This is a genomic window from Shewanella sp. KT0246 (assembly GCF_019654955.1).
Lineage (GTDB): Bacteria > Pseudomonadota > Gammaproteobacteria > Enterobacterales > Shewanellaceae > Shewanella > Shewanella goraebulensis.
Window position 1 is genome coordinate 1 of record NZ_BPEV01000031.1, and the last position, 56,814, is coordinate 56,814.

Here is a 56,814-nt window from a genome sequence, read left to right on the forward strand (position 1 = left end):
CTGGTAGTACAAATGCTGCACTGATTGATTTTTTATTATTTAATGTATCTGAAAGCATTGATGGTGGGATTCTTACACAGCCAATAAATAAACAAAAAAATATTACTTTAAAGTATTCCGATTACCCATTCACATTCACTTTTGTAACTCCAGGCCAGCCGCTAGAAGAGTTTGAGTTTTATTACCAAATGGAAGGTCTAAATGATAATTGGCTTCCTTCACAGAACATTAACTCAGCAACATACACAAACCTTTCTTCAGGAGTATACCATTTCCATGTTTACGCAATTAATAAATTATCAGGAAAACAAGGTGAAACAAAAACCATTCAAATAACTGTCACTCCACCTTGGTACTACTCTTTCGAAGCTAAACTTTCATATACTTTACTTGGCTTTATATTGTTCTTTATCATAACTAAAATAGTTTTACGACGACGTGAAATACAAAAACAGATTGCATTAAGTGAAGAAAGATTAAAGTTATCGCTCTGGGGAAGTGGCGATGAAATGTGGGATTGGGATATAGAGACTGGCGAGATTTACCGCTCTAATATTTGGGGAACACTAGAATTTCCTCAAGATGGACAACGTTCAGGTAAACCAGGTGAAGAAAGTAATATCCATCCTTTAGACCAAAATCGCGTTAAAACTGCGTTAAACGACCATTTTAAAGGTCTAACAGACCATTTTGAAGTGGCTTATCGTGTAAAAAGTCGCGAAAATCTGTGGATGTGGATTTTAGATAGAGCAAAAATTGTAGAAAGAGATCACAAAGAAAATCCTGTTCGAATGACGGGTACCATTAAAAACATCAATAACCTTAAACAAACAGAAGAACAGTTACGATTATTCGAACGTGCAATTGAAAATATTTCCGAAGGGATGTTTATCTTAGATGAAAAATATTGTTTTGTTGAAGTCAATGACGCTTGTTGTGAGTTAACAAACCAATCTCGAGAAGAGTTTATTGGCGGTTTATTTACTTTTGGACGTTACCCTGAGTCTTACACAAACCAAATACATGCCTCCCTTTCTCAGCAAGGTCGCTGGAGTAATGAATTAGAAGCAAATAAAGGCGATGGTAGCCACTTCTTAATGGAGTTAACAGTAGATGCCATCTATAACCAACAAGGCGAAACAACTCACTACGTTGGTGTTTTCTCAGATATTACCCGACGAAAACAGCAAGAAGAAGAACTTAGAAAATTAACCAACAGTGATATTTTAACCGGTCTACCAAACCGTTCTAGTTTACAAGTCACGCTAAACAATTTAGTCAAAAAAGACATTCACCATACTTTAATGGTTTTAGATTTAGATAACTTTAAACGCATTAATGATTCTTTAGGTCATCAAATAGGCGATGAGCTATTAGTGGATGTGGCGAAGCGCATTCAAAATAATGTGCCAAAACACGTAAGCTTATATCGTTTAGGCGGTGATGAGTTTGCAATATTAATCGACCATAACCCTGACATTGGTTCTTGTGCCGCGATTGCATCTCGAATTATAGATGCCTTAAAAGAAGAATTTAAAATAGACAATGAATCACTAGTAGTCGGTTTAAGTATTGGTATTGTGCTTTACCCTGAAGATGAACAAAATGAATTAGCTCTACTGCGTAAAGCAGACATCGCTATGTATCACGCAAAATCTGGTGGCGGTAACCGTTATCAATTCTATTCGGAATCTTTGAACCAAAATGCTTTACGTCAGCTTGAAATTGAAAATTTAATTCGAGAAGGTTTAAAGGAAGATTTATTTGAAGTCTACTATCAGCCAAAAGTTGACCTAAAAGAAGATAACCTTGTCGGTATGGAAGCATTAGTAAGACTAGTCCACCCTGAACACGGCATTATTTCTCCCAATGAGTTTATTCCTCTTGCGGAAGAAAATGGCCTGATTGTTGAAATCGGTGATTTAGTTTTAAGAAAAGCATGCTTTGCGGCGCAGAAATGGCGTGAACAAGGTATCTTTAACGGCCGTGTTGCGATTAACTTGTCTTCCAGACAGTTTGCCCTCCCTGATCTTCAACAACGTATTTCAAGCGTATTACAGTTAACCAAACTACCTGCTTGTCATTTGGAACTTGAGATTACTGAAAGCACGATTATTAAAAACCCTGAAAACGCGATTAAGGTCATGAACCAACTTGCCAAAATGGGAGTCACATTAGCGCTGGATGATTTTGGTACTGGTTATTCATCATTATCCTATTTGAAACGTTTCCCTATTCACTGTCTAAAAATTGATAAATCTTTTGTGGATGACATCAGTAAATCTGATCGTGATTTAAAAATGGTAGATAGTATCATTACTATTGCGCATAACATGGGGTTATCTGTGGTTGGTGAAGGCGTAGAGGATGACGCACAACTTAACATTTTAAAAGCGCTTAAATGTGAGGAGATCCAAGGTTACATTTTCAGTAAACCCGTACCCGAGAAAGATTTCACTGCGCTACTAAATGTAAATTTCAACAGACAAGAGAAAAAACGTATCAATAGTTAACATTGGCACAACAAGTGCAACTAGCAGTTCAGACGTCAAATAAAAAACTTTTTATTAACCCTGAATTGAGAGATAAAAAAAATGATTAACGGAATTATCATAGCTGCACTTTTAACTTCTACTTCTGCTGCTAACAATACAATGGAAGTTCTTCCTTCAGTACATCCTGAAATGGTAAAAACGGTTGGTCTGCCAAACATCAAGTTTGTTGACACTCAAGTAGCAGGCCTACCAAACATCAAGTTTGCTGACACACAAGTCGCTGGTCTTCCAAACATTAAGTTTGTTGATACCCAAGTCGCTGGTCTTCCAAACATTAAGTTTGTTGATACACAAGTAGCAGGCCTACCCAACATCAAGTTTGTTGACACTCAAGTAGCAGGCCTACCCAACATCAAGTTTGTTGACACTCAAGTAGCAGGCCTACCCAACATCAAGTTTGCTGACACTCAAGTAGCTGGTCTTCCAAACATTAAGTTTGTTGATACCCAAGTCGCTGGTCTTCCAAACATTAAGTTTGTTGATACCCAAGTCGCTGGTCTTCCAAACATTAAGTTTGTTAATACACAAGTAGCAGGCCTACCCAACATCAAGTTTGTTGACACTCAAGTAGCAGGCCTACCCAACATCAAGTTTGTTGACACTCAAGTAGCTGGTCTTCCAAACATTAAGTTTGTTGATACCCAAGTCGCTGGCCTACCCAACATCAAGTTTGTTGATACCCAAGTCGCTGGTCTTCCAAACATTAAGTTTGTTGATACCCAAGTCGCTGGTCTTCCAAACATTAAGTTTGTTGATACACAAGTAGCAGGCCTACCCAACATCAAGTTTGTTGACACACAAGTCGCTGGCCTACCCAACATCAAGTTTGTTGACACTCAAGTAGCAGGCCTACCCAACATCAAGTTTGTTGACACACAAGTAGCAGGCCTACCCAACATCAAGTTTGTTGACACACAAGTAGCAGGCCTACCCAACATCAAGTTTGTTGACACACAAGTCGCTGGCCTACCAAACATCAAGTTTGTTGACACACAAGTAGCAGGCCTACCCAACATCAAGTTTGTTGACACTCAAGTAGCTGGCCTTCCCAACATTAAATTCAGCAACTCAAGCATCGCTTAAGGAAGTCATTATGTTTAATTCTTTAAAGAAAGCTCTTGGTATTGCACAACCACAGCGTAAAAAAGTTAAATTACCAGAAGGTTTAGAACACTTAGAAGTAATTAAAGCAAAAGCTTGGTGGAGTTAAGCTTGAACACTAAAAAGATCAATCTACTAGGCGAGCGATTAATTAGCTTTAGCCAATAAAAAAGGGAGCAAATGCTCCCTTTTTTATTGGTATTTATTGGCTCAAAAATGATTAGTCTGCTCATTTTCTACAGATAGCTTTCTTATCAATAAATATTTATGACTGTTGAATAACGGGTACGCTAATGGCCCCATTAAAAAGCCTGCTAGTGACCATCTTTTGACAGCCATACCATTATAAAAAGCCTGATTACCTAGATAAAATCCAGAAATACACGACACAAAGATAATAAGAAATATCACTGAAACCTCTATAATTCATTCAGTTAACGTCATTCCATAATCATTGAACACCACAGCTAACCCAGCCGAGTGTAAAGATGGCGAGATTATAACCAATATCACAACCTATTACTAATAGCAGCAATAGGTAGTAAAGCATAACAATAGACAAGCTGACTACATTCTAGGCAATAACGTGCCACTTTTGTATGAAAAGGCGGCAACGTGTTGCCGCTTTGTTATTTTGTCAATACTTAGAAGTATGAAATATGACTAATAAAACTTAGTACCACTTTCTGCCATTTGAACTAATTTGTCGCATGGCTCAAAACGATCACCGTGCTGCTGTTGATATTGACGTAATTTTGACACTAAAGTCGCAATCCCCATTGAATCCATATAACGGAATGGGCCACCTAAAAATGGTGGGAAACCAATACCGAATATTGCGCCAATGTCACCATCTCGAGGATTAGCGATAATCCCTTCATCGAGACAACGCACAGCTTCATTTAGCATCAACACAACACAGCGCATAGCGATATCACTGGCAGAACCTGTCGTTTGATTACTGACGCCTAGTACTTGATATACTGACTCATCAACGAGTTTAGCTTTCGATTTCTTATTGCCATATTGATAGAAACCTTTGCCATTTTTACGTCCCTTTCGGTCGTCGGCAAGTAACTTATCAAATGCATCTGGCGCTCTAAAACGTTCACCTAACTCTTGAGTTAAAATTGGCGCAATCTTAGCACCGACATCAATACCGACTTCGTCAAGTAATGTAATTGGGCCGACTGGGAAGCCAAACTTAACCAATGCTTTATCTAAGCTTTCAACCTTTTCACCAGACAATAAAACTTGAGCAGCTTCATTCATATATGGCGCAAGAATTCGGTTGACGTAAAAACCAGCACCGTCTTGAACAACAATCGGTGTTTTACCTTGTTTACGAGCAAAGGCTACTGTAGTTGCGATGGTTTCAGGCGATGTTGTTTTATGGGCAATAACTTCCACTAACGGCATTTTTTCGACAGGCGAAAAGTAATGTAAACCAATGACATTTTCAGGGCGCGATGCAGCCTCTGCTATTTGGCCAATAGGTAAAGATGAAGTATTAGAGGCAAAAATCGTATTTTCATGACACTCACGTTCAACATCTTTTACCATCTGATGCTTCAACGCTAAGTCTTCAAATACCGCTTCAACAACGATATCGGCATCTTTTACGCCTTTGTACTCAGTGGTGGTTGTCATTAGCGCCATCAAGTTATCTCTAACTGCTGGAGTCATGTGACGACGCTTAACTCCTTTAGCGAGTAATTTATATGCATAAGCTAACGCATTGCTTAAGCCTTTATCGTTAATATCTTTAACACGAGCTGGGATCTTAGCTTTAGTGGTTGTAACAGAAGCGATACCACCGCCCATTAACCCGCCACCAATAACAAGCGCTTTATTCACTTTACGAGGTTCTGCGCCTTCTGCACCCGTTTCTTTCTTCATCTCTGTGGTAGCAAAGAAAATACTACGAAGTGACTCAGATTCTGGTGACATCACTAATTCAGCAAAATGACTAGCTTCTACCTCTAAGCCTTTAATCATGCCTTTGTTCATGCCTTGCTTAACACAGTCAATGATTTTAGCTGGCGCTGGGTAATTACCTTGTGTTTTCTTCATGACCTGCTTCGCAGCCTGATCAAAGATAATATCCCGTGTGGTACTGGTTGACTCAAGCACTTTATTTAGCGCGCTCTTTTTAACGACTTTAGCGGCTGACTTACCTTTTTTAGCTAACGTAATAGCGGTATCTAACAAAATTGACTCAGGAACTACATCGTCAACTAAGGCCATTTTCAGCGCCTGTTTCGGACGAATTTGTTTTCCTGTCAGCATCATATCTAGTGCTGTAGTAATACCTACTTTTCTTGGTAAACGCTGCGTTCCACCCCCGCCAGGAAGTAATCCAAGTTGAACCTCAGGTACTCCCATAATGGTTTTCTTATCGTCAGTACATACTCGTAAATGACACGCTAATGCCAATTCCAAACCACCGCCTAAACAAGCACCGTTAATAGCAGCAACAACAGGAATAGATAAGTTTTCAAGTTCGTTGAATACGATATGACCTTGCTGAGACAACTCTTTTGCAGCAGAAACACTAGTGCATGCGTCAAGCATACTAATGTCAGCCCCTGCAACAAACGAGTCAGGCTTCCCAGAAATAACCACTAAACCTTTCACGCTAGCATCATGTTTAATTTCGGCTAAAATTTCACTGATTTCAGGGCCAAACTCTGCTTTTAACGTGTTCATGGTTTCGCCAGGAACATCCATTGTTAAAACAGCAATACCGTCTTCACGGCGAGATAAATTAAATGTCTTTTCCATTAGAATTACTCCACTTCCACAATCATTGCTGCGCCAAGACCACCTGCAGCACAGGCTGTTGCTAGACCAGTACCACCACCACGTCGTTTTAATTCACGACACACTTGAGTGATTAAACGAGTACCTGTAGCCGCAAACGGATGACCATAAGCAAGTGAGCCACCTAATACGTTAAATTTACTCATATCGATTTCACCAATTGCTCGGTTTCTACCTAATTTTTCTTCAGCAAACTTTTTCGAACCAAACATCTGCATGTTTGCCAGTGTTTGAGCAGCGAAAGCTTCATGCATTTCAATCAGAGTTAAATCTTCTAATTCCATACCTGCACGCTTTAATGCAAGTGGCGTAGCATAAGAAGGTCCCATTAACATGTCCTGCCATACATCAATCGCGGTAAACGCATAACTCTTAATGTAACCAATAGGTTCATAACCTAAAGCTTTAGCTCTGCCCTCACTCATTAAAATAATGGCAGAAGCGCCATCAGTTAATGGAGTGCTGTTAGCAGCGGTAACAGAGCCATGTTTACGGTCGAAAGCAGGACGTAGTTTTGCGTAAGACTCAAGCACTGAGTTTTCACGAATATTATTATCGCGGTCAATAAACTGCTTGTAAGGTGGTACATGAGCAGTCATCACTTCATCACGTAAGTTGCCGGTATTCCATGTTTCAGTAGCAAGAGTATGAGAGCGATGCGCCAGTGCATCTTGATCAGCACGACTAATAGAATACGTTTTAGCCATTTGCTCAGCAGTTTGTCCCATAGACAAACCAGTTGAGTATTCTGCTACCGCTGGCGGTACAGGCATTAAATCTTTAAGGCCAAGGCGTCGAGCGATAGCAAACTTTTGTTTAAATGTGCGGGCTTTATTTAAATCAACGAGTGCGTGGGCTAGCTTTTTTGAAACGCCAATCGGTAATACCGAAGAAGAATCTGCACCGCCCGCAATACCAATTTCGACATTGCCAGTCATAATAGATTCAGCCACATTCACTGCAGACTGGAAACTCGTAGCACATGCCCGTGTTACGCTGTATGCATCAGTCGACACATCCATGCCAGTCCCTAGCACAATTTCACGAGCGATATTTGGCGCTGCTGGCATTTGTACGACTTGGCCGTAAACTAATTGTTCGATAGTTTTAGGATCTAGTTCTGAGCGTGATAGCAATTCATTAACCACCATTTTGCCCATATCTAATGCTGATACGCCGTGAAACGCAGTGGCTTGTTTTGCAAATGGGGTACGTAAACCCGCAACGATTGCAATGCGCTCCCCGCGGGCGTTGGTTACTTGTTGTCTATCACTCATTGTTCACCCTCTTGTAATTGTTTAGCCTTCAAATGGCTTGTCAGTGAATATCCATTTTTGTCAGACAGGTCTGGTCTGACCATAAAGTGTGATCTGATTCTAACTTTTAATTACCAAGTTTTAAACATCCGTATGAAAATAAGCTCAAAATAAACTCAAAAACACCAACCAACATACATTTATCTTGCATGAAATCAAAAGGTTAAAATTTAGAGCTTTAACTTTAAAATGTCATATTTCTTATTTATTCTGACATTAGATGCCAACTTAACGACTATCTCGTTTGCGAACTAACAAATAAAAATGAAAATCTGTTAATCATACTAGCCAAAGGCTAATGAAATTCATTAACATGGGATTAATTAGAACAAATTTCAGCAAATAATTGAGTATCATCATGCCTTTGAGTCGATTTCATTCCTTACGCGCTTATTTAAATAATGTCATTTTGGGACAACCTGTATTAACAGAGAACTTGCTCATCGCACTCATTGCTGATGGCCATTTATTAGTTGAGGGCCCTCCTGGTCTTGCAAAAACACGTGCTGTTAAAGCGCTTTGCGATGGTGTTGAAGGCGATTTTCATCGAATTCAATTTACCCCAGATTTATTACCAGCCGATTTAACCGGTACTGACATTTATCGTGCTCAAACTGCCACATTTGAATTTGAAGCAGGACCAATCTTTCATAATCTGATTTTGGCTGATGAAATTAACCGTGCACCAGCTAAAGTCCAATCAGCACTGCTAGAAGCAATGGCTGAAGGCCAAGTTACGGTCGGTAAGAATAGTTATCCTCTTCCTGATTTATTTTTAGTGATGGCAACACAAAACCCACTAGAAAATGAAGGAACGTACCCATTACCTGAAGCTCAATTAGACCGTTTTTTAATGCATTTAAATCTTGATTACCCAAGTGCTGAAACTGAACGTGAAATTTTGCGTCAATCACGCAATGAAGCCGTCACTAAACAACTGCCTACCATTGAGCCTGTGGCGCAATCAGATGTATTTGCTGCCCGCGAACAAGCGATGGAGCTTTATTTAGCTGAACCTCTAGAAAGCTATATTGTCGAAATTATCATGGCAACTCGACAACCTGAACGTTACAGCCCTGAACTTGCAAAGTGGCTTGAATATGGCGTGAGCCCGCGTGCTTCTATTTCCCTCGAGCGATGTGCCCGAGCAAGAGCCTGGCTTCAAGAACGTGACTTTGTTTCACCTGAAGATATTCAAGCGGTTGCGCCAAATGTACTCAGACACCGTTTATTGCTGAGTTACCAAGCCCAAGCAGAAGGCATAAATGCTGATCATGTTATTAACCACATTTTAAGCCAAGTTGCGGTCCCTTAAGTTTGACTCAGTCACTAAAAAAACTAAGTAACTCAAAATTTAGTCACCCTAAATTAAGTCACACTTGAACACTGTAAAGGCTAACACCTTTAAGTAAGCGCCTTAAAATTGGAACCATTGCACTATGCCCGTTGAACAAACGCTTGAGGGTTCATTGCCATTATTTAGTAATGGCGTGAATCTAAATGAGCAAGAACTCATTAGCTGCCAAAGCACCGCTCGCGCGATGCCAGATAAACGCAGCCGAGCAAAAGCAAGCCAAGCTGGCCATCGAAGTAGCCTGATTAAAGGCCGCGGGATGGAGTTTGCTGAGGTGCGTCATTATCAAAATGGCGACGATGTCAGAACCATAGATTGGCGCGTCACCGCTCGAACAGGTAAAGCTCATACAAAGTTATTTGTTGAAGAACGGGAACGACCCATTATTGTGTTCGTCGATTTCAGCCACAGTTTATTTTTTGGTTCGCGCTTATTGCTTCAATCGGTTCAAGCGGCTCATGTTGCCGCAACACTTGGCTGGAATGCGATTAATCATGGCGATCGCCTCGGGGCGTTTATTGCCAGTGAAACTGAGCACCTTGAACTAAAACCACGCAGCCGTCGCCAAGGTATATTGCAGTTAACATCTGCACTTATCAAAATGCATGAGAATCAGCTAAATCACTTTGATGAGCTACCACAAGATCCACAACACATATTACGAGCATGTCAGCGCTTGCAACGAATTGCTAAGCCTGGATCTTTGGTGTGGATTATTACCGACGGACAGTACTTTACCCAAGAATGCTTAGCCGCATTAACCGAGCTTAAACGTCATTGCGACGTGGGTGCTTTTGTCATTAGCGATCCACTAAGGCAAGGTACACTTTCATTACCTAAACGTTTTGCATTACCCGTAAGAGATGGAAAGCAGCAACTGACATTAACTCGAAACAGTTACGATGCTTGGCTAAGTGGTCAACTTGCAAGTCAGCAGCAATTTATCGAACTGATGAACATGATAAAAGTCCCAACTCGTTTTATTGATGCAGGCAAAAGCCTCAGCCAACAATTGGAAGTATTACGCTAAATGAATACTGCGCAAGCTAACCCAGCATTATCACAACTGGAAGATATTATGCTTCCAGAGCAAATAAGCCAGTTACCCATCGCGCCTGGGTTTTGGATACTCGCCATAGTTTTTGTTGCTATCATTATTTTTGCCGTCACAAAACTTCAGCAGAACCGCCGCTATATTGCACCTAAAAAAGCAGCATTATCTGAACTTGAAATACTTGATGTATCAACACCTCAGTATGCAACTGACATTAATACTTTATTAAAAAGAACCGCCATGAGCTATTTTCCCCGTGAAGATTTTGCCAAATTAGATGGTGATATTTGGTATGCATGGTTAGCCTTAAGATTATCAGCGCAAGATGCGAATCAAATGAGCGAGCTACTGAAAAAGCGTTACCAAAAAGATGGCTTAGCACAAAAAGATTGTATGCAACTCAGAACCTTAACTGAAAAATGGCTCAACAAATCAGGTCATTTCATTGCGCTTAATAAAGTTCCAGTACAAGCCCAAAGCACTCCGAAGAATCAACAATCGGAGGCAACATGTTCTCAATAACTTGGCCATGGTTACTCTTGTTATTGCCGCTACCCTTTTTACTCAAACAAAAACAGGTAGCAAAGAACACAGGTGGTCATCTGCAATTACCTGGAATTGGCGAAACGGAGCAACAAGTTACTATCAGCCAACACAAACCAAGCCGAAAAGCTTATTGGTTGATGTGGTTATGCCTTTTGTGCGCCTTAATTCGTCCCCAATGGTTAGGTGAGCCAATAGAGCTACCTTCTGAAGGACGAGATGTTATGTTAGCCGTGGATTTATCAGGCAGCATGCAAATAGAAGACATGATTGTTGAAGGTAAGACCGTCGATAGGCTCACTCTTATAAAGCACGTGATCGGTGATTTCATTGAAAGACGAAACGGCGACAGACTCGGGTTGATTTTATTTGCCGATCACGCCTATCTTCAAGCACCGTTGACCCAAGATAGACGCTCTGTGGCTAAGTTTCTTGCCGACAGTGAAATCGGCCTTGTGGGTAAACAAACTGCCATTGGTGAGTCCATCGCCTTAGCAGTGCGACGTTTTGACATGGTTAATGACAGTAACCGTGTATTAATATTACTCACCGATGGCTCAAATAACGCCGGTAACATTGAGCCTGAAGTGGCTGCGAGAATTGCTGCTAAACGTAATGTCACGATTTATACCGTCGGCGTAGGTGCTGAAGTCATGGAGCGTCGCAGTATATTTGGCACTGAACGCGTGAACCCTTCGTTAGATTTAGATGAAGATCAATTGCAAAATCTTGCCGACATGACTAAAGGTCATTACTTTAGAGCTCGAAACAGTGAAGAGTTAGCCCAAATTTATCAAAAAATCGACGAACTGGAACCCGTTAGCCGAGATCAGCTGACTTACCGCCCTAAAAGTGAACTATTTTATTGGCCATTATTGTTAGCTCTACTTATGAGCGTATTTATCAGCCTAAGAGGCCAATTCGCGAATAAGCTAAATCTTGCTGCCAGCAATCAAGCAAGTCTTAAGTCGAATATTAGTTCAGACTCAACCAAACCAACTGGGGGACTATAATGAGTTTACACTTTATTCGTCCAGAATGGCTGTTGGCCCTCATCCCATTAATTACCATCGCAATATTCTTATGGCGAAACCAACAAAGTAATTCTGCATGGCAAAGTTATATTGCGCCGCATTTGGCTAACACCTTAATAAGTGAAACCAACCAAGTAAAAAAACAGCCTAAGTGGTTACTTATGTTGTGCTGGGTTATCGCGGTTATTGCGATATCCGGCCCCGCGGTTAATAAGCAAAGCTTACCCGTTTACAGCAGTGAACAAGGTCGTGTGCTGGTAATGGATATGTCCTTATCTATGTATGCTACGGATCAAAAACCTAACCGTTTATCCCAAGCAAAATATAGAGCCACAGACTTTTTAACCAATTTATCAGAAGGTGAAACTGGCTTAATCGCCTTTGCAGGAGATGCTTTTACCATCAGTCCTTTGACTCGCGATAAGTCTACTTTACTTAATTTATTGCCAACACTCACACCAGATATAATGCCTGTTAGGGGCTCAGATTTATCAGCCGCCATCGAACTTGCACAGCAATTACTTACTCAAGGTGGCCACATCACTGGTGATATTATTGTGATGACTGATGGCGTTAACCCACAGCAATACAGTGATGCAACCAAAGTACTTGATGGCAGCCGTTATCGAGTTTCTGTAATGGCATTTGGCACCAGCCAAGGCGCTGCGATTCAATTACCTGATGGGCAACTATTGCGTGATAACCGTGGTGAAATAGTGATTGATAAGACAGATTTTAAGCTACTTGAACAATTAGTCAGTCCAACGGGCGGACTCATGATCCCAGCGACCGCAGATGGTAGCTCGTTAAGTCGACTTGAAAATTGGCTCGCCAATGACGGCGATGCTAAAGCCACTGAACTTGAAGGTGAAAGCTGGCAAGATTTAGGCCCATATATTGCCATGTTGCTCATTATTCCTGTGTTACTCAGCTTTAGGTTTACCTTAGTACCAGTTTTTACCGCCCTTACATTAGGCTTTTTGTTTCAACCAAGTCCTGTTATGGCCAATACTTGGGATGATTTATGGAAAACCCAAGATCAACAAGCTAGCGAAACCTTTGCTCAAGCTCAAACAAGTGAAGAATTCGCCGATGCTGCAGAGCAATTTAACCAACCTCTTTGGCAAGCCAGTGCTCAATATAAAGCAGGCGATTATGAAAATGCACTTGCTGGATTTGAGCAAGATAGCTCCGCTAACGGTTTATATAATCAAGCCAATAGTTTAATGCAATTAAATAAGCTCGATGAAGCAATCAGTCGTTACCAACAAGCATTGAAGCAACAAGCTGAATTCCCCCAAGCTCAAAAAAACCTTGAACTTGCTGAGCAAATGAAACAACAGCAAGAACAACAATCGGGTGAAGGTTCTGATCAAAACCAGTCTGACCAAAATGATTCAAACGAAGGTGAATCAGGACAAAATGAAAAAGGTGATAACCAATCTGGCGACAAGTCACAGGACTCTTCTCAAGAGCAGTCTCAAGAACAGGAACAATCACAACAAAATGCTCAAGACAGTTCTAAACAAGATGAACAGCAGAGCGATTCAAACCCAAATGACTCTGATAGAAGTGAATCAAAAAAGAGTGACGCTAAACAGAATCAGTCAGACCAAGAAAATGAAAATGAGCAAAATCAAGCCCAGTCTGATTCTTCACAAAATGAGTCTGCTCCTTCTCAAAGTGAGGCAGATGAAGATAAGCAATCTGGAAACGAAGCTGAAATGCAAGCTCAAGCTCAACCTGAAAATGAGCCAGAATCAGCATCTAAGCCAGAGCAAGATCAATCTGCAGAACAACAAGCGCAAGCTATGGCTGCAGAAAAAGCACAAATGGAAGAGTCTGATAAGCAGCCAGAATCATCTCAAGCAGTTGCTTCATCACAGCTAGCAGAAGAACCATTACCAGCAGACTTAGAACGTGCTCTTCGCGCCGTAAGCGAAGACCCGCAAGTGTTAATAAGAAATAAAATGCAATTGGAATATCAAAAGCGTCGCCAAAGTGGCCAACTTCCTAAGGACAAACAACAGTGGTAAATAGAATCGTTATCGCCCTTCTTGCAATTCTTTTTACAGGGCAAGCTTTCGCAGTCAGTCAAATCCAAGCGACTGTAGACAGAAATCCTGTGATGCAAGGTGAATACTTTGTATTGAACGTCACTGCCGATGCCGATCTCAATGCAGGGTTATTAGATACCTCCCCATTATTAAAAGATTTTGTTGTGGGTCGCACCAGCGTCGGTAGAAGCACTCAAATAGTTAACTTTGACGCCACCAAAGAAACCCGATGGCAAGTATTACTATCAGCAAAAAACACCGGAACAGTGACGATTCCATCGTTTACTATGGAAGGTGTAAAATCTAATCCTATTAACTTAACCGTTGCAAAAGCGGGCAGTCAGCCTCAGCAAATGCGTAATTTGTTTGTAGAAGGTGAATTGAGCACCAATGAAGCTTATGTTGGCCAGCTTATTACTTATAAAGTGAAGCTGTTTTTAGCTGCAGAGTTGCAACGTGGCGTTATTAGCGCACCTGAAATTGCTGGTACAGAGATAAAGCAAATCGGTGAAGACAAAGATTCTGTTGAAGTCGTCGATGGTCGCCGTTTTAGAGTTATTGAAAGAACCTACTCAATTATTGCTGATACCGCTGGTACTTTAGCAATAAAAGGGGCAGGTTTTTCTGGTGATATTCTTGTTGAAGCACCTAGACGAGGCGGCATGTTTGGTTTTAATGAAAGTAGACCAATGCAAGCAAGAGCAGAAGACACTCAAATGACGATTATGCCGATTCCTGATGTTTACCAAGGTGAATGGCTAGCAAGTGACTTATTAATTGCTAAAGAAGTATGGCCGGAAGATCAAGGCAATGAATTTGAAATAGGCACTCCAATTACTCGCACAATTAATATCGTTGCATCAAATGCTGACAGCAACAGTTTGCCAGACATTAAACTGACCATGCCAGACGGGTTAAAATCTTATCCAGAAAAGCCAATTAGGCAAACAGTGGTCCGTGATAATCAAGTCATTGCTCAATACAGTTTAACCAGCGCAATTGTCCCTACTAAACCGGGGACATTCACTTTACCTGAAATTACTATTCCTTGGTGGAACACCCATTTACGTCAGCAGCAATATGCCACTATTCCAGCAAGAACCGTCACTATTACTGGCACAATTGCAACAACTCCCGAAGTCGCTACTGCGCCAACGCGAGCAAACAATGAACAATCTAGTCTTTGGCCTTGGCTAACCTTATTATTTGCAACGTTATGGCTAATTACGTTGGCATTATGGATTAAGGCTCGAAGTAAAAAGCAAGCTCAAATACCTGTGCTGCCAACTTCAAATACAACAGCGAAATCACCCGCTAATATTGATGAGATAGCTAAAGCCTGTGATAACAATGACGTCACTTTGGTAATTTCTTTACTGCAACAGCTTTACAGTACAAGGCTTGCAAAACCAATGACCTTGTCTGATATCGCATATTTATCCGATGCTTTATCAAAAGCAATTCATCAAGTACAACAAGCAAAATACAGTAAATCATCCTCAATGATTGATAAGAATATGTTGTTAAGTGCAATTGAACAAACGCAAGTAAATCAACAACAAAATACCACTTCACCACTTAGTTCATTGAATCCTTGAGTATAATTATGCTTGCTATTCACAGCTAACCTTTTAAGCTATCGAACATAATATTTAACAATAAGTCATAAAATGTTCGATAGCTTGCGAAATAAAAAGTCCGAACCCACGGTCTTATCTGACATGCTAAATAAACAGCGACGATACGACAGCCTCGTCAGGGCACTTCACACTGATATCTTTCGATATGCCTATTGGTTAATCGGCGATAAACATGTGGCAGAAGACGTCACTCAAGAAACTTTTCTACGCGCTTGGCGCGCTTTAGACTCGTTAAAAGATGATAAAGCTGCCAAAGCTTGGCTAATTACAATTTTACGTCGTGAGAATGCGCGCCGGTTTGAGCGTAAACAGTTTGATTATAGTGATGTAGAGCAAGAATTGCTTGAAGATGAAAAATCATCCACCACTGAAGAACAAACTGAGCAGTACTGGCTACGTAAGCAAATTGGTCAATTAGAAGTTGAATATCGTGAGCCACTATTATTACAACTTATTGGTGGATTTAGTGGTGAAGAGATTGCTGATTTATTAGAGCTAAACAGAAATACCGTCATGACGCGATTATTTCGCGCCCGTAATCAATTAAAAGACGCTTTAGAGTCTCCCGAAGTTAGAGGTCAATCAAATGGATGATCTAAAATTTCGTCGCCATGCATATGGTGACCCAAATAGCCAAGACGAAGATTTCTTGGCACAGATTGCAGCGTCTGAATCTGATGCAAAACTCGTTAACGAGTTAAAAGCACTGGACAGTAAACTCACTAATGCACTAAATATTGATGTGCCTGATGACTTAGCCGATAAGCTTATTCTCAGGCAACAACTTAGCAAACATCAACAACAAAAGAAGCACACTCGTTATTTAATGGCGATGGCGGCATCTGTTGCTTTAGTGATTGGATTAAGTTTCAGCATGCTGCGCTTTACTCCTGTAGATTTAGCTGAACATGCTCTTGCCCATGTTTACCATGAACCAAAAGCGATGAACGTTGATCAAAATGTCGGCTTTGAAGATGTTAACTTTAAGCTCGCTGGTATTGGTGGATTAGAAAATGCCAAATTCATCCAGCAGCCAGGAAAAGTGTTTTACACTTCATACTGTGATTTCCAAGGTGTAAAAAGTTTACACCTCGTCATGGAGGGTGAGCAAGGCAAGGTCACCTTATTTATTATTCCTACAGAAAATAGAATGGTGATTGAAGAATCGTTCGCAGATCAGAACTATCAAGGTTTAGGTTTTCAAACCGCAGACACCTTCATGTTACTGGTAGGTGAACAAGATGCAGACCTTCAGCTTGTAAGAAACGAAATTGAGCAAACTTTTATTTAAATTTCATACATCTAGCACACAAACCAGCTAATGAAATTTCATTGGCTGGTCAATAACTCTTCATACTTCCTTTCAAAATTGTGCACTATGTCAAACATCTGTTAGCATATGCCGCACAATAAAGAGAACAATACGGAAGTAGCATGGCAATTGAAGCTCCAATTCTAATTACATTCATTGGTTATCTCGCCCTAATGATGGGCATAGGCTATTGGGCCTACCGCAAAACAGACACAGTAGATGATTACATTCTAGGCGGCCGAAAAATGGGCCCAGCCGTGACAGCGTTAAGTGTCGGCGCATCAGACATGTCAGGTTGGTTATTACTCGGTTTACCTGGTGCAGTTTATTTAGGTGGTTTAGGCGAAGCATGGATTGGCTTTGGTTTAGTATTCGGCGCATGGCTAAACTGGTTATTTGTTGCAAGACGTTTACGTATATACACCCAAGCGGCAGACAACGCCCTTACCCTTCCCGACTTCTTTGAAAAACGTTTTGAAGACAAGCAAGGTTTTTTAAAACTCGTTTCTGCAATTACTATTTTAGTATTTTTCACCTTCTACACCTCTTCAGGTATGGTTGGCGGCGCAATTCTATTTGAACAAATCTTTGGTTTAGATTACACCGTAGCCCTAATGATAGGCTCAGTCATTATTGTGGCTTACACCTTTGTAGGCGGTTTTTTTGCAGTAAGTTGGACTGACTTTTTCCAAGGTTGCTTAATGTTATTAGCACTATTAATCGTGCCAATCGCAATTTTCAGCAAGCCAGATACGCAAGTTGCACTAGAAACTCTCGATCCTAAAATGCTGTCACTACTGCACAGTAATATGACCACCATTGGCTTGATCTCTTTGCTCGCTTGGGGTTTAGGTTACTTTGGTCAGCCACATATTCTTTCTCGCTTTATGGCCATCGGCAGCCCTGATGATATTCCACTATCTCGTCGAATCGCGATGAGCTGGATGCTAGTTGCATTAATCGGTGCTCTCGCCACAGGTATTGCAGGCACTATCTATTTTGCAGATGCGCCTTTAGCGAACTCTGAGACAGTATTTATACACTTAGCGCAAGTTGCGTTCAATCCTTGGGTTGGCGGTATCTTAATTGCGGCAATTTTATCAGCAATTATGAGCACTATCGATTCTCAACTTCTTGTTTGTTCAAGTGTTATCACAGAAGATTTTTACCGTAAATGGTTACGCCCGCAAGCAAATGACAAAGAATTAATGTTAGTTGGACGCCTTGGAGTTCTTGCTATTGCGATTATCGCGATTGTGATTGCACTTAATCCTGACAGCAAAGTACTCGACTTAGTGAGTTATGCTTGGGCAGGATTTGGCGCAGCATTTGGTCCTGTAGTGCTACTTTCATTATTCTGGCAAGGCTATAGCCGCAATGGTGCTATCGCAACCATTATTGTAGGTGCTGTAACTGTTGTCGTTTGGAAGCAGCTTTCTGGCGGTTTATTCGACTTATATGAAATCTTACCTGGATTCTTATTTGCTACAATAGTCGGTGTAGTTGTTAGTAAATTATCTCCACCAGCTGAGGCAATCAAGACTCAATTCGCAAACTTTAAAGCCTCGCTTTAATTTCTAAACAGTCCGATTACTGACGATTAAGCAGTAATCGGACCTCTCAGCGTACAACTGTACTCTTTTTTACAAAATAATCTTGTTGCCTCCTTGTTACTTAATATTTCGTTATAATATTTCAGCCTTCTTAACAAAATTCTCAACAGCCCTACAGCACAGCGTTTATAGAGTATTTACTCAATTTGACCTAAAAACGTCAAAAGCAGAAATTAACTTAATGCTAACAATGACTAGCAACTGGTCGGAGTTGTAGAGGTAACAACTGTTACCTAATATGCCCGCAATTACTAAGTTGGTGTTAATTGGGGAGCCAGTACTAAGCAAGATCGAGCACTAAGCAAGAATGAGTACTGAGCAAATTAATAAACTGACGTACAACGATGAGATTAAAATGATGACTAAATTCAACAAGACTCTACTAGCTGCAGCGGTAACGCTTGCTAGCACACAATCAATGGCAGCAGGTTTTCAGTTAAATAGCCAATCAGCAACTGGTATTGGCCGTGCAATGGCTGGTGATGCAATCATCGCTGATAACGCGTCAGTTTTAGCACGTAACCCTGCTGCAATGGCATTATTTGATGAAAAGACACTTTCTGTAGGTGCTTCATATGCAGACGTTCAAGTTGAAGTAAGTGATGTCCAGTACGGCGACAACCATATTGGAAGTATGGATAATGCTGCTGAAGCTAAATTCATTCCTAATTTCTACTACATTAGCCCAATCAACGATAAGTGGGCGTACGGTGTTGCAGCCTTCTCAAATTATGGTACAGGTACAGATCTTTCAACACTGAATAATGATCATGACTTCAATACTCCGATTGATTTATTGGGTAATACTGAAGTAACTACGGTTAACTTTAACGCTAGCGTATCATACCGTATTAATGACTCTTTAAGCTTAGGTTTAGGTCTTGATGCTGTTTATGGATCAGGAACATTAACCCGTAACGGCAATATTGATATCGGTCTTGGTGACATGCCGCTAAATCTAGTTGACGTGGAAGCAGACGGCTGGGCTGTTGGTGGTATTGTTGGTTTAGCTTATGAGTTTAACGAAAATAACAGAATTGGTTTGAGTTACCGCTATAGCCCGCAAATGGAAGCTAGTGGCGACATCATGTATAACCCAAATGTTATACTACCTCAAAACTTTGACAGCATTGAAATTCCAATTGCTGATATCGCACAGCTTGCTGGTTTTCATCAGCTAACTGAAAAGTTTGCGATTCACTACACTGCACAGTGGACCCAGTGGAGTTCATTTGACAACATCAGTGTTGTAGATGGCGATCTTGGCACTGCAAGTGATGTTATCAAGCATTATAACTGGAAAGATTCTTGGTTCTTTAGTTTAGGTGGTACGTACGATATCAATGAAACTTGGACTGTTCGTGCTGGTATTGCAAGTGACCAAGGTGTTGTTGGTGAAGTTTCATCTTTATCAATTCCTGACTCAGATCGCATGTGGTATTCAGCAGGTTTCACTTATAACTTGAGCAATAAATCTAGTATTGATTTCGGCTACACTTTAGTTGCTGGTGAAAAGGTCCATGTTTTAGAGGAAAGCGCTCTAGTCGGTCAAGTGAGTGCTTATACTGAATCTGGCGCAAACTACTTCTCACTGCAATACAACCACACTTTCTAAATTATTCTATTTAACCGTTTAATTTATTAGTTCAAAGCCGCCTATGTTATTAGGCGGCTTTTTTGTGTCTGAATTGCCGCTTCAAATATCAAAAATATCACTCCATTAGATTTTTCCCATAAATAGATTGCACTATCCAACCAACTCATTAGGGTTTTCTTATGGAATATTTTTACAGTTGGATAATTTTATATGCTTCACAATTTTTACTTTATGGTGGAAGCTTGGAAAGCACTTTTGTCAGCTTAGCTGATTCGTCGGATTACTTGCTGTTCGTCAAGCTAATCTAATCGGAAGTTGAGTTTACAATGCTGAGGTTTCGTCTTGTTGACGACATTACTTTTCTGTCAACAGCAACAGAAAAGTAAGTAAAAGAATGCCGTTCCGACTCACTTTTTAATCTGCTAGAAATCCTCACTTTTTAACGCACCGCGCCTGAATCTAGGTCCATGTATTTGTAGGCACTAATAAAACCTTTCATGATTTTATTTGCTGAAGTGCGGTTCTTTATCAGAAAATTCGATGGAAGTTTGTAGATACACGAAGAGTTGTTATTAAATGTAGAATTTCAGGTTACGGTAAGACGATAAGAAATTGAAGGTTGCTACTTAGAAAATGTGTTTTAACTATATAGATGTAAAGGAGGAAAAAAGCAAGATCAGACGTTCCCTCACGCCGAAACTGAACAAAGGGCTATAAATCATCACGCGAACAGAATTTCTATTAGTGCTATATATTCCATAATGCATTGACGATATGCCTCTATTTTACTACGTTTATTCAATTCATAATTAATCCATTAATCATTACTTAGCCATCATAGTGGCTAGCACTTAGCTAGGTAATGTTAACTTTATCTATGAATATAATGGAGTAAAAATATGCGTTCTACACTGTTATCAAGCCTAATCGGGGCCTCTCTGTTATTTACACAGCCTGCTCAAGCAGCGTCACTCTCTCAACAATGGACATTATCTGGTTTTTCGCAACCTGAATCTGTTTTTGTTTCTCCTAAGCATGAATGGTTATATGTTTCAAACGTAAATGGTGAAGGAAAAGGTTTTATCAGCAAACTTTCTAAAGATGGACAACTCAAACAAATGAAATGGGTTGATGATCTTGCTGGTCCGACAGGGATGGGCATGTATAACAATCACCTATATGTAGTCGATGGCCTTCAAGTCCATGTTATTGACGTTAAAAAAGGTAGGGTCGTAGATAGTATTCAGGCAAAAGGAGCTGTCATGCTGAATGACCTAAGTATTAGTGCTGAGGGGCAACTGTTTGTCTCTGATATTGCTACCGGTAAAATATATAACCTTGTCAACAATGAGCTGAAGGTTTGGTTTGAAGATAAACGCCTACCACACACCAATGGTTTACTGGTGAAAGGCAATACACTTATCGCTGCAAACATGGCGAGTAAGCTCGCTCAGGAATTTGAATCGGAAGAGTTCGGTTCTCTTTATAAAATTGATATTCCCACTAAATCAGTACAGATGATTAATTCAAGTTATAAACTGGGTGGTCTCGACGGCGTTGCTGCATTGGATGATGCACTGATTGTCAGCCACTTTCCTGCTGGTGAAATCTACAAAATTACCGATAAACAACGTGTTTTGTTAGGAACCGTTGATGCTAGCAGTGCTGATATTAATGTTGATGAGAGTACCCGCACCCTGTTTGTACCTGTTCTTTTCAATGGCACGGTTACTTCATACAAGATCAGCAACGACAAATAATAAGGCGCTGCTGGTATACCCTTGTTTTAGCCTGTTGTTCATTATTAACAGGCTGATAAATCTTACAGACAGGAAAAAAACAATGAAAAATAAAACGATTATGTTTATTGCTTTATTGTCATTTTACAGCCATTTTTCTTTCGCTATTGATACTCTCTCTGTAACAGGTGAGGTAGAAAAAGAGGTGCCATTAAGATCTGAACGCTTTAACAAGGGGATTGAAAATGTTGATAGAATTAATGGTAAGGGGGCTGGACAAGGACTAATCGACGCGTTTAATGGCGTGTCTCCAGAGCTTGCCAATATCCTTGTGGAGTATAGTTTTGGCGAGGTGTACAACCGTGATATCTTGGATTTTAAGAGCAAGCAGATTGTCATTATTGCCAGTTTGATCGCCAGTGGTGCGCAAAATTCACAGCTTAAGACACACCTGAATGCGGGGCTTAATGTTGGCTGCTCTATAACAGAAATTAAGCAACTTATTATACAGATGACTGCTTATACTGGTTTTCCAAAAGCGAATAATGCGATGCTACTGTTAAAGGAACTCTTGGATGAAAGGCGTGTTAAGGGATTCAATGATTTACCCGATGAGGTAGAAAAAAACAGCGCAAAGGACAGTGCTCAGCAAGATAAATCTCGCTATCAACAGGGGGTAGAGCAGTTCAATAAATTTGATAATGGTGCAGCGCAAACACTGGAAGATAATCTTAAAGAAGTTTCCCCCGATTTGGCTAAATATATCATTGAGTACGAATTTGGAGATATCCTCTCAGAACCAGGTTTGAAGCTAAAGCAACGAGAGATCGCCACGATTGCTGCGTTGACAACCCTTGGCACAGCAAACTCACTACTTCGTTTTCACATGCAAGTTGCGATGCAGGCTGGCGTCAGTAAAGAGGAGGTTGCAGAAGTGATGATAATAACCAGTCTCTATGCTGGGTTTCCTGCTGCGTTGAATGCAAGCATGATCCTGAAAGAGCTTACTGTTAGAGAGTAACCAGGAGATCAATGTATGGACATGGCAACGCGTCTGGAACTGTTTATCGATATCGTTCAACACGGCACATTTGCGAAGGTTGCGGATATACACAACCTCGATCGCTCCGTTGTGTCAAAGCAGATAAAGGCACTTGAAACACAGCTGGGTATTAGACTACTCAATCGTTCGACGCGTGCTCTTGCGCTGACCGATGCGGGGGCTGAGGTATTAAAGCAAGCTGAAATTGTACGCAATGCCTTAGTCGATACAGAGAAACTTGCACAATCATTCCACTGTGAGCCTAAGGGATTACTCAGAATCACCAGTAATGTCTCCTTTGGCCATCTCTATCTTCGTCCTGCGATCAATCGATTTATGGCAAAATACCCTGATACCTATATCGATTTGATGCTTGATGATAAGCGTACCGATATTATTGGCGACAAATTCGATATTGCCTTTCGCATTGGCCCGCCTAAAGACTCCAATTTAATCGCCAAAAAGCTAGCTTCTAATAAGTTAGCTATCTTGGCCTCCCACTCCTTTATTCAACAATATGGTAAACCTGCAATGATTGAAGCCTTGATTGCATTACCGGCGGTGATCTATTTCAATGGCGAGTTTCATTTAAACAAAATAGAGATAAGTGAGTCGCCTTCAGCAACCAGCAGCCGAATGGTTAAATATAATCAAAATGGACGCTTTAGAGCGAATGATGTTGGCTCTTTGCTGAGTGCTGTTGAAGCAGGGCTAGGATATTCGGTTATCTCGTTGACGACACTTGAACAGAGCATTGAAAAAAATGGACTTGTGCCGTTGTTAACTGACTATAAATTAGCAAACAATAGTGGTGGAATATATGCGGTCTACCCACATCGAAATCAAACACCATTGGTTAATAAATTTATCGAAATGGTGATAGACGTTATCGGCACGCCACCCATCTGGGAAGGTTATATCAATGACTATGAGTCATTCTATCAATAGTAAACAGGAGTAATAAATGCTCCTGTTTAGAATTACATTAGACCAAGTGGGGAGCCTACTTCAATCCCCTTAACTTAACGTTAATCTTCAAGGCTAAGGCGGTAGATAGCAACAGGATCCGGTTGTGCACCGAAATCAGCCATTATTTGTAACGGGGTTCCGCCTTCATATTTAGTCCCTTTACGTGAGTCAGGACCAAGGTGCGATAGTAGTATTTGTACAGATGCCCAGCGCTCTGTTAGCCAAAATTCATTAGGGTTTTTCCAATCTCGTTGGAAGCCAAAATCAATACATCCCTCTTCTTCAAGTACATATGGCGTATAGTCTTTTAGGAACTCAGCAAACTTTTCTGTATTTTCTGCCGGTACTGGAAATTTTACGGTTAAACCAATTGCGCCAGTGTAATCAGTTGTTTTGAACCATTCTAATGTTTCTTCAAATGTAATATTGCTCATAAAATATCTCGCTTTTTAGTTATTTTTGGGGATTACTGTTTGTCGCTATATCCTGCGTTGTAATGAGTGCTAAACCAGTTGACGTGAGAGATTATGTACCTTGAGGCTAGATAGTTCGATAAGCAGAAAAGCAATGCATTGTTGATGTTTAAGCATCAATGATAACGGATATGCACCATGCTAAGCCTTTGCCGAATCTTCCTAATCATTCAATTAGTAACATTCAACAAGTTTTTTAATGCGAGATCATAATTTTTCACTAATGATTATTGTGATCGCTCTAAGCACATTTGATAAATTAAGGACACTTGATGGGTTACTATCTGATTTAGATGGGACATTAATCAATTCTAGTGACGTTATCGTGCGGGCTTAGGCCACAATTGCACTTGAGCATGAAATGGATATCAATCAAATCCTTCTATACAAGGTGTGCCCTCGTTGGGGGAGATATCATTTTAAGGTCTAACACATCTGACAGTGATATTCTTCAAGCTAGCGAATGGTTGGCAACCATAGAAGCTAGTGATATGCGTGGTGTCGTTGCATTGCCTGGCGCCGTTAAATAGTTTGAATCGAGCATATTCCCTGGGCAATTGTCACCGACGGCACATTATCCTTTGCGCCATCGAGAATTGCAGCAACTTCATTACTAACTCCGGTCGGGGGTCATTCGACCATATCGGTTTAGTTGATAGTGATGCAGGTTCACGTGAAGCGATCTTAAAAGAATATAATTGGAAAGACTCTTGGTTCTTAAGCTTTGGTTCAACTTACGATATCAATGAAAATTGGACAGTAAGAGCAGGTATCGCAAATGACCAAGGTGTTGTGGGCGAAGTTTCATCTTTATCAATTCCTGACTCAGACCGTATCTGGTACTCAGCTGGTTTCACTTACAACATCAACCAAAACTCTAGCCTCGACTTTGGCTACACTTTAGTTGACGGTGAGAAAGTACATGTTCTTGAACAAAGTGCATTAGTTGGTGAAGTTAGTGCATACACTGAGTCAGGCGCTAACTACTTCTCGCTTCAGTACAACTACAACTTCTAAGATAAACTATTTAATAGTTTAAAATATAAGTTAAAAGCCGCCTTAGTTTATTCTGGCGGCTTTTTTGTGGGTGAATGAAAAACGCTTCATTAGATTTTTCTCATAAATAGATTGCACATAACAATAAAGTCCATTAGAATTTTCTTATGGATTATTTTTATTGTTGGATATATTTATGTGGCTAAATCGAGCTTCTCTTTTTACTTTTGCCTCAATTACGCTAATGAGTTGTTACTCGCCTTCGGTTAACGCAGTGGACTCAAACAAAGAAGCTAGTAAAGAGACTAGTAACCTTGCTTCAGCTGACAAACTGTTCACCGTTACTCCTGAAAAACGCATTACTTACCTACAGTTTGATGGTCAAATAGAGGCAACAAAAGCAGCCACAGTATCGGCGCAAACAGCGGGAAGAATTCTAAAGCTTAACTATGACGTAAACGACATTGTGCCAGCAGGCTCGGCTTTGTTGGAAATTACCAGTAAAGAACAAGGTGCAGGTCTAGCTGCTGCGGAGGCTGAATTAGCTCAAGCTCAAGCGAGAAATATTGAATCCCAAGCCCAGTTTAAACGCTATCAAGAATTGTTCCCCAAAGGGGCTATTTCTAAAGGGGCAATGGATGAAGCAACAGCTAACTCAGCCTCAAGCTTACAAGCTGTTACTGCAGCCAATGCCAAACTAGTACAAGCAAGAGAAACATTAAACTACACCACAGTTAGTGCGCCTTTTAGTGGTCGAGTTACTGAGCGCTTTGTTGAACAAGGTGAAACCGTCACTGTTGGTCAAGCCCTCTACGCAGGTTACTCAACCGAAAACATGCGCGCTATATTCCAACTTCCCCAGCGCTATCGTCAGTTAGTTAATGAAAATACCACTATTTCAGTAGAGTTAGCATCAGGATTACGTATAAATTCGAACCAAATTAATCCTTATGTTTTCCTACAAAATGCGAGTCAAAGTTACCAAGTTCGGATTAACTTACCCCAAACAGATCTGGCTGTTTCACCAGGAGAATGGGTCAAGGTGTTCATTGCTGATACAGCCGTTAAGCAAATAGTCATTCACAGCCAAGCTATTTTTCAGCGGGGAGATTACACCGCTGTATTTCGTCAACACAATAACAAACTGGTGCAAACTCAGGTGAGGTTACGCAAAATAGATAATGAGCAATATGTTGTTGAAGCTGGCCTGATGGCAGGCGATAAAATAATCAGCGACGCAGCAAGTCACCTGTTAAACACTGCAAATTCAGGCGAATAACATCATGACTGAACCTACATCTCTTGGTATTTCAGGTAAAATAGCTAACGCCTTTCAATCGAGTGCAATTACCCCATTATTAGCATTACTGGCGTTATTACTGGGCCTTTTTGCCACTGTGATTACACCAAAAGAAGAAGAACCACAAATAGATGTCACCTTTGCTGATGTTTATATTCCTTATGTTGGTGCTTCTCCTGAAGAAGTGTCTAGCCAAGTCACCTTACCCGCCGAAAAAATCATTTCTGAACTTAAAGGAATTGATACTTTATATTCATTTTCGATGAATGACGGCGCATTAATTATCGCAGTATTTGATGTGGGTGTTCCTCGAGATCACGCGATCGTTAATTTGTATAATCAGCTGCAATCTAACCAAGATAAATTTAATAATGCTGCAGGTATTGGCACGCCTTTAATCAAGCCTCGCGGCATTGATGACGTGCCCATTGTAGGTTTAACCTTATGGTCAAAAGATCCTCAGGTGAATGCAGAAGATCTCACCATTGTCGCCACTGAACTCGAAAAGGAGTTTAAGCGCGTTAAAGGTACCCGTGAAATCTACTCAATGGGCAGACAAGAGCTTGCTGTTAACGTCAGACTAGACCCGTTAAAAATGAATCATTATGGGGTAAGCTTTTCAGACTTAAAGCAAGTCCTAACCGATAATAATCAGATATCTATGCCCGGTGATTTGGTGCAACAAAACCAAGTTATCAAAGTTCAAACTGGTCAATTCTTGCAAACCATTGATGATGTGAGTCAGTTGATAATTAAAGTCAGTAACACTGATAAACAGTCTCAAGCTAGCCCGGTGTATTTATCCGATATTGCTCAAATCAGCTTAAAAGCCGATATCGCCACTGACAATGTTTGGCATGTTGACGCAACGGGGACTTATCCAGCTGTTACGCTCGCTATCGGAAAACAAAGTGGCGAAAATGCCGTTGAGATCACCGAACAGATCATGACTCGTTTAGCTAAAGTCGATAACGTGCTGATCCCAGATAATATCGAAGTTACAGTTTCCAGAAACTACGGTGAAACTGCAGGAAATAAAGCCAACACCCTAATATTGAAATTAATGTTTGCCACTATGGCTGTCGTGCTATTGGTATTAATCACCATGGGAAAACGAGAAGCCTTAGTAGTAGGCATAGCCATAATTGTCACACTGGCAATGACTTTATTTGCTTCTTGGGCATGGGGATTCACCCTCAATCGAATCTCGCTATTTGCACTCATATTTTCCATCGGAATATTAGTTGATGATGCCATTGTGGTGGTTGAAAATATTCATCGCCATATGGCTATGGGCAACAAAAACATCAAAGAGCTGATCCCATTAGCAGTTGACGAGGTTGGCGGTCCAACGATTCTAGCCACGTTTACCGTAATTGCAGCTCTTATGCCGATGGCATTCGTTTCTGGCCTTATGGGGCCTTATATGAGCCCTATTCCTATTAATTCTAGTATGGGAATGCTTATTTCTTTGGTTGTGGCATTTGTTGTCACTCCTTGGCTGAGTTTGAAACTGCTTAGACACAGCAATGCAAAGCCCAGCAATGCTCAGCACAGCAACTCTCAACAAATTAGCGCTCAGCAAATTAGCATTGAAGAAACTAAATCAGAAAATAGTGATAGCAAATTACAGCATTTATTCACCCGACTAATGAGCCCTTTTCTTATCGGTGAAAAAGCAGGGTTCGCTCGCTTAGGCTTAGCGGGCGCAATCTTATTATTAATCGCTATGGCAGTTGCCTTGCCTGTTGGACAAGCTGTTATTTTGAAAATGCTGCCATTTGATAATAAATCTGAGTTTCAAGTGTTAGTCGATATGCCTGAAGGTACTCCTGTGGAGCAAACCCAGCGTGCCCTTAAAGACTTGAGTGACTACTTACTTAATGTTGAAGAAGTTGAGCACCTGCAACTTTATGCTGGCACTCATGCCCCAATCAACTTTAATGGCCTAGTAAGGCATTACTTTATGCGACAAAGCCAAGAGTTAGGTGACATACAAGTTAACTTGGTGGATAAGTCTGAGCGAAGTCGTGATAGCCACGAAATCGCCACCTCAGTTCGCGCTAAACTGCACGAAATTGCCAAGCCTTACCAAGCAAATGTCAAAATCGTCGAAGTGCCACCAGGGCCTCCGGTATGGTCTCCGATATTGGCAGAGGTTTATGCTCCAACAACACAACTGCGTGAGCAAACCGCAAATGCGCTAGAGCAGCGGTTTAAACAAACTGAACACGTGGTTGATGTTGATATTTACCTACCGAGTAACGCTGCTCATTGGCGTTTACATATCGATAGAAGTAAAGCTCAGCTATTAGGACTCCATTACTCGGATATAGTCGAGACGATCTCAACTGCAGTAAATGGCCGTGATGTAAGCTATTTACACAATAAAGACTATCAATTACCCGTGCCAATCCGCTTACAAGCGACTGAAGAATCAAAGCTTAACTTACAACAAATACTCGCATTAAGATTAACCAATGCTGCAGGGAGGAGTATTAGTTTAACTGAAGTAGTCACAATAGAGCACGGCAATATCAATACACCGATTATCCATAAGAATATGGTTCCGATGATCATGGTTGTCGCTGATATGGCGGGGCCAACTGACAGCCCACTTTATGGCATGTTCAGCATGTTCTCGGCAATTGAAGATGATAACGACTCTGGCGTTAACCCTCACCCAATTAAACAGCATTTGATTCATCAACCTGACGGTTTAGATGAAGTCGCGATTTTATGGGATGGTGAATGGAAAATTACCTATGAAACCTTTAGAGATATGGGAATTGCCTATGCCATCGGGATGATAGCGATTTACTTATTAGTCGTTGGTCATTTCAAGTCTTACCTAGTGCCTCTAGTGATTATGGCACCTATCCCATTAACCATAATTGGCGTTATGCCTGGACATGCTCTACTGGGAGCTCATTTTACCGCACCTTCAATGATAGGCATGATCGCGTTAGCCGGCATTATTGTTCGTAACTCAATCCTGTTAGTGGACTTTATTAAGCTAGAGACCGCCAAAGGTAAGCCGCTTGAGCAAGCGGTTATTCAATCTGGTGCTGTACGTGCTAAACCCATCATGTTAACGGCATTTGCAGCGATGATTGGTGCGCTATTTATCATTGATGACCCCATTTTTAATGGTTTAGCAATCAGTTTAATCTTCGGTATTTTTATATCGAGCATTCTCACTCTGATTGTGATCCCCATTTTGTATTTTAGTGTTATGAAAAATCGACAATCCACTTAAGGAGAAGAAGTATGTCTTTAGAACGAATCATTATGGCTTTCGCAGGGTTTATGGTGTTACTGTCATTGGCATTAACCATGTTGGTGAACCATAATTTTGTCTGGCTAACTGTTTTTGTTGGCGCTAATCTATTACAAAGTGCTTTTACAGGTTTCTGCCCTGCTGCGATGGTATTTAAAAAGCTAGGAGCAAAACCTGCAGCCGAATTAGCCAATTTACAAAAAGAATGAAGGATTAATTGTGCAACAAGATAATTTACGCTTTTTTCAAAAAGCCTTATTACTGATTTTATGCAGCGTCTCATTGATGCTTGCGGTGGCAGCTAATGCTCAAGAGATGAGTCCAAGTGTTGCATGGGATAAAATTAATGCTGGTGCATTAGTGCTTGATGTCCGCACCGAACAAGAGTTCGCGGCAGGCCATTTGGAAGGAGCTGTCAATATTCCTTTCGAATTGGTGTTAACGCACTTAACTAAGCAAGGATTATCGAAAGACACTGACATCGTACTGTATTGCCGTAGTGGCAGACGCAGTGGCATTGCCAATGCTGACTTAGTTAAAGCTGGCTTTACACAAACCTATAATGGCGGCGGGCTTGAAATGTTACAGGCTCATTTAAAGCAAAGCGCTAACTAACATTTACTATTTGCACTTTTAAATAGCGTCAAAAAAGCCTCACTTGTCTAAAACAAATGAGGCTTTTTTAATACAGAAAATCTATTGAAGGCAATCGATAGTAAGATAACTTACAGCATTTTTACCATTGGGATACAAGCCAATTCAATCCCCCTTGGCGAATGAAAAATAGCTTGTTTGCTGCCTTCAAAGCCACAATTACGATAAAAGTCAGCTGCATTTAACGATGAATCTAACATCAGCTTTTTACAGCTAGCTTGCTTAGCCAACGTTTCTAGATGTTCGAGCATTTTTCTACCTAAACCTTGACCAAAGGACTCAGGACGAACAAACATCGCGTCCACCATTCCAGTGTTAAGATCTATCATGCCAACACCAACAACTTTATTCGCTATTTCAGTCACAAAACCGTGTCTGGCAAAGTCATGAATAAACGTTTCAGGTACATCACCCTCAGTCCATTTAAGCAAGACGTCAGCGCTATAATGCCCTTTACATTGAGATAAAATTGCGAGATTGCGGATCTCAAATGCATCTTTTGCATCAACCATCGTTGCTTTTCTAATTAGCATATTCATTCCGTGTAAAAAGCTTTATTACACACTAATGATTGCTTATATAAAAAACAACACGCTATTGATATCACTTTGGCCTATACAGTGAATGCGTTAGCTGGCAACCTTCACCTTTTCAATACTATCTGCAATCTCCATAAAACTTGGATTTAAGTTCACATCCACAGGTAACTTGAGCTTACGGACAATATCATTAGCAGAAATAAGCCCTCTAATAACACCTAGCTGCTCATCGACAACTAAACAATGTTGATGCTGGGAGTGTTTCAAAGTATCAATCACATCGCTAATACGAGCTTTAGAAAGCTCCTGATAATCAATTGCCTTTAACGCATCTTTTGGCAACATAAAATCAGATAATAATAGCTGTTCTCTTGGAAAGCCTTGTGCAACATGCTTTTGCATTTCTTGGCTATGCAGCATTTGTAAGCTGACCAATCCCATAAAGTGACCTTTTTCATCAATAACAATTTTAAGCCTGACATGGGATTGCTTCATCAAATGTTCAACATCTACAGCTGCAGTGTTTAATTTAATGACTAAAGGTTTGAGGGTTTTAAAATCAGTAAAAACAGCAGAGGCGGCAGAGAATAAATTAATATGCTCGGCCACTTCCGGCCGAGCGAGTAGATCTATTTTTTCAACAGCTCGTAATGATAGCGTCTTCATTGTCACATCCTTCATAGACTGAACTAATACAAAATCCAATTTGTTATCGAGTCTATTGTTAGATGTTTCAATCAGTATCTATAGAAGATAGTCATGGCGGCCAAAATGCATATAATTTTAGTGCATATAATTTTAGTGCATTTAATTTTAGTGCATTTAATTCTAGTGCATATAATTAAAGTCGATATGCTGCTTAAACACTGCCACAAAAGCTGGTGTAAACCCAATTTAGAACCAGTACGCATCGGTTTAACAAAGACAAGTTAACGGTTAAATTATAGTCTACTTTCTCAGCACTGTTACTTTAAACGCTCTGGCTGGATCATTAAGCTATTAGTGTCATCAGACAACCAAATTTCTCCATCGCTGATACTCACTTGAATTTTCATACTGCGAGCGACAAATACTTCCATTGCTTTAACACTGTCTTCATCAATATTGAACACTGATAAGTTTTTGTATCGCTGTAAAGCTTGCTCATTTTGTTGCCACCAAATCGGCACACTGCGACCAGCATAAGTAATTAATTGAACTTGCTTAGAACGCCCACAGGCTTTGCGAAGCCATTTTTCATCGGCTTGACCGAATTCAATCCAAAGATTGATTTCATCAGATAAACTTTTTTCCCACAGCTCAGGTTCGTCATCTACGCAAAGGCCTTTGCTGAATTGCAAAGAGTCTGAAGCATTCATGATAAAAGCAAGAATTCGCACCATCATGCGACTGTCAGTTTCTGAAGGATGCTGAGCAATCGTTAATTGATGATCTGCATAGTAATGTCTATCCATATCAGCAATTTGAAGTGCTGCTTTAAAGACCGTAGCTTTAGGCGCCATGAGGGTTCCATTTCAATAAAAAAACCGAGTTTATACTGTTTGTCGTCAGTATGAAACTCGGTTTAACTGAAGCTAACTATAAACAAGGTTTATTTCTTTAATCAGTTCATTTAAGTTTGCCAAATTAACGCTTTATCAATGTTATAAAGCGCCAGGTTGTAGATGTTTAGCCATAGGGAAATGTGCTTTAAGTTTATTGAGCTTCTCTTGGTTTACCACCAACAACATTCTATCGCCGTGCTGGTATTTAGTTGAAATGGTGCTCAGCGACGGTACAGGCTCACGGCTAGCATCACGCCTAACAAGCTCATTAATATCGGTAACAGATTTATTATCTATTTCCATAAGATGACTTTCTGCATTGTCGGAATAAAAAGTATCAATCTTTTGCAGCAAAGGCATCGCAGCAATCGGCAACATTGCGGCATTATCATTTTCATTGAAGAGTAAAATTTCACCCTCTGTGCCATAACTGCCAAAAGCATCTTGATAATGGGTTTCAGTCACACCATCAAAACGATCACTGTTTAAATTGAAAAAACGTTCCCAGAATAATCGACGTTCTTTACCTGAGATGATTTTTTGTTGCACTTCTATGCGCTTAGAAGCGACGAAATCAAATAAGGGACTTAAGGATTGCGGCAGCAACGTTTCGAGGCGTGAGCGAATCGTACGAGCAAATACAGGTGCTGCGCCTGCTGTGCTTATTGCCACCACTAATCTGCCTCTATCTACAATTGATGGGGTGATGAAGCGGCAAAAGCTTGGGTTATCTACAACGTTAACCCAAATGCCTTTTTGGCTGGCGATGACAGCATAATCCATATTGAGCTGTTCATTAGCTGTGGCCATGTAAATCACATCATAATCAGCAATATCTTCAGACTCTACTTCTCGGCGATATAATTTGATTCGGCCTTTTTTTTCATAAACGCGAATCTCATCTGCGATATCTGGAGCGATAACGTCTATTTCGGCTTCTGTACGAGACAATAAATCTAACTTTCTGGTTGCCACCTCACCCGCACCAACAATTAATACATTTAGATTTTTTGTGTCCACAAACAATGGAAAGTATTGCATTTATTCGTCTCGAAATATCAACATAGGCCGACTATAACCAATTTAACAAAGGGTTGTCCTAGTCAATTTGGCTATCAAAGATAATCAATTATTATGATCCAACTAAATATTAGTGTTAATTGTGTGGGGTGCTTTGAGGGGAGCTACATTGCCAACATAACTCAAAACTGCCGTCGTTCATTTCATGACAATGTAAACATTGCCACTCAGGACGATCCATATCATGGGATTCAAGAATAGTTTGAGCTTTTTCTAATTGATTTTGGTTTACCCATAAGTCAACAGTTTGCATTTCTGCAGGGAGTTCACCCACGCCTCCTACAAGTGCTTCACCTGTGAGTTCGACGGTAATACCATTGGTTTCCAGTAGCCCTTTCCAAGTGTGTGCTTGAAGTAAATTTCCACCGGTTAATAATACTTTTCTATCTTCCATTATTATTCCTACTGCTATTGCTCTGCTGGCAAATTTTTAATTATCCTACTTGCAAATGGTTCTTGCTGTCGAGCATTGATTAAACTTTATACTCAATATATGCTCATGATAGTTCTAAGAGGAGAACAATATGAACCTTCAAATATCAGGCATTTTTCAAATCACCAGCTGGGAAGAAACCACCGATATCCAGCACCCTGATGGCGCGAAACAGACCTCTGCCAGTATTACACAAATGTATTCAGGCGATCTAGAAGGCGTAAGTCAGCCCAAATACATTATGTGTTATACCGCCGACGGAGTTGCGGTATTTTGCGGTTATGAGAACGTAGAAGTCAGTGTAAATGGTAAATCTGGCAGCTTTGTATTACAACATGATGGGAAGTTCGAAAATGGTGTGGCTAGCAGCCGTTTCATGATCGTGCCCAATTCAGGTCAAGGAGAGTTAGTTGATATTCAAGGTCATGGCACATTTACCTCTGGTGAAAAAGGCCAAGCCAAGTACCAATTAGAAATAAACCAATTATGATGCCTTTTGCTATAAGTCGATTACATACTGAGTTTGGCATTATTAAAGCCCAAGGTTCATGGCATTCTCAATTTGTTGCTAATACCCAATTTATCACCTTAGAACAACTTTCAACTGACGGCTGGGTAGAACTCGATGTAGCTCACCCTGCCAATAGCCAGTTTATTGCGGTTATTTCCCCTTTAGTTCATCAGCACTTATTATCTCAACACAACTAAGTATCCAGATATTTTATATTTACCGACACTATAATTTACAGCCTAGCTTATTTACAGATGCTTTAATTTAAAGAAGTTGAGCATATAAAAAAAGCCACTCTATTGAGTGGCTTTTTTGATCGTTAAACTAAGTTATTTAACACATTATTGTATTAAATAAAGCAATAACTAAGGCATAACTGCGTCTTGGTCAGCACCTTCTTTTTCAATCTCAACTGGCATCATATGTTCGCGACAGATACCTAGTTTAACCGCTAGGAAGCTTGCTACGTAAATAGATGAATATGTACCTACAAAGATACCGCAAAGTAATGCTGTTGCGAAACCATGAATCATGGTGCCACCTTTAAGGAACAATGCAATCACTACAACAAGGGTTGTGCCCGTTGTAATAATGGTACGACTCATTGTTTGAGTAATCGACTTATTGACGACTTCAACAGGACCACCTTTACGCATCTTAAGGAAGTTTTCACGAACACGGTCATATACAACAATCGTATCGTTCAATGAATACCCCACAACGGTGAGCAAGCCTGCTAATACCGTCAAATCGAACTCAAGTTGTAAGATTGAGAATACACCTAAAGTCACGATAACGTCATGTGCTAGAGCCGCAACAGAGCCCATTGCAAGGCGCCATTCAAAACGGAATGAAACGTAAATAAGAATACAAATTAACGCAACAATAACCGCTAAACCGCCTTGTTCGGCTAACTCTTTACCCACTTGTGGGCCAACAAACTCAACACGCTTTTGAATCACGCTCGAATCTATTGCTTGAGCACCTTTCATGACAGCATTAACTTGGTCATCACTTTTAAGGTCTTCTAGAACCGGAAGGCGAATTAGCACATCTCGACTAGAACCAAAGTTTTGAACCACTGCACCATCGGATTCTTCTGTGTTAAGTTGGCCGCGAAGTTCAATCAAATCGACAGGCTTAGAGAACTCAAGTTCAACGACAGTACCACCAGTAAAGTCGAGTCCCCAGTTAATACCCTTAATACCTAAAGATGCTAATGAAGCGATAACCAATACCATTGATAGGATACTGATAGGCATTGCATGCTTTAAGAAGTTGATCGTTTTATTTACTGAAAATATTTGTAACATGGTCAACGTCTCCTTAGATAGACAGTTTCTTAACGCGTTTACCACCCCACATAAGATTCACGATGACACGTGTTCCTACGATAGAAGTAAACATTGACGTTGCGATACCTATCATCAAGGTCACAGCGAAGCCTTTAACGGCGCCAGTACCTACAGCAAATAGAATCAATGCAGTCATAAATGTTGTGATATTCGCATCAGCAATAGTTGAGAATGCGTTTGCATAACCTTCATGAATAGCTTGTTGAACACTACGACCAGCCAGTAACTCTTCACGAATACGCTCAAAAATAAGTACGTTGCCATCAACAGCCATACCAACTGTCAGAACCATACCAGCAATACCAGGAAGAGTTAAAACTGCACCTGGGATCATTGACATGACACCTACAACCATCACTAAGTTGGCAGTTAGTGCCAAGTTAGCAATCACACCAAAGGCACGGTAATAAACCAGCATGAAAATAAGCACAACAACCATGCCCCAAATCATTGCTAATTTGCCATTCTCGATGTTTTCTTTACCAAGGCTTGGACCAATAGTACGTTCTTCAACGATAGTCACTGGCGCAATCAATGCACCTGCACGAAGCAATAATGCAAGGCTTTGTGCTTCAGAATGGTCAAGACCATTAATCACGAAGTTACGACCAAGACGCGCCTGAATGGTAGCAACAGAAATGACTTCTTCAATCTTAGTCATTTTCACAGTGCCATCAGGGTTACGTTGCCCGCTGTCTTTGTACTCAATGAATAAAGTCGCCATTGGGTTACCAATATTGTCTTTAGTCACGTTTGAGAAAATATTACCGCCTTTAGCATCAAGGTTAATCGATACTTGCGGACGACTATATTCATCAAAAGAAGGTTGTGCACCAGTGATATGATCACCTGTTAGCATCACTTCTTTTTTCAGTACTGCAATGCCACCAGAGCGACGAGGGAAAACTTCTGAGCTTGCAGGTACGCGGCCATTGGCTGCAGCTGCTTGGTCAACTTTATCGTCTACCATGCGGAATTCGATAGATGCCGTTGCGCCAAGGATTTCTTTAGCACGAGCAGTATCTTGAACACCAGGAAGTTGAACGATAATACGTTGAGAACCTTGACGTTGAACTACAGGTTCAGCGACACCTAACTCGTTTACACGGTTGCGGATAGTCGTGATATTTTGCTGTAGTGCTTCTTCCTTAATTTGTCTAAGGTAGTCCTCACTCATTGACGCATATAAGGCGTAGTTTTCGCCAACGCTACCATCAGTGAATACCATTTCATTACTGAGCGATTTTAAATAACGTTCAGCTTTGGCAAGATTATCAGCATCACGGAATTTGATTTCTAACCCTTTAGCAGTTTTGCGAACACCTGCATAACGGATTTTTTCTTCACGTAATTGGCTTCTAAAGTCAGCAATTTTGGCTTCTTCCATCTTACGGATGGCTTCCCCCATATCCACTTCCATTAAGAAGTGAACACCGCCGCGTAAATCAAGACCTAGCTTCATTGGCGAACCACCCATGGCTTCAAGCCACTCAGGGGTTGCAGGCGCTAAGTTTAATGCTACGGTATATTTATCGCCTAGGCTTTCAGCAATAGCTTCTCTTGCTAATAATTGCTGCTCTGCATCTTGAACACGGACAATTAATTGACCATCTTCGAGCTCAGCGCGTTTTACCGCAATGCCTTTGCTTTCAAGTATTCCATTTACTGACGTTAGAGTTGAAGTTGTAACTTCAGCACCACGAGTCGCCACGACTTGTACTGCATGATCCTCACCAAAAAGGTTTGGAATTGCATAGAAAGCACCGATGGTGATGACAAGCAGCACCATGATGTTTTTCCACATTGGGTATTTATTTAACACACCTGAGCCCTCTTGGCTTACAACGACTGGATAGAGCCTTTAGGCAATACCGCTGCAACATAATCCTTTTTAATAGTGATTTGGCTAGTTTCATTAATACTTAATAAAACGTAATCACTGTCGTCACTGATTTTAGCAATCTTGCCTAAAATGCCGCCGCTTGTTAGCACTTCATCACCTTTGCTCAAAGCTGACATTAGGTTTTTGTGCTCTTTAACGCGCTTTGACTGTGGACGGAAAATCATAAAGTAGAAGATCAAGCCAAAAACTACTAGCATGAAAATCAGTTCCATCGTGCCGCCACCTTGTGGTGCGCCAGCTGCGTTTGCGTATGCATTTGAAATTAACATATTACTCTCTTCTTGTTTTCTAGATTAAAAATCAGTCTTGCAACTCTGGTACAGGAGGGACTTCACGACCCAACTTGGTATAAAAATCCGTAACGAAGGCGTCTAATGTACCCGTCTGGATTGCACCACGCAAACCTTCCATCAAAATTTGATAGTAACGTAGGTTGTGAATGGTGTTTAAACGCGCACCTAAGATCTCATTACAGCGATCTAAGTGGTATAAATAAGCGCGTGAATAGTTCTTACAAGTGTAACAATCACAGCTTGCATCTAAAGGCGCAGTGTCATCGCGGTGACGAGCATTACGAATTTTAATCACGCCTTCTGGTGTAAATAAATGTCCATTACGGGCATTTCGAGTTGGCATAACACAATCAAACATGTCGACACCACGACGTACGCCTTCAACTAAATCTTCAGGTTTACCAACGCCCATTAAATAGCGTGGTTTTTCTTCAGGCAATTGTGGACATACATGCTCTAAAATGCGGTGCATATCTTCTTTAGGCTCACCAACTGCTAAACCGCCGACAGCGTAGCCATCGAATCCGATTTCAGTTAAGCCTTTTACACTTTCATCGCGTAAATCTTCGTATACACCACCTTGGACGATACCAAATAATGAATTTGGATTTTCTAAGCGGTTAAATTCATCACGCGAGCGCTGCGCCCAACGTAATGACATTTGCATTGATTTACGTGCTTCATCATGTGTTGCAGGATAAGGAGTACATTCGTCAAAAATCATCACAACATCACTGCCTAATGAGTTTTGGATTTGCATCGACTTTTCAGGGTCTAAGAAAATCTTCTCACCATTAATAGGCGAGCGAAAATGTACGCCTTCTTCAGTGATTTTACGAATGTCGCCTAAACTGAACACTTGGAATCCACCAGAGTCAGTTAAAATAGGACGTTGCCAGTTCATGAAATCATGTAAGTCACCATGCTTGCGCATGATTTCTTCACCCGGACGTAACCATAAATGGAAAGTGTTGCCTAACAGAATATCTGCGCCTGTTGCGCGAACTTCTTCTGGTGTCATGCCTTTAACGGTACCGTAGGTACCTACAGGCATAAATGCAGGGGTTTCAACCGTGCCACGTTCAAAAACTAAACGACCGCGACGTGCGCGTCCGTCTGTAGTATCAAGTTCAAAATTCATAAATCACCTTGCCAGATAAACAGTCTGACTCGTAGTTGTTGCATAAGACATGAGGGCATAAGTTATAACTTCAAGGCTGAAGTTAAAATTCGCCCAAAAAAATACCCACCTCTGTGGGCGGGTATTTTAGATCAAAATCAATCGTTACGGGGCTTTTTTCGTTAAAAACATGGCATCACCATAGCTAAAAAAGCGGTATTTTTGTTCAATCGCATGCTGATAGGCCTTCATCACATTATCAAAACCCGAAAATGCACTAATTAACATAATCAACGTCGATTCTGGTAAATGGAAATTAGTCACCATTGCATCAATCACTTTGAACTCGTAACCAGGGAAAATGAAGATATCAGTGTCACCTTTAAACTCTGCAAGTGGATTATTACCGCTGGCTTTTGCTGCACTTTCAAGTGAACGCACCGAAGTGGTTCCTACGGCAATGACTCGATTACCCGCAGACTTGGTTTCAGCGATTAAATCGACAACCTCTTGAGACACTTCGGCCCATTCTGAATGCATCACATGCTCATCAATAGTTTCAACACGTACAGGTTGGAAAGTACCCGCTCCAACATGCAGTGTCACAAAAGCAACTTTAACGCCCTTTTCTTTTAGTGCTGTCAGCATTGCATCGTCAAAATGTAATCCTGCAGTAGGCGCAGCCACAGCGCCAGGTGTTTGATTGTAAACCGTTTGATAGCGCTCTTTATCGGTATCTTCGTCAGGGCGATCAATATATGGTGGTAGTGGCATATGGCCGACTTCTTCCAATACCTCTAAAATCGTTTTTTCAGAATTAAGTTCAAGTTCAAATAAGGCGTCATGACGTTTAAGCATTGTCATTTCGTAACCGCCATCTAGAATGACAATTGAATCAACTTTAGGCGACTTAGAGCAACGCACGTGGGCTAGAATTCGTTTATCGTCGAGCATTCTTTCAACAAGAATTTCGAGTTTACCGCCAGATGCTTTTTGACCAAATAAACGAGCAGGAATAACACGAGTGTTATTGAACACCATTAAATCGCCACTATTAACTTTAGATAGCACGTCAGTAAATTGCTGATCAGCTATTGCACCGCTATTGCCATCAAGGGTCAATAATCTTGATGCATTTCGCTCTGCCATTGGGTAGCGAGCAATAAGTTCATCAGGTAAATCAAAAGAAAAGTCAGCAACGCGCATATCAATACTCTTTTAAAGACAATAAAAACGGCCGCTAGTCTAGGACTACCGACCACTAATATCAAGTTTAGGGAGCTAAATAATGTGCTGTTTACACGAAGGGAACATACAAATACCGAAATTTGAATAGGTCAACTTATACCAGCAAAGGAAGACATTTAAATACTGACTAGTGATTAATTAAATCATCTATTGGTTATTTACCAGATAATAGCCAAAATCACTTAGGATTTGGTGATTCGAATTGATCAATGCTGCTTTCTAACTCAGCAGCAGATTTAGCCGCTTCAGTATCTTCAGCCAAAGTGTTTGTTTCAGGTAGAAAGGATTGTTTTTCAAAACGAAGGTCGACTTCAATTTTCGTGCGTTTACGACTAGGTTGTTGCCCTAACACTGACATGATCCAGTTTTTCATCATCCATGATCCTTAAACCGATTTTTATAATGTGACGCAACATCCTTGAAAATAATACCAATGACATTTGACTAGAAATCTATATGATTGAAACTAGACTTAAAAAACTCGTCAGTGGCGTTTAACTTTTCTATGCGTGGTTAAGCATCATACTGAAAAACTCAAAAATTAAAAGTACAAAATATGAACTTTCTTGCTCACCTACATTTAGCCGATATCAGTAATACTCATTTGGCAGCAAATCTTGCTGGTGACTTTGCAAAAGGCGATATAAAACACTTCCCTAAACCGTTACAGCAAGGAATTTGGCTGCATAGACAGATTGATCAAATTACCGATAGCCATGAACTTATTGTGGATTTAATTAAGCAGTTTCCAAAATCATCCCGAAGAGTCGCTCCAATACTGGTTGATTTAGCATTTGATCATTACTTAGCCTTTTACTGGGATGAATATCATCAAGAGTCATTAGCTGATTTTACTAAAAAAGCCTATCACAGCCTCGAGACGACATCAGACTTGCCAGAAAAGCTACAACAAATAGCGCCGAGCATCATTGAACAAGACTGGCTATCAGCTTATCAGACCAAAAAAGGGATGAATAAAGCCATTGAAGGGGTTAGCCGCCGTATTTCGAAGCCTGATTTATTCAAAACTGCCATTGCTGACGTCGATAAACTTTACGTTGATATCGAAATCGCTTTTAGAACCTTCTATCCACAGTTAATGGCCTACAGCCGCATTTACAGCAGAAAAACCCCTGCTCAGTACTTGCCTTAACCGTAAATTTTTGCATCACATAATACTTAAAACCTAATTGCTGCGTGTTAATCAATACTCGCAGCCAAATCTTTGCTAAAATACCCCACTATTTTTGTAAACCGATGCGACTTCATGCAAATTTTTGATTACCAACCACCTAGTATTCCTTGGCTCGATATCCGCTATAAAGACCGAGATATCATTGTTATTAATAAGCCTGCAGGATTGCTAGCGAACCCAGGTAAAGCACCTGCAACGCACGATTGTGCAATCACTCGTGTTCAGAAGCTATTTCCTGAAGCCATCTTAGTACATCGTTTAGACTGTGACACTTCAGGTATTATGGTATTTGCTCGCAATAAAAAAGCTGAGTCTCACTTAAAAACCCAATTTCAAGATCGTAAAACCAAAAAGGTTTATATCGCAGAAGTTAAGGGACAAATTGAAAGTGACACTGGTATTGTTGATTTATCACTGGCAGCCGACAAAACTAATCCACCTTTTCAGGTTGTTTCAGAGCAAGGTAAAACGGCAATCACTCATTATGAAGTGATTGAAAGACATGCCGAGCATACTTTAGTTAAGTTAATGCCAGAAACAGGAAGAACTCATCAGCTTCGCGTTCACATGCTTGCACTCAATCACGTGATCTTAGGCGATGCATTTTATGCAGACGAAGCCACTGTAGCATTACGAGACAGACTCAGTTTACATGCGCAAATGCTAACGATTACTCACCCTTACACTCAAAAGCAACGTACTTTTTTCAGTAAGCACCCTTTTAGTGACTAAGCGGTAGATATCAGCGATTAAGTTAAAAATCAGTAACTTAGTTTAAAAACAAGAAAAAGCCGCTCAATGAGCGGCTTTTTTATATCGGTTCAAAACCAATATTTAACTATTGGCTTTGTTCTCTGCAGCTTCACAAGCCGCTGCGGTAAATACCACATCAGTTGAGCTATTAAGCGCGGTTTCAGCTGAGTCTTGAACCACACCAATAATGAAGCCCACAGCAACCACTTGCATGGCGACGTCGTTCGAGATACCGAATAAACCACATGCTAATGGGATAAGTAGTAATGAACCACCTGCAACACCTGAAGCGCCACATGCAGAAACTGCCGCTACTACACTCAATAACACCGCAGTTAGAAAGTCGACTTGAATGCCTAGTGTATTCGCAGCAGCAAGAGTCAGTACAGTAATGGTAATCGCCGCACCGCCCATGTTAATGGTTGCACCCAACGGAATTGATACTGAATAAGTGTCTTTATGAAGCTTTAATTCTTCACATAAGGCCATGTTGACAGGAATGTTCGCCGCACTTGAACGAGTGAAGAACGCTGTAACACCACTTTCACGTAAACACTTAAGTACCAATGGATAAGGGTTACGTCTAATTTTCAAGTACACAATGATTGGATTAACCACTAATGCAATAAATAGCATTGCACCAACCAACACACCTAGCAACTGTGCATAACCTGCTAGTGCATCAAAACCTGTAGCCGCAATCGTGCCCGAAACCAGACCGAAGATACCAATAGGGGCAAAGCGAATAACAAAACGAACAATTTTAGTTACGCCATCACTTAAATCAGATACCACTTTCTTAGTCGACTCACTTGCATGATGCAAGGTAATCCCAAGACCCACAGCCCAAGCCAAGATACCAATGTAGTTACCTGTGAATAAGGCATTCACAGGGTTATCTACAATTTTAAATAGCAAAGTATTTAATACTTCAGCGATGCCTTGTGGTGGGTTAGAACCTTCAATACCGCCAGCCAACAGTAATGTTGTTGGAAATGCAAAACTAAATGCCACAGCTGTTAATGCCGCTGCTAAAGTACCGACTAAATACAAGCCAATAATAGGACGCATATTTGTCTGAGTATTTTTCTTTTGATTCGCTATCGATGAAGCAACGAGAATAAACACTAAGATTGGCGCGACGGCTTTCAACGCTTCAACAAACAAACTACCTAAAAAAGATACCTGTGTTGCAGCTGAAGTTGAGAAAGTTGCCAGGATAACACCCAGAACAATACCGACGAGAATTTGTAGCACTAAGCTACCGCTAGCGACTCGCGCTAACAGAGATGGATTTTGATTCATTGCTTGACCTATGATTATTATATTTATGGCTTTTAGTAAGCTCTAATATTTGTACGGCTTTTAATAAGCTCTGATAGGTATATATCGGATGAATTGGCTAAAGTCTAGTCTAGGGGGGAAATGATGTACTAATATTACGCGCTATTACCAAACAAACCACATTTAGCCAACATGTGACTAATTATGATTCAATGCGTTAAATCATATGGTCGTTTCTATTTTACCCCACGAAGCATCGCATCGATCAATTCGTGAGCATCAAATTTGGTTAATGCTTCATCAGCGCCAACTTGTTTTGCCTGACTAACACTAATTTCACTAGACAATGAAGTATGCAAAATAATGTAAGCACTGGCTAAATCAGGGTTATTTTTAACCTCAAAGGCTAACTCATAGCCATCAAGTCCTGGCATTTCAATATCACTCACAAGGATATTCACAGGCTTTTGGTCATTAGCAGCTTGCTGCATGATAGCTAATGCATCATGCCCATCTGAAGTAACATCGTATGCAATGTTAATTGAATCCAGCGCATCTGATAACTGCTTTCGAGCAACTTTAGAATCATCCACTAACAAAATGCGTTTGGGCTTTAATTGTTCGCGCTGCACATCAGTTAAAATAGCGCGGTTAGTCGCAGGATCTTGTGGAAAAATTTTTGCCATTAACAATTCGACATCTAACAACTGAACTAACCGGTCATCTAGTCTAGTCACCCCGGTTAGAAAAACATTGTGGCCTAAATTTGAGGCTGGCGCTTCAATATCTCGCCAATTACATTCAATGATTTTATCGATACCACGGACTAAAAAGCCAATCACCATTCGCTGACAATCTGTGATGATAATGTAGCATTTATCTTGCTCACTTTTATCGATAGGTCTGAACCCGATTGCACCAGCCATATCGATAACTGCAATAGTATTACCGCGAATATTTGCCGCGCCGAGGATCATTGGATGAGACTGAGGAATACTTGATAGTGCGGTAAAAGGGACTATTTCACGAATTTTAAGTGTACCAAGTGCAAACTGCTGAGTATGCGATAAATGAAATAGGAGTAATCCTTGGGATTGGCTAGCTTTACTCTTCATATACTCATCCGAAAAACATATTGAAATCAGTAAATCACAGGCTATATAACATAGCAAACCAAGCAAGAGAGTATATTGAATACTAAGCTTAAAGTTGTGACTCTATAGGCAATAATGATAAAAAATCAGCAAAAAACTTTCTCCAAAAACCTGCACCAGGTTCAGCATAAATAACTTTGTCATTAAAGTTATCTAACCAGACTAAGTCACCATCTTCAATGCTGAGCTCATAGGCTTTTTCATCTGCTGTAATGGCAATTCCATTTAAAATATCATGTGCAAATTGTTGATTTTCGATAACCAAACCCATTTCAGTATTAATTAATGCTGAACGTGGGTCAAAATTAAAAGAACCTACGAAGATAACGTCCTCATCAACAACAAAGGTTTTCGCGTGTAAACTGGTTTTACTGCTTCCTTTCCAACTCGATTTTTTTTCCGTTGGATCGCCTCGAACCTCATAAATTTTAACGCCACCTTCTACTAGCTTTTGTCGATATTGTTGGTAACCTGCATGCACAGCAAGAACATCGGTCGCTGCAAGGCTATTGGTGACTATGCTTATTTGCTTTCCTTCTTTAACTGCACTAATTAACTCATTAGTAGCTTCATCACCAGGGACAAAGTAAGGCGATACAATTAACAGTTTTTTCTGAGTTTGATTAAAAAAATAAGCCAAATCATCAAGTAAAATGCCATCTTCTCGCCCTTGTTCAAGCTTATTGGGTGGGTCGAACACCACATGTGCTTTTCCCCAATACCAATCAAGCGTTTTATTTTTAAGTCTCTCAATCAAACGACTGCTTTCAAGACGTTTGGCATACTCACTCTCAGTTAATGTCGCTTCGAACTCTGCCGCTTTGAGCTTCAACATCTCAAGATCAGAATTGAGCTCATTAGCATCGGTAAGTTGTTGAATGCTTTGCACCTGCTCGGAGTTCCAATAGGTATCAAACTGTGTAGAAACTTCATCCACAGCAGGACCAACTGCTAACACATCTAAATCACCAAACTCAACATTTTCATTAGCAGAAAAATATTCATCTCCAATATTTCGTCCGCCAACGATGGTAACTAAATTATCAATGGTCAATGATTTATTATGCATCCGATGGTTCATACGACCAAAATCGCTTAAGAAGGCTAAACCACGATAATGACGTTCGTATGATGGATTAAATAGCCTAATAGAAATGTTGGGATGATTAGCAATAGCCATTAAGCCATCATCATGATTAGCAGTCGTCAGATCATCCAAAAGTATACGGATTCTGACTCCCCGTTCAGCTGCTTTATATAAAAACAAGGTGAGCATTTTCCCTGTTTCATCATTCCGATAGATGTAATATTGCAGATCAACACTCTTTTGCGCGCTATCAATCATCGCCAGCCTTGCTATGAATGCATCAATACCATCTGATAAGGCTTTAATGCCTGTTAAGTTTGGTTTTTTCTGAGAGTTGATATAGGTGGCAAGGGATGTATCGGTTGGCGGAATAAGCTTATATTGCTTTTCAAGGGGCTCAAATTCTACCTTAGAGGCACACCCCGACACGATAAAAGCAAACACATAGCAAAGCAGTAATATGTATTTATTTTTAAGCATCAAGGTTCCCTTTCCTGAATTATTATTTTTGTAGCAATTAAGCTAATCTAAAACCTATCTTTCAAACTAGTCTAATAAACTAATCTCACCAACTAGTTTAATAACATACGACCAGTTTTTTAATCTTGCAATGCGTACAGCACATCAAACACCAGTTGATCCCAGCCTTCAGAACTAAAAGCTATATCACGAATACAGCGAACTTGGCTAACAGCATGAACGGGAGCTGCCCCATTATCCATTAAATAATAGGCCATCATAATGCCCGTTCGGTCTTTTCCTGAACGACAATGGATTAATACAGGGATGTTGTCAGCTTCACATTGCCTAATAAATGCGAGCGCTTTAGGTGCTTGCTCAGTGAAAATTGCAACATCGCCCTCTTGCGGCGGAATATTTCTAGAAAAAGGTGTACATAAATAGCGAAGTCCTAAAGTGTCTAACTCTACTTTGTCGACACCTTCGCCGTTATTGAGCGACAAGATTGCTCCAATCCCTGATGCTTTAAGTTCAGCTAGATTCCATTCATCTTTATTTGGGCCACTGCGACCAGCAATGACTCCATCTACTAACCAAAATAACTGCTTCATATTTGATGGTTACTCTTAATCTATTACTTGGATGTATTAACTGTTGGTGTTATTCAAAATAGTCTAACGCCAGTGATTTAAATCTTTTCAATTTAAAACTTTGCAGCTTAAATCTTAGAGTCTTAAACCTCTGAGTTTATAGTCTGAGATTTTGTTAAAAATCGCTACTTAGTATCGTCTTTGTTTGAGCTACCAGCCCAAATATCGACATTCACAGGGGCTTGTTTTTTCTTCTTTTTCTTACCTGTTCCGGCAGGTTTTGCCATCGGCTTTTCTACAGCGAACTCATCATCTGGCATTTCTTCATCAGGCTCGAATCCAACAAAGGTTTCGCGCTCTAAGCGAATTTTGTTCTTTTTCTCGATGATGCCAAAATGATGATAATCAGCATGGGCAATTAGCGATAACGCTAAACCCACTTCACCCGCACGACCACTACGACCAATACGGTGCATGTAATCAGCAGGGCTTCGTGGAAGATCAAAGTTAATCACAACAGGTAACTTTTCAATGTCTAATCCACGTGCAGCAATATCTGTGGCAATTAACACTTCAATATCACCGGCTTTAAAGCCATCTAATACACGGTTTCGCGCGCCTTGACCTTTATCACCATGGAATACTTCAGCGGTAATCCCGCGCTTTGATAATTTGTCGGCTAAATGCTTACAGCTGTTTTTTGCATTGACAAAAATCAGCGCTTGGCGCCATTTATTTTGCTTAATTAACTCAGCAAGTAATGCAGTTTTCTTTTCTCGGTTTACCGTAAATACCCGTTGCACCAAAGTACTGGCATCTGCGCTTTGAAGCTGAATTTCGACAGGCTCTTGCAGCAGGCTATCTGTCAGTGTGCGAACTTCTTCTGGGAAAGTGGCAGAAAATAACAAAGTTTGTTTTTTCTGCGGCATTAACGCCAACAAGGCTGAAAGCTCTTCAGTGAAGCCAAGACTTAACATTCTGTCTGCTTCATCAAGTACGAGTGTTTCAACTTTATCAAGCTTAATGGCATTGCTTGAAATCAAATCCAGTAATCGTCCAGGCGTCGCGACTAACACATCGGTACCGCCACGAAGCGCTAACATCTGTGTATTGGCAGATACCCCACCAAATACAGCCGTCGACTTAATAGCACCGTTAAAATAAACCGCGTAAGACTTAACACTGTCAGCAACTTGTTTAGCAAGTTCGCGGGTCGGCACTAGCACCAAAGCAGAAACAAAATTACCTTTGTCTTTTTTAGTACTTAATTGAGCTCGATGAATTTTTTGCAGAATAGGCAACACAAATGTCGCTGTTTTACCTGAACCTGTATTGGCACCCGCTAATAAATCTTTTCCTGCAATCACACTTGGAATCGCTTGTTCCTGAATAGGCGTTGGCGTTTTATATTCCATTTCCGCAAGTCGGTTAGTGATCGGTGCGATTAAACCCAGTTCGGCAAAATCAGTTGCACTCTTTTGCAAGTTTTCAGGTGAATTATTAGCTGATGTCATTAAATTAGGATGCTCAAATATAATTAAAAATTGAATATAACTTTGGTGGTTATTTTAGCTTATTTGAGCAGCTTAAGTTAGCGATATTGCGCATGCTTTGCGCAATTTTTGGGCTGAATGTAATTTATGGACGACTTTGGGTCACTTAAGTTGAAGATTGATTGATGAAATCTCACCAATGTTGTTTTTATGTTCGAGCAACATCAATCAAAATAACATGTCACTTTTCAGTATTTACACCTTCTAGGTTTAAAAGATATTGCTTCATCTCAAGCCCATAGGCATAACCTGTTAAGCTTCCATTTTTACCAATAACTCGATGGCAAGGAACAATAATCGCTATCGGGTTAGCGCCGTTTGCAGCGCCTACAGCTCTTACTGCTTTGGGGCGTACTATTTTGTCAGCAATCGCGGCGTAACTGCAAATTTCTCCAAAGTTTAATTCAGTTAACGCGTGCCACACTTGCTGCTGAAACTCAGTGCCTTTAGCAGCAAGTTTTACATCAAATGTTTGCCGTTCGCCTTTAAAGTATTGGCCTAACTCTGTTACCGCCTGAGTCACATAAGCTTTAGCCCGCTCTCGCTCAACTACAGATGGTTCAATTGCAGATGACTCTGTTACAAATGCATCTGCAACCCCACCTGTTTGCTGCTGAGCATTTGTTAAAGTGTCATTGGCAACAGAGTCTTGCAGCACCTGTAGATGAGTTAAACCATACTCTGATGCTTGCAATTTAAGGTTTCCCACAGGGCTACTAATAACCTGTTGGTATATCGGTGGATGATTATTAATTTTCATCGTTTTTCCATAATTGAAAGGTTAAATAACTGCCCCATGGGCTCACTTGATGACTAATTTGCTCAACTAGTTGTTGATATAACTTTGGAGTAAATTCCCTGTCTAAGCCTTTCATAGCATCTTGTTTGACAATTAAGGCTTTAACTCTGTTCTTGATGACCAAATCACCACCAAGAAAAATGTTAGGGTTACTTTCGCCGCGCATTTGAGCGTAAGCTATCGTCCAAGGACCAATTCCTTTAACCTCTATCCAAGTTTCAGGTGACGCTAACGGGCTTTGTGTAACAAACTGACCCAGTCCTTTCAAAGCACGCTTTCTTGCCCCCGGCATTTTAAACTCATCAAGTCCTGCTTCAGCCACTTGTTTGGGAGTTGGAAAAAACAACACTTCCCGTTGGCCAATGGTGCTTTTATCACCATAATTAACCGCTAATACATTTAATAATTTACTGGCTTGAATCACACTCACTTGTTGACCAAGTACTGCGCGGCAACCCGCTTCAAATACTGATGCGGTGGCTGGGATCCTCAGTCCTGATGACACAGTCATCCCCATAGACACCAATGGCTCAAACGCTGCTTCAATAACATCCATATCGGCATCTAAATCGAGTAACTTGCGTACGTATTGTACGATTTGATACAAGAAGCCTATGTGTTGTTGCTCTTCAAATTGTACGTTCAATGAAAGCTGATTTTTTGCGTTAACCGGAGCGACTTCAAATGTGCCTCTAATTAATTTGTCGTCAAGCATCACCGTAAAGCTGCGGCCATAAGACAGCGTTTTTTCGTTAAGCCACTCCATACCTTCAACCGCACGTAATTGATAGAACCTCCACATTTGAAGCCATTGAAAAGGCGGCCTGTAATCCAACAGTAAATTAATCCCTTGCGGACTAGTTTGCGGGCGATGTGAGCAAGCTTTACCTCTTGATTCGCCTGTTTTAGCGGTATTTGAGCGCCTTAATTGCGAGGGGGTTAATTGCAATTGGGACTTAAATACTTCGTTAAAACGCCTAATACTATTAAAACCTGCCGCCATAGCGACATCGGTCATTGAAAGCTGGGTCTGATGTAACAACTGTTTTGCGAACATCAGTTGACGATATAACGCATATTTTTTAGGAGAAGTGCCGAGTTGTTTGTTAAACAGCTGACTCAAATAGCGAGAGCTTATCCCAAGACGAGAAGATAAATCCGTCAATGACTCAGCGTGCTCGCCACTCAGACAACCACCATCAATTAAACGAATAGCTCTTTGTAAACTGGTGCTCGTTCCTTGCCATGCATTTGATTGCGGCGCACTATCTGGTCTGCAACGTAAACATGGTCTGAGCCCTGCTTCTGCCGCTTTAATAGCTGAATCAAAATAAACCACATTCTGTTCTTTAGGGGGCGATGCTGGGCAAATAGAACGACAAAAAATACCAGTAGTTTTAACACCAATGAAAAAGCGACCATCAAAACGAGCATCACGGCTTAATCTTGCCTGCCTGCAAACATCGTCTGACAAATGACAATTCACAGAACCTTGATTTGGTGCAGTATCGTGAGTTAATGAAGCCAAACTCAGTTCATTCGAACTATTGGTTTCATTAATATTAGAAGTCTTCATAACGGCTTAGGTTCGCTCACAACAACTTAAAGTAAATCTACTGTAACCAAAGTTAACCGTACTCACTAGCGGAAAACGGAACTCAATGATGATTCTTTTGACCATGAATTGTAATAATCAATTCAACACTTAGTTCACAAGTTACGGTATCCTAGCAATAACTAATATTTGTTTGAGCTGTTGATGTTTAAATTTTTCGAATCGTTAACCAATCCCCTTCCTCAAGAAGAACCATCCCAAGCCCCAAAAGGCATTTATGCTTTTTGCCGTCATTACACTCGTGGGTTTGAAAAGCATCTGATTATCATGTCGATGTTAACTGCATCTTTGGCCGTTTTAGAGGTCTCTTTATTTGGCTTTATGGGGAAATTAGTTGACTGGCTAGTGACTAAAAACCCTGAAACCTTATGGCAAGATGAAGGCAATACCTTAATCGGCATGTCAATTATCGTGCTGGTTGTGATCCCTCTATTAGTTTGGCTACACGCCTCTATCGTCCATCAAACCTTATTGGGTAATTACCCTATGGCGATTCGTTGGCAAGCTCATCGTTATTTGCTTAAGCAGAGTATTTCGTTCTATCAAGACGATTTTGCAGGCCGTATCGCTACTAAAGTGATGCAAACCTCATTAGCTGTGCGTGAGACAGTGATGAAATTACTCGATGTATTGATGTATATCCTGATTTACTTCACCTCAATGCTAGTCATGATCGCCAGCGCAGATATACGCTTAATGTTGCCCATGCTGATATGGTTATTTGCTTACGTCGCAATTCAATGGAAATTAGTACCTAAACTTAAAGCTATTTCAGCAAAGCAAGCCGATGCGCGTTCGACAATGACAGGACGTATTGTGGATAGCTACACCAATATTGCGACTGTTAAGCTGTTTTCTCACACCAAGCAAGAAGCTGATTACGCACAAGACAGTATGATGGGCTTTTTACACACGGTTTATGGCCAAATGCGTCTTGTCACCATCATCAACGTATTAGTCCAAGCCATTAACTACATGTTGGCATTCACAATTGCTGCAGTATCAATTTGGCTTTGGGCAGACAACGCAATTACCGTAGGCGCGATTGCTATTGCGGTGAGTTTAGCCTTAAGGCTAAATGGTATGTCGCAATGGATCATGTGGGAAATTAGTTCTTTATTTGAAAACATCGGTACTGTCACCGACGGAATGAACACGTTATCTAAGCCTATTGAAATTGAAGATAAGCCTGATGCCAAAGATATCATCGTCGATAATGGTAAAATTGATTTTAATGATGTTAGCTTTAACTATGGTGAAGATTCTGGGGTGATTAACGATTTAAATCTCAATATCAAAGCGGGTGAAAAAGTCGGCTTAGTTGGCCGTTCTGGTGCCGGTAAATCAACATTAGTTAACTTACTCATGCGATTTCATGATGTCGAAAAAGGCCATGTTGCCATCGATGATCAAAAAATTACCGATGTCACCCAAGACTCATTACGTTCAATGATTGGCATGGTTACCCAAGATACTTCTCTACTACATCGCTCAATCCGTGAAAACATACTTTATGGTGACCCAACGGCTTCAGATGAGCAGTTAATGGCCGCAATTGAGCAAGCTCAAGCCAGCGAGTTCATTCAAGACTTATCCGATCCTTTCGGTAATACCGGCTTAGATGCACAAGTGGGTGAGCGCGGGGTTAAATTATCGGGCGGCCAGCGTCAACGAATCGCAATTGCACGTGTATTACTTAAAAATGCGCCGATTCTTTTACTTGATGAAGCGACATCTGCGTTAGATTCTGAGGTTGAAGCTGCGATTCAAGAAAGTTTGTATGAGTTGATGCAAGGTAAAACGGTAATTGCTATTGCCCATCGCTTATCAACTATTGCAGCAATGGACAGATTGATCGTATTAGATAAAGGCAAAATAGTTGAACAAGGTACGCATCAAGAATTAATCAAATCTGGTGGGATATACGCACAGTTATGGGCACATCAAACAGGTGGGTTCTTAGGGATCGATTAAGCTTAAATTAAGTTTATAAAGCCGTTCAATGTAATCATTGAACGGCTTTTTTATGGTTTAAACAACAATATGCAGAGTGGATATAGACTAGCTTTATCGTTAAAAACTCTGGTTCATGAAGATTTGCTCATACTTTACAAAAAGGATGAGTGATAGGTTCTGAAAACAAAAAGTGTAGAACACAGTAAAATTGAACAGAAAAAATGAACTGTTGGAGTATAAATCAGATTTGAGAATTTAATGAGGTAAAGCAAAAGAAATGGTGGTCGATACTGGGCTCGAACCAGTGACCCCCTCCTTGTAAGGGAGGTGCTCTCCCAGCTGAGCTAATCGACCTGGGGATTTCATAATGTTTTAATTCTTTATAAAAAGAATGGTGGTCGATACTGGGCTCGAACCAGTGACCCCCTCCTTGTAAGGGAGGTGCTCTCCCAGCTGAGCTAATCGACCTGGGATTTCATAATGTTTTAATTCTTTATGAAAAGAATGGTGGTCGATACTGGGCTCGAACCAGTGACCCCCTCCTTGTAAGGGAGGTGCTCTCCCAGCTGAGCTAATCGACCTGGGATTTCATAATGTTTTAATTCTTCATGAAAAGAATGGTGGTCGATACTGGGCTCGAACCAGTGACCCCCTCCTTGTAAGGGAGGTGCTCTCCCAGCTGAGCTAATCGACCTGGGATTTACACAATGATTTAATTCTCTATAAATATAGAATGGTGGTCGATACTGGGCTCGAACCAGTGACCCCCTCCTTGTAAGGGAGGTGCTCTCCCAGCTGAGCTAATCGACCTCGCTGTGTGGGGCCGTATTATAGGGAGCAACGAAATACTGTCAACGACTTTTTCATTTAAAAAGCTTAGCCGTGGTAAAAACGTGCGGATTGTTGAATTGTTAAACGCTTTAAAGGCCATGAATGATGAAATAGACTGCTTAGAATACAAAATTGTTTATCCTTTCCTCTGGCCTTCTATCACTACAATGGTTATTTCGAATAACATTGAGCGTAAATTCATCATGCATGTATCAAAAGTTGTTCAGTCATTTAATTAATCGAACCTATTTATTGCTTTAGCTATTAATAAAGAAACAACAGTCCAAAAAGCAACTAAATGGATTCACCTGGCTGATTTGAGGTTCAGTCAAAGTTTAATCGACCACTTTACTCATTCTTAACCTTAAAATTTCAATTTATAAGCAACCTCATTTCGGGTTAAGAGTTGAATAAGTGAGATTTAAATAGCCAATATTCAACTGCCTAGTTTCAAACTTGAGCTTTGGTCTCATAGCTAGGCCAATTTGCATATCAATAGCAAGCAAGAGAATTCAGCACTTTTAGATGTGCAACGAGCAGTTTGATATGCATCTATTAGCCCGAGTTGTGGTTAAGTAAGCAATTAGCACTTTCTTTGGCTATAGTTTTTTTGCTTATGATGTTCATTATGGCTCTGCTTAATTGACGCAGTTTAAATTATCAATAGTGAAACTCGCATAACAAGGTGGTTTGGGTATAGAATATCGGCCACTTAATTATATCAGTCTTTATATAGACGTTTTGAAAATAGGTCAGTGTCCCATTATGACAACTAAGACGCGTTTTGCTCCTAGCCCAACAGGCTTTTTACATGTAGGTGGTGCTCGTACGGCACTTTATTCTTGGCTTTATGCCCGCGCAAACCAAGGCGAGTTTGTTTTACGTGTAGAAGATACTGATATTGAACGTTCAACTCCTGAAGCTTGCGCAGCAATTCTTGAAGGAATGGAATGGTTAGGACTAACTTGGGACGAAGGTCCTTATTACCAAACTAAACGTTTCGATCGTTACAACGAAATCATCGCTCAAATGCTTGAACAAGGTACTGCTTATAAGTGTTACTGTTCTCGCGAACGTATTGAAACAATGCGTGAAGAACAAGCAGCAAATGGCGAATCACAGAAATATGACGGCCGCTGTCGCGATCTTGAACCTCGTGATACTGACGAGCCATTTGTTATTCGCTTCAAAAACCCAACCGAAGGTAGTGTTGTGTTTGATGATCACGTACGTGGTCGTATCGAATTTGCTAATGACACATTAGATGACTTAATTATCGCCCGTACAGAAGGTACGCCGACTTACAACTTCTGTGTTGTAGTTGATGACTGGGATATGGGTATTACTTGTGTTGTTCGTGGAGAAGACCACATCAACAACACCCCTCGCCAAATTAACATCCTTAAAGCATTAGGTGCACCAGTTCCTGAATATGCTCATGTATCGATGATTTTAGGTGATGACGGCGCAAAACTCTCTAAACGTCATGGTGCTGTTGGTGTAATGCAATATCGTGATGATGGTTACTTGCCAGAAGCACTTCTTAACTACCTTGTACGTTTAGGTTGGTCACATGGCGACCAAGAAGTATTTTCGATGGATGAAATGATTTCGTTATTCAAACTAGACGATATCAATAAAGCTGCTTCTGCCTTTAATACTGAAAAGTTAAATTGGTTAAACCAACACTACATTAAAGAGCTTGCTCCAGAATATGTTGCAACACATCTTCAATGGCATATGGATGACCAAAAAATTGATACAGCAAATGGCCCAGCATTAGCTGAAGTTGTTACTGCATTATCTGAAAGAGCAAAAACCTTGAAAGAGTTAGCAGCTTCTAGCCGCTACTTTTACGAAGACTTCGATGCTTTTGACGAAAATGCCGCTAAAAAGCATTTACGTGGCGTAGCCATGGAGCCATTAAAGCTCATTCAACAAAAAATTTCTGCACTTCCTGAGTGGACAGTTGAAGCTATACATCAAGCAATTGAAGATACTGCTGCAGAACTTGAAGTGGGAATGGGTAAAGTCGGAATGCCTTTACGTGTAGCCGTTACAGGCGCTGGTATGTCACCTGCTGTAGATTTAACCTTATTTTTGGTTGGAAAGGCTCGTTGCGAACAAAGAATATCCAAAGCGATTGAATTTGTAGCAGATAGAATAAATTCTTAAAAAACGAGTTGACACTTTTGGCGAGGCTGCATAGAATGCGCCTCGCAGTTGAGACACAACGTGATTATTTATCGCAGTATGTCCAAATGCATTAAGTATAGTTGAGGGGCTATAGCTCAGCTGGGAGAGCGCTTCGCTGGCAGCGAAGAGGTCCACGGTTCGATCCCGTGTAGCTCCACCAATTATACTTAAATCAAAGCGTTAAGTTTTAGCCTACAGAACTTAATGAGTCATTCACTCTTTGCAGAGTCTAATGCAGTCCGGGTCCCCTTCGTCTAGAGGCCTAGGACACCGCCCTTTCACGGCGGTAACAGGGGTTCGAATCCCCTAGGGGATACCACTATTTATTTTTTCTTGATTTATTTCGAGAAAATAAAAAAGCGTTAAGTTTTAGCCTACAGAACTTAATGAGTCATTCACTCTTTGCAGAGTCTAATGCAGTCCGGATCCCCTTCGATTAAAAGAAGAGAGAGCCTAGGACACCGCGCTATTTTATTAAGAGCACGGCGGTTTCACTTTAACAGCCTTCTAAAGTGTTACTTATAGGTCTTCGTTATATTAGAAGTAAAACAATATGTCCGGGTCCCCTTCGTCTAGAGGCCTAGGACACCGCCCTTTCACGGCGGTAACAGGGGTTCGAATCCCCTAGGGGATACCACTATTTATTTTTTCTTGATGTATTTCGAGAAAATAAAAAAGCGTTAAGTTTTAGCCTACAGAACTTAATGAGTTATTCACTCTTTGCAGAGTCTAATGCAGTCCGGGTCCCCTTCGTCTAGAGGCCTAGGACACCGCCCTTTCACGGCGGTAACAGGGGTTCGAATCCCCTAGGGGATACCACTATTTATTTTTTCTTGATGTATTTCGAGAAAATAAAAAAGCGTT

At 40.7% G+C, this 56,814-nt stretch carries 47 protein-coding genes and 9 tRNA genes; 30 read left to right on the forward strand and 26 right to left on the reverse strand.

What is annotated here, in order from left to right; all coding sequences use genetic code 11:
- Both K5Q58_RS15165 and K5Q58_RS21165 read left to right on the forward strand, forming a co-directional pair.
- A partial coding sequence (locus tag K5Q58_RS15165; RefSeq protein ID WP_220754757.1) for an EAL domain-containing protein occupies nt 1–2,513 on the forward strand: 2,513 nt, incomplete at its 5' end.
- Nucleotides 2,514–2,594: 81 nt separating this feature from the next.
- Nucleotides 2,595–3,638: a hypothetical protein gene (locus K5Q58_RS21165; protein ID WP_259651360.1), complete on the forward strand. Its 1,044-nt coding sequence runs from the start codon at nt 2,595–2,597 to the stop codon at nt 3,636–3,638.
- Between the two features lie 681 nt (nt 3,639–4,319).
- Here the strand turns inward: K5Q58_RS21165 and fadJ are convergent.
- Together fadJ and fadI are read right to left on the reverse strand one after the other, a co-directional pair.
- Nucleotides 4,320–6,440, reverse strand: coding sequence for a fatty acid oxidation complex subunit alpha FadJ (gene fadJ / locus K5Q58_RS15175; RefSeq protein WP_220754758.1), 2,121 nt, complete (start codon nt 6,438–6,440; stop codon nt 4,320–4,322).
- Nucleotides 6,441–6,445: 5 nt separating this feature from the next.
- Complete coding sequence (gene fadI / locus K5Q58_RS15180; RefSeq protein WP_220754759.1) at nt 6,446–7,756, reverse strand: acetyl-CoA C-acyltransferase FadI; 1,311 nt, start codon at nt 7,754–7,756, stop codon at nt 6,446–6,448.
- 397 nt (nt 7,757–8,153) lie between these two features.
- Between fadI and K5Q58_RS15185 the strand changes: the two genes are divergently transcribed.
- From K5Q58_RS15185 to K5Q58_RS15245, 13 genes are all read left to right on the forward strand, one after another.
- The gene (locus K5Q58_RS15185) at nt 8,154–9,110 is read left to right on the forward strand and encodes a MoxR family ATPase (RefSeq protein WP_220754760.1); all 957 of its coding nucleotides are present in this window, start codon (nt 8,154–8,156) and stop codon (nt 9,108–9,110) included.
- 124 nt (nt 9,111–9,234) lie between these two features.
- Nucleotides 9,235–10,179, forward strand: coding sequence for a DUF58 domain-containing protein (locus K5Q58_RS15190; RefSeq protein WP_220754761.1), 945 nt, complete (start codon nt 9,235–9,237; stop codon nt 10,177–10,179).
- Nucleotides 10,180–10,725: a DUF4381 domain-containing protein gene (locus tag K5Q58_RS15195; RefSeq protein ID WP_220754762.1), complete on the forward strand. Its 546-nt coding sequence runs from the start codon at nt 10,180–10,182 to the stop codon at nt 10,723–10,725.
- Nucleotides 10,713–11,759, forward strand: a complete 1,047-nt coding sequence (locus tag K5Q58_RS15200) for a VWA domain-containing protein (protein WP_220754763.1) — start codon at nt 10,713–10,715, stop codon at nt 11,757–11,759. The genes K5Q58_RS15195 and K5Q58_RS15200 overlap by 13 nt, the downstream gene beginning before the upstream one ends.
- Nucleotides 11,759–13,816, forward strand: coding sequence for a VWA domain-containing protein (locus K5Q58_RS15205; protein WP_220754764.1), 2,058 nt, complete (start codon nt 11,759–11,761; stop codon nt 13,814–13,816). Before K5Q58_RS15200 ends, K5Q58_RS15205 begins: the two co-directional genes overlap by 1 nt.
- Nucleotides 13,810–15,435, forward strand: a complete 1,626-nt coding sequence (locus K5Q58_RS15210; RefSeq protein ID WP_259651362.1) for a BatD family protein — start codon at nt 13,810–13,812, stop codon at nt 15,433–15,435. The genes K5Q58_RS15205 and K5Q58_RS15210 overlap by 7 nt, the downstream gene beginning before the upstream one ends.
- Before the next feature lie 72 nt (nt 15,436–15,507).
- Complete coding sequence (locus tag K5Q58_RS15215; protein WP_220754765.1) at nt 15,508–16,071, forward strand: sigma-70 family RNA polymerase sigma factor; 564 nt, start codon at nt 15,508–15,510, stop codon at nt 16,069–16,071.
- Nucleotides 16,064–16,768, forward strand: a complete 705-nt coding sequence (locus K5Q58_RS15220) for a DUF3379 domain-containing protein (protein WP_220754766.1) — start codon at nt 16,064–16,066, stop codon at nt 16,766–16,768. Before K5Q58_RS15215 ends, K5Q58_RS15220 begins: the two co-directional genes overlap by 8 nt.
- Before the next feature lie 143 nt (nt 16,769–16,911).
- Nucleotides 16,912–18,363 carry a sodium/proline symporter PutP gene (gene putP / locus K5Q58_RS15225; RefSeq protein ID WP_220754767.1) on the forward strand — a complete coding sequence of 484 codons (1,452 nt, stop codon included), beginning with the start codon at nt 16,912–16,914 and terminating at the stop codon, nt 18,361–18,363.
- Between the two features lie 397 nt (nt 18,364–18,760).
- Nucleotides 18,761–20,017, forward strand: coding sequence for an OmpP1/FadL family transporter (locus K5Q58_RS15230; protein ID WP_220754802.1), 1,257 nt, complete (start codon nt 18,761–18,763; stop codon nt 20,015–20,017).
- An 881-nt stretch (nt 20,018–20,898) separates the two neighbouring features.
- On the forward strand, nt 20,899–21,759 hold the full coding sequence (locus tag K5Q58_RS15235) for a hypothetical protein (RefSeq protein ID WP_220754768.1): 861 nt from the start codon (nt 20,899–20,901) through the stop codon (nt 21,757–21,759).
- 82 nt (nt 21,760–21,841) lie between these two features.
- Nucleotides 21,842–22,759, forward strand: a complete 918-nt coding sequence (locus K5Q58_RS15240) for a carboxymuconolactone decarboxylase family protein (protein ID WP_220754769.1) — start codon at nt 21,842–21,844, stop codon at nt 22,757–22,759.
- 15 nt (nt 22,760–22,774) lie between these two features.
- Nucleotides 22,775–23,728: a LysR family transcriptional regulator gene (locus K5Q58_RS15245; protein WP_220754770.1), complete on the forward strand. Its 954-nt coding sequence runs from the start codon at nt 22,775–22,777 to the stop codon at nt 23,726–23,728.
- A gap of 80 nt (nt 23,729–23,808) precedes the next feature.
- Here the strand turns inward: K5Q58_RS15245 and K5Q58_RS15250 are convergent, their stop codons facing one another.
- Nucleotides 23,809–24,183, reverse strand: coding sequence for a putative quinol monooxygenase (locus tag K5Q58_RS15250; protein WP_220754771.1), 375 nt, complete (start codon nt 24,181–24,183; stop codon nt 23,809–23,811).
- Between the two features lie 537 nt (nt 24,184–24,720).
- Here K5Q58_RS15250 and K5Q58_RS15255 point away from each other — a divergent pair.
- The 5 genes from K5Q58_RS15255 to K5Q58_RS15275 all read left to right on the forward strand — a co-directional run bounded on the left by K5Q58_RS15255 (nt 24,721) and on the right by K5Q58_RS15275 (nt 30,413).
- Nucleotides 24,721–25,239 (forward strand): OmpP1/FadL family transporter, encoded by a 519-nt coding sequence (locus K5Q58_RS15255; protein WP_259651363.1) that lies wholly within the window; start codon nt 24,721–24,723, stop codon nt 25,237–25,239.
- 175 nt (nt 25,240–25,414) lie between these two features.
- Nucleotides 25,415–26,497 carry an efflux RND transporter periplasmic adaptor subunit gene (locus tag K5Q58_RS15260; protein WP_220754773.1) on the forward strand — a complete coding sequence of 361 codons (1,083 nt, stop codon included), beginning with the start codon at nt 25,415–25,417 and terminating at the stop codon, nt 26,495–26,497.
- 4 nt (nt 26,498–26,501) lie between these two features.
- The gene (locus K5Q58_RS15265; protein ID WP_220754774.1) at nt 26,502–29,777 is read left to right on the forward strand and encodes an efflux RND transporter permease subunit; all 3,276 of its coding nucleotides are present in this window, start codon (nt 26,502–26,504) and stop codon (nt 29,775–29,777) included.
- Between the two features lie 11 nt (nt 29,778–29,788).
- A complete protein-coding gene (locus tag K5Q58_RS15270; protein WP_220754775.1) occupies nt 29,789–30,007 on the forward strand; it encodes a DUF2892 domain-containing protein in 219 nt (72 codons plus the stop codon).
- A 76-nt stretch (nt 30,008–30,083) separates the two neighbouring features.
- Entirely contained in the window at nt 30,084–30,413 is a 330-nt protein-coding gene (locus K5Q58_RS15275) for a rhodanese-like domain-containing protein (RefSeq protein ID WP_220754803.1), read from the forward strand.
- Between the two features lie 110 nt (nt 30,414–30,523).
- Here the strand turns inward: K5Q58_RS15275 and K5Q58_RS15280 are convergent, their stop codons facing one another.
- From K5Q58_RS15280 to K5Q58_RS15300, 5 genes are all read right to left on the reverse strand, one after another.
- Nucleotides 30,524–30,985, reverse strand: a complete 462-nt coding sequence (locus tag K5Q58_RS15280; RefSeq protein ID WP_220754776.1) for a GNAT family N-acetyltransferase — start codon at nt 30,983–30,985, stop codon at nt 30,524–30,526.
- 96 nt (nt 30,986–31,081) lie between these two features.
- On the reverse strand, nt 31,082–31,657 hold the full coding sequence (locus tag K5Q58_RS15285; RefSeq protein WP_220754777.1) for a CBS domain-containing protein: 576 nt from the start codon (nt 31,655–31,657) through the stop codon (nt 31,082–31,084).
- A 299-nt stretch (nt 31,658–31,956) separates the two neighbouring features.
- The gene (locus K5Q58_RS15290; RefSeq protein WP_220754778.1) at nt 31,957–32,493 is read right to left on the reverse strand and encodes a YaeQ family protein; all 537 of its coding nucleotides are present in this window, start codon (nt 32,491–32,493) and stop codon (nt 31,957–31,959) included.
- A gap of 141 nt (nt 32,494–32,634) precedes the next feature.
- On the reverse strand, nt 32,635–33,576 hold the full coding sequence (locus K5Q58_RS15295) for a bifunctional precorrin-2 dehydrogenase/sirohydrochlorin ferrochelatase (protein ID WP_220754779.1): 942 nt from the start codon (nt 33,574–33,576) through the stop codon (nt 32,635–32,637).
- Between the two features lie 115 nt (nt 33,577–33,691).
- Complete coding sequence (locus K5Q58_RS15300) at nt 33,692–34,009, reverse strand: DUF2007 domain-containing protein (RefSeq protein ID WP_220754780.1); 318 nt, start codon at nt 34,007–34,009, stop codon at nt 33,692–33,694.
- A 130-nt stretch (nt 34,010–34,139) separates the two neighbouring features.
- On the opposite strand from K5Q58_RS15300, the gene K5Q58_RS15305 reads away from it, so the two are divergent.
- Nucleotides 34,140–34,538: a DUF3224 domain-containing protein gene (locus K5Q58_RS15305; protein ID WP_220754781.1), complete on the forward strand. Its 399-nt coding sequence runs from the start codon at nt 34,140–34,142 to the stop codon at nt 34,536–34,538.
- Nucleotides 34,535–34,756, forward strand: a complete 222-nt coding sequence (locus tag K5Q58_RS15310) for a hypothetical protein (RefSeq protein WP_220754782.1) — start codon at nt 34,535–34,537, stop codon at nt 34,754–34,756. The genes K5Q58_RS15305 and K5Q58_RS15310 overlap by 4 nt, the downstream gene beginning before the upstream one ends.
- Nucleotides 34,757–34,924: 168 nt before the next feature.
- Here the strand turns inward: K5Q58_RS15310 and secF are convergent, their stop codons facing one another.
- The 6 genes from secF to K5Q58_RS15340 form a co-directional block, all read right to left on the reverse strand.
- Nucleotides 34,925–35,872: a protein translocase subunit SecF gene (gene secF, locus K5Q58_RS15315; protein ID WP_220754783.1), complete on the reverse strand. Its 948-nt coding sequence runs from the start codon at nt 35,870–35,872 to the stop codon at nt 34,925–34,927.
- A 13-nt stretch (nt 35,873–35,885) separates the two neighbouring features.
- Nucleotides 35,886–37,736 carry a protein translocase subunit SecD gene (gene secD / locus K5Q58_RS15320; RefSeq protein WP_220754784.1) on the reverse strand — a complete coding sequence of 617 codons (1,851 nt, stop codon included), beginning with the start codon at nt 37,734–37,736 and terminating at the stop codon, nt 35,886–35,888.
- Between the two features lie 17 nt (nt 37,737–37,753).
- Nucleotides 37,754–38,086: a preprotein translocase subunit YajC gene (gene yajC / locus K5Q58_RS15325; RefSeq protein WP_220754785.1), complete on the reverse strand. Its 333-nt coding sequence runs from the start codon at nt 38,084–38,086 to the stop codon at nt 37,754–37,756.
- 31 nt (nt 38,087–38,117) lie between these two features.
- On the reverse strand, nt 38,118–39,251 hold the full coding sequence (gene tgt / locus K5Q58_RS15330) for a tRNA guanosine(34) transglycosylase Tgt (RefSeq protein WP_220754786.1): 1,134 nt from the start codon (nt 39,249–39,251) through the stop codon (nt 38,118–38,120).
- Between the two features lie 144 nt (nt 39,252–39,395).
- Entirely contained in the window at nt 39,396–40,436 is a 1,041-nt protein-coding gene (queA, locus tag K5Q58_RS15335) for a tRNA preQ1(34) S-adenosylmethionine ribosyltransferase-isomerase QueA (protein ID WP_220754787.1), read from the reverse strand.
- A 220-nt stretch (nt 40,437–40,656) separates the two neighbouring features.
- Nucleotides 40,657–40,854: a hypothetical protein gene (locus tag K5Q58_RS15340; protein WP_220754788.1), complete on the reverse strand. Its 198-nt coding sequence runs from the start codon at nt 40,852–40,854 to the stop codon at nt 40,657–40,659.
- Between the two features lie 180 nt (nt 40,855–41,034).
- Here K5Q58_RS15340 and K5Q58_RS15345 point away from each other — a divergent pair, with 180 nt between their 5' ends.
- Together K5Q58_RS15345 and K5Q58_RS15350 are read left to right on the forward strand one after the other, a co-directional pair.
- On the forward strand, nt 41,035–41,631 hold the full coding sequence (locus K5Q58_RS15345; RefSeq protein ID WP_220754789.1) for an ACP phosphodiesterase: 597 nt from the start codon (nt 41,035–41,037) through the stop codon (nt 41,629–41,631).
- A gap of 114 nt (nt 41,632–41,745) precedes the next feature.
- Nucleotides 41,746–42,405, forward strand: coding sequence for an RluA family pseudouridine synthase (locus K5Q58_RS15350; RefSeq protein ID WP_220754790.1), 660 nt, complete (start codon nt 41,746–41,748; stop codon nt 42,403–42,405).
- 102 nt (nt 42,406–42,507) lie between these two features.
- On the opposite strand, the gene sstT is transcribed toward K5Q58_RS15350, so the two are convergent.
- The 7 genes from sstT to K5Q58_RS15385 all read right to left on the reverse strand — a co-directional run bounded on the left by sstT (nt 42,508) and on the right by K5Q58_RS15385 (nt 50,928).
- A complete protein-coding gene (sstT, locus tag K5Q58_RS15355) occupies nt 42,508–43,731 on the reverse strand; it encodes a serine/threonine transporter SstT (RefSeq protein ID WP_220754791.1) in 1,224 nt (407 codons plus the stop codon).
- A 215-nt stretch (nt 43,732–43,946) separates the two neighbouring features.
- A complete protein-coding gene (locus K5Q58_RS15360; protein ID WP_220754792.1) occupies nt 43,947–44,825 on the reverse strand; it encodes a chemotaxis protein in 879 nt (292 codons plus the stop codon).
- An 88-nt stretch (nt 44,826–44,913) separates the two neighbouring features.
- On the reverse strand, nt 44,914–46,431 hold the full coding sequence (locus K5Q58_RS15365) for a phospholipase D family protein (RefSeq protein WP_220754793.1): 1,518 nt from the start codon (nt 46,429–46,431) through the stop codon (nt 44,914–44,916).
- 119 nt (nt 46,432–46,550) lie between these two features.
- Nucleotides 46,551–47,021, reverse strand: coding sequence for a dual specificity protein phosphatase family protein (locus K5Q58_RS15370; protein ID WP_220754794.1), 471 nt, complete (start codon nt 47,019–47,021; stop codon nt 46,551–46,553).
- A 164-nt stretch (nt 47,022–47,185) separates the two neighbouring features.
- Nucleotides 47,186–48,514 (reverse strand): DEAD/DEAH box helicase, encoded by a 1,329-nt coding sequence (locus tag K5Q58_RS15375; protein WP_220754795.1) that lies wholly within the window; start codon nt 48,512–48,514, stop codon nt 47,186–47,188.
- Between the two features lie 220 nt (nt 48,515–48,734).
- Entirely contained in the window at nt 48,735–49,313 is a 579-nt protein-coding gene (locus K5Q58_RS15380; protein ID WP_220754796.1) for a methylated-DNA--[protein]-cysteine S-methyltransferase, read from the reverse strand.
- Nucleotides 49,303–50,928 carry a DNA-3-methyladenine glycosylase 2 family protein gene (locus K5Q58_RS15385; protein WP_220754797.1) on the reverse strand — a complete coding sequence of 542 codons (1,626 nt, stop codon included), beginning with the start codon at nt 50,926–50,928 and terminating at the stop codon, nt 49,303–49,305. Before K5Q58_RS15385 ends, K5Q58_RS15380 begins: the two co-directional genes overlap by 11 nt.
- Before the next feature lie 183 nt (nt 50,929–51,111).
- Between K5Q58_RS15385 and K5Q58_RS15390 the strand changes: the two genes are divergently transcribed.
- On the forward strand, nt 51,112–52,941 hold the full coding sequence (locus K5Q58_RS15390) for an ABC transporter ATP-binding protein (protein WP_220754798.1): 1,830 nt from the start codon (nt 51,112–51,114) through the stop codon (nt 52,939–52,941).
- 260 nt (nt 52,942–53,201) lie between these two features.
- Here the strand turns inward: K5Q58_RS15390 and K5Q58_RS15395 are convergent.
- The 5 genes from K5Q58_RS15395 to K5Q58_RS15415 form a co-directional block, all read right to left on the reverse strand.
- Nucleotides 53,202–53,277 (reverse strand) — tRNA-Val (locus K5Q58_RS15395).
- Between the two features lie 38 nt (nt 53,278–53,315).
- A tRNA-Val gene (locus K5Q58_RS15400) sits at nt 53,316–53,391 on the reverse strand.
- Nucleotides 53,392–53,428: 37 nt separating this feature from the next.
- Nucleotides 53,429–53,504: transfer RNA gene (locus K5Q58_RS15405), tRNA-Val, on the reverse strand.
- Nucleotides 53,505–53,541: 37 nt separating this feature from the next.
- A tRNA-Val gene (locus K5Q58_RS15410) sits at nt 53,542–53,617 on the reverse strand.
- A 40-nt stretch (nt 53,618–53,657) separates the two neighbouring features.
- A tRNA-Val gene (locus K5Q58_RS15415) sits at nt 53,658–53,733 on the reverse strand.
- 786 nt (nt 53,734–54,519) lie between these two features.
- Between K5Q58_RS15415 and gltX the strand changes: the two genes are divergently transcribed.
- The 5 genes from gltX (at nt 54,520) to K5Q58_RS15440 (ending at nt 56,769) form a co-directional block, all read left to right on the forward strand.
- Nucleotides 54,520–55,929 (forward strand): glutamate--tRNA ligase, encoded by a 1,410-nt coding sequence (gene gltX / locus K5Q58_RS15420; RefSeq protein ID WP_220754799.1) that lies wholly within the window; start codon nt 54,520–54,522, stop codon nt 55,927–55,929.
- 105 nt (nt 55,930–56,034) lie between these two features.
- Nucleotides 56,035–56,110: transfer RNA gene (locus tag K5Q58_RS15425), tRNA-Ala, on the forward strand.
- Nucleotides 56,111–56,193: 83 nt separating this feature from the next.
- Nucleotides 56,194–56,269, forward strand: a tRNA-Glu gene (locus K5Q58_RS15430).
- A gap of 242 nt (nt 56,270–56,511) precedes the next feature.
- A tRNA-Glu gene (locus K5Q58_RS15435) sits at nt 56,512–56,587 on the forward strand.
- A gap of 106 nt (nt 56,588–56,693) precedes the next feature.
- A tRNA-Glu gene (locus K5Q58_RS15440) sits at nt 56,694–56,769 on the forward strand.
- The last annotated feature ends 45 nt before the right edge of the window (nt 56,770–56,814 follow it).

What these genes read in the sequence shown, in the direction of transcription:
- K5Q58_RS21165 (WP_259651360.1), top strand. Translation starts at nt 2,595, where the DNA reads ATGATTAACGGAATTATCATAGCTGCACTTTTAACTTCTACTTCTGCT.
- fadJ (WP_220754758.1), bottom strand. Translation starts at nt 6,440, where the DNA reads ATGGAAAAGACATTTAATTTATCTCGCCGTGAAGACGGTATTGCTGTT.
- fadI (WP_220754759.1), bottom strand. Translation starts at nt 7,756, where the DNA reads ATGAGTGATAGACAACAAGTAACCAACGCCCGCGGGGAGCGCATTGCA.
- K5Q58_RS15185 (WP_220754760.1), top strand. Translation starts at nt 8,154, where the DNA reads ATGCCTTTGAGTCGATTTCATTCCTTACGCGCTTATTTAAATAATGTC.
- K5Q58_RS15190 (WP_220754761.1), top strand. Translation starts at nt 9,235, where the DNA reads ATGCCCGTTGAACAAACGCTTGAGGGTTCATTGCCATTATTTAGTAAT.
- K5Q58_RS15195 (WP_220754762.1), top strand. Translation starts at nt 10,180, where the DNA reads ATGAATACTGCGCAAGCTAACCCAGCATTATCACAACTGGAAGATATT.
- K5Q58_RS15200 (WP_220754763.1), top strand. Translation starts at nt 10,713, where the DNA reads ATGTTCTCAATAACTTGGCCATGGTTACTCTTGTTATTGCCGCTACCC.
- K5Q58_RS15205 (WP_220754764.1), top strand. Translation starts at nt 11,759, where the DNA reads ATGAGTTTACACTTTATTCGTCCAGAATGGCTGTTGGCCCTCATCCCA.
- K5Q58_RS15215 (WP_220754765.1), top strand. Translation starts at nt 15,508, where the DNA reads ATGTTCGATAGCTTGCGAAATAAAAAGTCCGAACCCACGGTCTTATCT.
- K5Q58_RS15220 (WP_220754766.1), top strand. Translation starts at nt 16,064, where the DNA reads ATGGATGATCTAAAATTTCGTCGCCATGCATATGGTGACCCAAATAGC.
- putP (WP_220754767.1), top strand. Translation starts at nt 16,912, where the DNA reads ATGGCAATTGAAGCTCCAATTCTAATTACATTCATTGGTTATCTCGCC.
- K5Q58_RS15230 (WP_220754802.1), top strand. Translation starts at nt 18,761, where the DNA reads ATGACTAAATTCAACAAGACTCTACTAGCTGCAGCGGTAACGCTTGCT.
- K5Q58_RS15235 (WP_220754768.1), top strand. Translation starts at nt 20,899, where the DNA reads ATGCGTTCTACACTGTTATCAAGCCTAATCGGGGCCTCTCTGTTATTT.
- K5Q58_RS15240 (WP_220754769.1), top strand. Translation starts at nt 21,842, where the DNA reads ATGAAAAATAAAACGATTATGTTTATTGCTTTATTGTCATTTTACAGC.
- K5Q58_RS15245 (WP_220754770.1), top strand. Translation starts at nt 22,775, where the DNA reads ATGGACATGGCAACGCGTCTGGAACTGTTTATCGATATCGTTCAACAC.
- K5Q58_RS15250 (WP_220754771.1), bottom strand. Translation starts at nt 24,183, where the DNA reads ATGAGCAATATTACATTTGAAGAAACATTAGAATGGTTCAAAACAACT.
- K5Q58_RS15260 (WP_220754773.1), top strand. Translation starts at nt 25,415, where the DNA reads ATGTGGCTAAATCGAGCTTCTCTTTTTACTTTTGCCTCAATTACGCTA.
- K5Q58_RS15265 (WP_220754774.1), top strand. Translation starts at nt 26,502, where the DNA reads ATGACTGAACCTACATCTCTTGGTATTTCAGGTAAAATAGCTAACGCC.
- K5Q58_RS15270 (WP_220754775.1), top strand. Translation starts at nt 29,789, where the DNA reads ATGTCTTTAGAACGAATCATTATGGCTTTCGCAGGGTTTATGGTGTTA.
- K5Q58_RS15275 (WP_220754803.1), top strand. Translation starts at nt 30,084, where the DNA reads ATGCTTGCGGTGGCAGCTAATGCTCAAGAGATGAGTCCAAGTGTTGCA.
- K5Q58_RS15280 (WP_220754776.1), bottom strand. Translation starts at nt 30,985, where the DNA reads ATGCTAATTAGAAAAGCAACGATGGTTGATGCAAAAGATGCATTTGAG.
- K5Q58_RS15285 (WP_220754777.1), bottom strand. Translation starts at nt 31,657, where the DNA reads ATGAAGACGCTATCATTACGAGCTGTTGAAAAAATAGATCTACTCGCT.
- K5Q58_RS15290 (WP_220754778.1), bottom strand. Translation starts at nt 32,493, where the DNA reads ATGGCGCCTAAAGCTACGGTCTTTAAAGCAGCACTTCAAATTGCTGAT.
- K5Q58_RS15295 (WP_220754779.1), bottom strand. Translation starts at nt 33,576, where the DNA reads ATGCAATACTTTCCATTGTTTGTGGACACAAAAAATCTAAATGTATTA.
- K5Q58_RS15300 (WP_220754780.1), bottom strand. Translation starts at nt 34,009, where the DNA reads ATGGAAGATAGAAAAGTATTATTAACCGGTGGAAATTTACTTCAAGCA.
- K5Q58_RS15305 (WP_220754781.1), top strand. Translation starts at nt 34,140, where the DNA reads ATGAACCTTCAAATATCAGGCATTTTTCAAATCACCAGCTGGGAAGAA.
- K5Q58_RS15310 (WP_220754782.1), top strand. Translation starts at nt 34,535, where the DNA reads ATGATGCCTTTTGCTATAAGTCGATTACATACTGAGTTTGGCATTATT.
- secF (WP_220754783.1), bottom strand. Translation starts at nt 35,872, where the DNA reads ATGTTACAAATATTTTCAGTAAATAAAACGATCAACTTCTTAAAGCAT.
- yajC (WP_220754785.1), bottom strand. Translation starts at nt 38,086, where the DNA reads ATGTTAATTTCAAATGCATACGCAAACGCAGCTGGCGCACCACAAGGT.
- tgt (WP_220754786.1), bottom strand. Translation starts at nt 39,251, where the DNA reads ATGAATTTTGAACTTGATACTACAGACGGACGCGCACGTCGCGGTCGT.
- queA (WP_220754787.1), bottom strand. Translation starts at nt 40,436, where the DNA reads ATGCGCGTTGCTGACTTTTCTTTTGATTTACCTGATGAACTTATTGCT.
- K5Q58_RS15340 (WP_220754788.1), bottom strand. Translation starts at nt 40,854, where the DNA reads ATGATGAAAAACTGGATCATGTCAGTGTTAGGGCAACAACCTAGTCGT.
- K5Q58_RS15345 (WP_220754789.1), top strand. Translation starts at nt 41,035, where the DNA reads ATGAACTTTCTTGCTCACCTACATTTAGCCGATATCAGTAATACTCAT.
- K5Q58_RS15350 (WP_220754790.1), top strand. Translation starts at nt 41,746, where the DNA reads ATGCAAATTTTTGATTACCAACCACCTAGTATTCCTTGGCTCGATATC.
- sstT (WP_220754791.1), bottom strand. Translation starts at nt 43,731, where the DNA reads ATGAATCAAAATCCATCTCTGTTAGCGCGAGTCGCTAGCGGTAGCTTA.
- K5Q58_RS15360 (WP_220754792.1), bottom strand. Translation starts at nt 44,825, where the DNA reads ATGAAGAGTAAAGCTAGCCAATCCCAAGGATTACTCCTATTTCATTTA.
- K5Q58_RS15365 (WP_220754793.1), bottom strand. Translation starts at nt 46,431, where the DNA reads ATGCTTAAAAATAAATACATATTACTGCTTTGCTATGTGTTTGCTTTT.
- K5Q58_RS15370 (WP_220754794.1), bottom strand. Translation starts at nt 47,021, where the DNA reads ATGAAGCAGTTATTTTGGTTAGTAGATGGAGTCATTGCTGGTCGCAGT.
- K5Q58_RS15375 (WP_220754795.1), bottom strand. Translation starts at nt 48,514, where the DNA reads ATGACATCAGCTAATAATTCACCTGAAAACTTGCAAAAGAGTGCAACT.
- K5Q58_RS15380 (WP_220754796.1), bottom strand. Translation starts at nt 49,313, where the DNA reads ATGAAAATTAATAATCATCCACCGATATACCAACAGGTTATTAGTAGC.
- K5Q58_RS15385 (WP_220754797.1), bottom strand. Translation starts at nt 50,928, where the DNA reads ATGAAGACTTCTAATATTAATGAAACCAATAGTTCGAATGAACTGAGT.
- K5Q58_RS15390 (WP_220754798.1), top strand. Translation starts at nt 51,112, where the DNA reads ATGTTTAAATTTTTCGAATCGTTAACCAATCCCCTTCCTCAAGAAGAA.
- gltX (WP_220754799.1), top strand. Translation starts at nt 54,520, where the DNA reads ATGACAACTAAGACGCGTTTTGCTCCTAGCCCAACAGGCTTTTTACAT.